We start from the raw sequence: 56,715 nt of genomic DNA, 5'->3' as shown, positions 1-56,715 counted from the left end.
CCGCGTACGGAAAACCATGGAACCAGGAGCAGTCGATCACCCCCGGCCGTTCACCGATCCGCAAGCACAAATCGTTGACGTCCGCCGCAGGAAAACCGGAATCCGTGCTCATGACGATACCCAGCATGGGCAACCGATGCATGGCGGTAACCGGTCTGATTGCGCCGCGGGCTGTCTGAGCCAGCAGTTCGACCGCCTCGACGCCGCGTTGAAGGAGGTCCGTATGCGGATAGAGCCGGCACGGCAGCGTCAGGTCGCCATAGATACGCATCGCGTCCGTCATCTGCCCATGCAGATCGTAGACCGATGCGATGGGTACGCTGTCGCCCACCAGTTCGCGTACCGCCGCAAGCAGGTCGCCCTCCAGATCGTCGATCCCCTCCACCACACCTGCTCCGTGCGGCGCCATCAAGACGCCATCCACCGGGAGTGAGTCCCTGATGCCGGCGAGCACAGATTGCTTCAGCTGTTCATAGACACCCGCGCCAATGGTTCCCGACGGCCATGCGAAAGCCAGTGTCGAGTAAACCAGTTCGATCCCCAACGCGTGGGCCGCTTCGATGTAGCCGCCCACCGACCGATTGGTGCCGGCGTACTCCGGTTCAACTTCATCGCCACTGACACACATAAAGTCAGATAGCTGCGTGTAACCCGTGAACTCCGTCGCATAGGTATTGGTCTCGTGGCAGATTCCGGCGACGACAAATCTCAGGGTTGCGTTTGCATTGTGCATAGAGGTCTTTTTCGTATTTGGGTTCACGTGCTGCGCGTTGCGAGCTTCCACAGCCGTGCCAGTGTGGCTGCTTCGCCGTTGCCGGCGACAGCGTCAAATGCATTCAGCGCTTTGCCCTTTTGACCGGCCAGGTAGTAAGCAATGCCAAGATGCAAGCGTGCTTCATTCGGATCCGCAAGGCCGCCTTTCGCGAGGCCCGTCTCGATTGCGGCTATGCCGTGCTGGCTCTTTCCCGAGAGCGCCTCGTTGAAGCCGGTTTCGACCAACGCAGCGCCGTTGCCTGCCGTGGCGGCCGGCTGCGGCTGAGTTGCCGCTTTGGTGGCGAGGTTCCTGAGCCGCTCGCCGCGTCCCGCATCCGGGCCTTTGCCCAGCACGCCGGAATTGAACCCCTGGTTCACCACACTCAATGCCTCCGCGCCATGCCCTGCGAGAATCGCGAGCTGCGCCATCTCGATGTAGTCGCTTGCGCTACCAAGATTGTTGGTGGCTCGCTTGAGACGATAGACATCGAGTTCGAATCCTCCCGCGAATTTTGGATCGGCCTGCAAGCGGTCGAGCAACTCGCCCCAGTAAGCCGGCGTCGGATAATATTTGACGAGTTGCTCCAGCACGGCGGCATAGCCGGCGTTGTCGCCCTGCTTCTGATAGCAACTCGCCAGCAGTTTCAACGCGTCAGCGTCAGGCGCACGCCCGGCGCGCATCTCCGCATCCACGGCAGGCCGCAGGACTTTTTCCGCCGCACCGGCGTTGCCCGCCATGTAGTAAGACTGCGCGAGCAGCGTTTTCATATGCGGATCGCCCGCCCCCGTGCTCTGATAACGCTGCCCCCATTGCACGGCCTGCGCGTAGTTTCCCTGCTGATAGGCGAGACTCGCCAGGGCCGCCATCATCTTCTGCTGTTCCGCGACTGGCTGGCGGCCGCCCTGGATCAGAAGTCCATAATCGCGCGCGGCCACCGTGAGGTCGCCGGCGGCAACGGCTGCCGCGCCGCCCATCTGCGCAACGAGATCGCTCTCATACTGCGATTTTCCAGGCACGGCCTCTGCCTGCGCCACGCTCGCCAGCGCATCCCTGTAGCGCTGCGCCTGGTATAACGCACGCGCGGTCTGCAATGGCCTCGCGACATCGGGCCGGAGGGTCTCCGCCGCAAATCCCGACTTGCCAACGAGCACGGCGCTTACCCCGATCGCCAGAAACAGGATGCGCAGCAGAGCGGACGACGGGCGTCCAGAACCAGGTCCACGACTCATTTTCCACCTACTCCAGACGTTGCTACTGCATGAATTGCTCATTGCCGACGAGCGCGATTTTGGTGACGCCCTGCCGTTGCGCCGCTGCCATCACAGCAGCCACACGACGGTATGGCACCAGCCGGTTGGGTCTGAGATGCAACTCCGGCTGGTCCGCCTGCGCTGCCACCGTCTTCAGGTGCTGATCGAGATCCGTGAGATCCGCGAGCGCTGCGCCATTCCAGCTGATGGTGCCGTCGAAGTCGACGTCGACCTCCACCACCGGCGGCGGCGCCTTCACGACGGGTGGCGGCGTACCCACCGGCATATTCATCTTCACCGCATGCGACTGGATCGGAATGGTGATGATCAGCATGATGAGCAGGACCAGCATGACGTCGATTAACGGCGTCGTGTTGATCTCGACCAGTACTTCGGGTTCCTGACTACCACCCGCTGGAATATTCATTCCCATTTCTACCTCCTCAGCCGCCGTGTGTAGCCGGATTCGTAATGAAATCTACCTTCGCGATGCCGGCTCGCTCGCACGCCACGACGACTTTGCCGACGTACTCGTAACGCGCGTTCTCGTCACCCCGGATCTGCACCTCGGGTTGCGGTTGCTGCACGGCGATCTCCTTCAACCGCGCGACCAGCGTCGGCATGTCGACGTGCTGCTCCGACCAGAACACGTCGCCGTCGCGATTGATCGCAAGCACGATGTTCTTCGGCGTGGTCTGCAACGGCTGGACCGTCTGCGTCGGCAACCGGACGTTGACGGTATGCGTGGCTACCGGAATGGTGAGCAGGAAGATGATGAGCAACACCAGCATCACGTCCACCAGCGGCGTGGTGTTGATCGACGACATTACCTCGTCGTGCTCTTCGCTGCCTTGTCCTGCACTCATGGCCATGATCTGCTCCGCTTACGACGTTGCTGCCTTCATGGACCGCCTTGACGCCGCGTCGTCGGGAACCGAATACGAAGAAACCTTCGTAGCCGTGCCCGCGCCGCTCAGGAGTACGGTATGCAGTTGCGCGCCAAAGCCGCGCACCCGTTCCATGACCGAGCGGTTGCGGCGTACCAGGAAGTTGTAGCCGAGCACCGCCGGCACAGCGACCGCAAGACCGATGGCCGTCATGATGAGCGCTTCACCCACCGGTCCCGCCACCTTGTCGATCGACGCCTGTCCAGCAATGCCGATTGCCGTCAGCGCGTGATAGATACCCCAGACCGTGCCGAACAGACCCACAAACGGAGCGGTCGAGCCGACCGTCGCGAGAAACGCGAGACCGTCCTGCAAGCGGTTGGACACCACCGTGGTCGCCCGTTCGATCGACACGCTGATCCACGTGTTGAGATCGACCTTCTCGAGCAGCGCCCCCTCATGATGGCGGCTCGCTTCAATCCCGCTGCCCGCTATGAAACGGAATGGGCTGGCTTCATCCAGCTGTTGCACCCCGGCTTCGAGGGACGGCGCGTCCCACACCGTCTCGTCCGCCGAGCGCGCACGACGGTTGGCGCGGAATTGCTCAAAGAATTTGGTCACCATGATGTACCAGCTACCCATCGACATGATCACCAGAATGACGAGCGTGGCCCGCGAAACAATGTCTCCCCCCTTCCACAGCGCATCGAGCCCATACGGATTCGATACCCCTTCGGTCATTGCCACCGGCGGCGGCGGCGCAGGCTGGTCGGCCTGCTCTGCCGGCGCTTGCGCAGCGGGAGCGACGCCGGTTTGCGTGTTCGCCTGGGCGCTCGTTTGTGCGTTCGTTTGTGCGCTCGTAGCGGCTACTGTGCTGCTGGCGGACTGCGCATAGGCGGTCCCCGTTGCGCTCAGCAGTGCCACAGAGGTCAGGGCGAAAATTGCGCTTGCCGCAATGGCGGCCAGACTCGGGTTCTTCATGTCATCACTCCAAGATCGTTCTTCATAGACCTGGCAGGGCACGCCCGCCAGCATTGCTTGAGGTTGCCTTCAGTTCAGATTGAACGAGAACGGGACCTGCACGCGGACGTCCTCGCCTTGCGCGACGCAGTTGAACTGCTTGACTGCATTCACCGCGGCCCGGTCGAGAAGCGGATCCGCCGACTTCACAACCTGTACGTCCTGCATATTTCCGCGTGCGTCCACCACGAACTCCACCAGTACGTCCCCGGTAATGCCGTTGCGCTGAGCTTCACGCGGATAGCGCAGCGACTGTCTGACCTGCTGCGAATTCGGACATACCACTCCCACTTCCGTATGCACCGTATGCGCGGGCGCTGCTGCAACAGCCGGCGCGGTCATGGGCGCGGATTGCGGCTGAGGCGTGGCCGAGCGCTGTGCCACCGCCAGTTGCTGCGGTTGTGCGGGAACCACCACTTCAGGGGGCGGAATGAACGGGGGCGGGGGTGCGAATTTCGGCGGGGGCGGCAAGATGATCGCCGGCTTGGGCGCGGGCGGCTTCACCTCTTCGACGATTCTTGTTTCGATGGGCTTGCGGATCACCTCGATCACCTTCGAGGCAAGACCATTCACCAGAATGTAGACGAGCCCTACGTGTAGGAGTGCCACGAATCCGATACCGCCAAAGCGGCTGGCGGAATAGTGGCGCTGACCAGCGTATTTCATTTGTGTCTCCTCCAGGCACCGGCGGCTCATTGGCGCTTCCCAGGTGTCATTTCTCATATCTGTCCACATCGCAGCCCGATCACTATCGCTGCATGAACCACACCTTACACCAACAATTTTCCAAATAGAACATTTTTTTCCACAATGAATAATTTTGGAAGTAATGGTCCTGTAATGAAAATTTTTGGCATACTGGCCGCTTATGCGGAAAACACCTATGCGGAAAAACCTCGCTACCCACGATCCATCCGGGCCGAGCAAGCCCGGCCAGGCCATTCGCGCACTGCGCAACAAACTTGGGCTGACATTGCAGGAAGTCAGCCAACGCACCGGGCTGGCCATCTCGACCATCTCGAAGCTCGAGATGGGACGGGCATCCCTGTCTTACGAGAAGCTCTCGCTCGTGAGCGCCGGCCTGGGCGTCAACATGTCGGAATTGCTTGGGCTGCTCGGCGATAGCCCGGGCGGCAGCGAGCCTGCCCCGTCGGTGCCGGGCAGACGCATCATCCAGCGGCAAGGTGAAGGCGTGGCCGTGCAAACTGGGCCCTACGTGGAGACGTTCCTTGCGGTGGAGTTGCTGAACAAGCAACTGGTACCGCTGATTGTCGACGTGCGAGCCCGCACCATTCAGGCGTTCACCGACGAATTCGGCGGCCTGATCAGGCATTCCGGCGAGGAATTCATCTACATACTGGAAGGCGAAGTCGAGTTCCACACGGACTTCTATGCGCCGGTGCGGCTCAAGCAAGGCGAATCGGTCTATTTCGATAGCAGCATGGGGCACGCCTTCCTTGCAGCATCTGAAGGCCCGTGCCGCCTTCTGTCCGTGTGTACAGACCCGGATCAGGAACAGCGCGTGATCGATCAGGTTCAGAAGCAGGAATAAGCCGGGGTTCTCTGCGCTAGCAGAAGGCCTATAGCGCCGCCCGATACTGCAATCGTCACCACCGGATCAGCAACCTGGTTCAGCCGGGCATATGCCCGGCCTGCGCGACGTGCTGCTCTCGCGGGTCTTCCCAGTTACGCCTCAAATGGGTTCTCAACACGCGGCCAGTAGTTGGGACTGCGAACTCGATACGGGATATTGGCAAAGTCAGGTGTCAGCGCCCCCGGCGCCGACACGTAGAGCACTTCCCGGGCGATCGGCGCAAATTCCGCATGGAAATGCTGCGAGGACTTGACCACGACAACGCGCTTGCTCGCGAGATCGATACCGAGTCCGGTAAAGGCCGTAGGCGCAATGGTTTGTTCTCGCACCGTCATCAGGACGATGTCGACGTCGTCGTCCGTCGACACCCACGCCGCGGAACCGAGCGGGCGTTGCATGCCACCCATGCTTTGATGATGTTCGTCCGCCAGCGCACGCACCGTGACCGCCAAATCCAGTGGCGCGCCGGAACTCACCCCCAGCTTGCCGCCGATCCGAAGAGTGAGCCGTGTACCGACACCGGCCTCCCTGCAGACCTGGACCGCGCCCATGTCGTACACGCAACCAAGCGCCACGTCGCGCACACCACGTTCGATCAGCCGCCGCAAAATGAACGTGCTGTCGCATGGCGCACCGCCGCCAGGATTGTCAGCGACGTCGGCCAGCACGACGGGCCCGCCGGCACCGGCCAGCGCGCGATCCAGGGCGTCGTCAATCGACAGTCCCGCCGGGCGCGCTTTCTCACGCATATCCCATAGCATCTGACCCAGTTGTGCCGCGATACGCTGCGCCTGGACCTCATCGTTGTCGGTGATCACCCAGATCCTCGCGCCCGTCTCCGCCACGTCGCCCCACGGAAAGCCATGGCCGAACGACACGGACAAGACGCCGTCGCGCCCCTCCAGCGACTGCATGTGCTTGACGAACCCGGCGATGGGTTCAGTCGTGGTATGCCATTTGCCGATCATGCGGCAATCGTGGACCGCGGTCACCGGACGCACGCGTCCTTGCGCAGTCGCCACGGTCAACGCGAACACCTCGCGCAGGCGTTCGATAATGTCGGTATGGGGATATTCCTTGTAGCAGATGATGACGTTTGCGTTGCGCTGCATCTGCTCGGTGAAGTGGCAATGCAAATCGAGTTCCACGCCGATCGGCACTTCGTCGCCGACCAGTGCGCGAACGGCTTCGATCAGGTCTCCTTCGCAATCGTCACAGTGCTCCGCAATCATCGCGCCGTGCAAGATCAGCAGCACGGCGTCGACAGGAAGCGCCGCTCGCAGATCCGCGAGAATTTCCTCGCGAAAACTTTCGTACACCTGCTGCACGGTACGGCCTGCCGGTTGCGCCATCGTCGACAGGCTCTCGATGATTTCGTGGCCCTGAGCGGCCGCGAGCTTGCGCAATTCGGCTATTCCCACTCCGAGCCCGTCCGGCGCCACCTTGCTGGCATCGCCGTGATAGATCCCGTATGACGCGTAGCCACCCATTCCAGTCGGACTCGGCGCAAAGGTATTCGTTTCGGTGATCAGCGTCGTGGTAAAAATTTTCACGATTTGCGCTCCTGAGTCGCGTTGTCGTCGGTCCGTACGAAGTGCAGATTCATCGAGCGGGTGGTACTCAACCGGAAGCCGCGAACCCGCCCCGCGCCGTCCCGTTCGACAACCAGCACCGCGGGCACGCTCAACTCCCCGGGCCTGGCGGAGGTTGCCGCAACGTCTCGCGACATCACCTTCAGTTCACTGCTCCAGCCGCTACGCGTGCCCCGGATGGCGAGGCTTGCCTTGCCGCCGTCGAAGCTGATTGCTCCGCGCGCCGCAAGGTCATTCGATACGTATTCCCCCGTCAAGCCGCTGGCGAATTCCGTGACAGGCGGCGGGACATCCGGCAGACGCACAAGCCGATCGACGTGCCCGCAATTGGACAACTCCATAACCGGCACATCGCTCTCCGGCGATGCCGGCAGAAGGCGAAACGAGAGCGGCCCCATGCCGGGAAACGTCACGCAATACCGGTTCTCGCCGGCGACCACCGGCAACGCTATCGAGTTGAGCAGATTGAAGCCAAGATCGCCCTTATCGTCGAGTATTTCGACGAGCGTTCGGGTGTCCTGTGACCAGTAGTGTCCGAGGAGCCCTTCGAGTCCAGCCGTCTTGACGCGTTGCGGTGCGGCCTCCAGCACTTCGTCGCCAAGCACCCGGTCGATCACCTGCCACGCAAGCTCGGTCGGACTGACCGCGGCGCCGTTCGTCATCACGATGATGTCGAGTTCGTGCTCCGGCACGGTGATCATTTGCGAAGCGCCGCCGTCCACCGCCCCGGCATGGTGGATCACCTCGACGCCCCGATATTTCTCCCGCACCAGCCCAAGGCAGTACGTGCCCACCGCACCGCTCGAGTAACGGGCAGGCGACAGCATCTGCGTCCAGCTTGCCTCGCTGCCGACCCGCTTCGTGCCGCGCAAGTGCGCGAGCCATATGAGCATGTCGGCTACTGTCGAGACGATCGAGCCTTCACCGAGGAGATCTTCCAGCGGCAGCACACCGCGACGATAGCCGCCGTCCGGCTGCGGTACATGCGGCGTGGCCCTGCCCGGCACCACAGTGAGATCGCTCGGGACGGAATCGGTATTCGCCATGCCGAGCGGTTCGAAAATACGCTGCTTCAGGAAGGCTTCAAACGTCATGCCGCTGGCGCGCGCGATAGCGATCGACAGCAGGTGGTAGCCGCCGTTGCAATACGCCATGCGCTCGCCGGGCGCAAAGTTCACGTCCTGTTGCAGCAGCTGATACCTGAACGCTTCGCATTTTTCCATCATCGCGCCGACGTTGCCCAGCACGCTCAGATCCAGGTAGCACCGGTATCCGCCGGTATGGGTCATGAGCTGGCGCAGTGTCGGTTCGACAGCCAGTATCGGCAACTCGGGGATATAGGCGCGAATGCTCGCGTCGACATCGAGCTTGCCGTCTTCGGCGAGCAACAGCGCTGCGAGACAGGCGAAGTGCTTACTGGTCGAGCCAATGCGCATGCGTGTGCCCGGCGTATTCGCCACGGCCAACTCCACGCTCGCGAGCCCGAAGCCACGCCGGTAGAGCAGCCTGCCATGCCGCGCAATGCCAATCACTAGGCCTGGCGCATCGCTGCGATCGAATTGCGCAAAGATGTCGTCGAGGTCGAGGCCAGTCACTCGTGAATCCGGATCTACGTCAGCCAACGGTCTTCTCCACAGGTCAGCGCACCCACCGGCGCAATGGCACGCAGTATATTGATCATTTTTCCAATAAGTCAATTTTTTCTAAAATAGATAAATTCGACCTTGGCCGCGCTCCCACAGCCCTGGCTTGCGGCGTTCGCAAGCTGATCGCATTGCCCCGCAAGCCCCGCCCCGTCAGACGCAACACCCGCTCAGCGACGATTTTTCAGTCAGCCGCTACCCGGACCAATCGCCAGCCTTGCAGCAGCGGAGAAATGTCTACAAGTATTTTCCATATTGTAAATATTTTTCTTATTTGGCACTATGCAGAAAAACCACCGTGCCGACATCGGCCGGCCGGGACACTTGCATCCCAGGATGCCTAACAGGAATTGGCATGTCATCTACTTCGAATTCCAGCCGCGGTATCAGTCTGATGCGCCTGGGCGGATACGGCGCGGGCGGCTCCGCCAACGCGCTCGCGGCAACCCCCGTCCCCATGCTGCTTCTGTACTTCCTCACGGAGTACGTGCATCTCGAACCATGGCTCGCCGGGATGATTCTGGCCGCCCCCAAGCTGTGGGACGTCCTTGTCGACATGCCGATCGGACGTTATTCGGACCAGTTAGCGTTGCGCGCGGGCGGCCGTCTGCGCGTCTGTATCATGAGCGGGCTCGCGCTCATGGTGCTGCTGCCCCTGACCTTCTTTCACCCGGCGATCGCCTCCAAGCCGCTGCTTGCCGCGTTTTATGTACTGGTCCAGATTCTGCAAGCGACCTGCTATACCGTCTTCGGCGTTACTTTTCTCGCGCTGGCCGGCGACCTGGCAACGGACTCCCTCCAGCGCAACAAATTCCTGACTGTCGGGAATCTCGGCGCCGCCCTCACCACGATTTCTCTCGTGGTTTGCGTACCGGTCCTGATCCGGCTCGGCGGCGGTGGCGAACGGGGCTACCTGACCATGACCCTGGTGATCGCGCTGGCGATGGCGTTCATGTACGCCTGGTTTTACAGCGCGGTTCGTAACGCCCCTGTTCATCCGGCGGCATTGTCGGAATCCTCCGCGGAAATGTCGCTGCGTGACGGCATCGTTGCTGTCCTGCGTAACCGGGCGTTTCTTGCGCTCATCATCGTGATCATCGCGCTCGGCACAGCAGGCGGCTGTCTGAACTCCCTGATTGCCTATGAAAATCAGTATCTGCTTGGACGCCGCCCCGAGGACCTGTTCCTGCTCGCAGGTCCGGTGCTGATTGGCGGCCTCCTCGGTCTGCCGCTTGCTGTTCCGGTGTTGCGCCGCCTTGGCGATAACGGCACGCTGCGGATCGGCTTTCTCGTTACCGTTGCCGCATTTATCGGCTATTGGGCCGGTTTGGCCAGTGGGCTGATACCGGTGGTCATGGTGGCCGGCGCGATCTACGGCATCATCTGTTCTGTAGCCGGTGTGGCCCTGACGGCCGCGGTGCTCGACACCGTAAAGTCGGCCAAGGGCGGGCCCTCCCTCGGGCTTTATCTGGGCATGTTCATGTCCGCGCAAAAACTCGGCATGTCACTCGGCGGCGTGGTCTCGGGCGGCCTCCTGTCGCTCATCGGCTACCACGCGGGCGCGCCGGCCACGGTCGAACTCCATCACCGCATTGCCCTGTTGGGCCTGGTGGGTCCTCTGGTTCCCCTGCTGATTGCCTGCGCCGCCATCTGGATGTTCGGGGTCTATAGCGAGCCACGTTTGACGGGCAAGCATCCGGTCGACTCCTGCGCCGAAACCCTCTGAGCTCCGCCGGGCAGTGCGGCAAGCACGCCGGTCATCAACATGCTGGATCGCATGGGCACTGACGTGAAACGAGTCATAAGGAACAACCGATGAAGTTCGATACCCTCGTCCTCGGCGCCGGCATCGTGGGTGTGTCGGTGGCCGCGCACCTGCAGAAACGCGGTCGATCGGTTGCACTGGTAGACCTCAAGCAGCCGGGTAACGAGACGTCCTTCGGCAACGCCGGACTGATTCAGCGTGAAGGCGTCTATCCGTATGCGTTCCCGCGCGGATGGCAGAAGCTCCTGGGCTACGCACGCAACCAGTCGACCGATGTGCGCTACCACCCGGACGCGATGCTCAAGCTCGCGCCTTTCCTGTGGAAGTACTGGCGCAATTCGCACCCGCGCCGCCATGCGGCCATCGCCCGCTCCTATGCCCCACTGATCGAACACTGCGTGACCGAACACCGGGCGCTTGCGCAGGAAGCCGGCGCGAGTTCGTTGCTGCGTCCGATCGGCTGGATGAAGATTTTTAGAACGGCAGCCAAGCAGGACGAGGAAACGAGCCTTGCCGAGCAGTGGCATCGTGAATTCGGCGTCGAGTTCGAATCACTCGACGGCACGCGCTTGCGCCAGACTGAACCGGATCTGGACACCTCGCTGCTAGGCGGACTCCGATATGTCGCGGCCGATTCGGTGAACGATCCGAATGCACTGGTAACCGCCTATGCAAAACATTTTGTGCACCTGGGCGGCCGCTTTTTCATTGGCGACGGCACAACGCTCAAGGACCAGTGGGCGGTGTACACGCATGAGGGGCTGATTGAAGCGAGATCCGTGGTCGTGGCGATGGGGCCGTGGTCGGAACAGGTGACCTCGCAATTGGGTTACCGCCTGCCGCTGGCCGTCAAGCGTGGCTATCACATGCACTATGCGCCGCAACCGGAGACCCGCCTGAACCATGCCGTGCTCGACGTCGAGCACGGCTACCTGATCGCCCCGATGCGCCGCGGAATCAGACTGACCACGGGTGCCGAGCTCGCCCATCGCGATGCGCCCCGAACACCAACGCAACTCAACGCCGTCGAACCGATTGCGCGCACGCTGTTTCCTCTCGCGACGCGTATCGACGGCGAGCCATGGATGGGAGCTCGCCCCTGCACACCCGACATGATGCCGATCATCGGACCCGCAACGCGCCACAAGAATCTCTGGTTCGCATTCGGCCACGCTCATCACGGCTTTACGCTGGGCGCCGTCACCGGACGGTTGGTTGCCGAGATGATTACCGGTGAATCCCTATTGGTGGACGCGCACCCGTTTCGAGCCAGCCGGTTCAGCGCATGAGCCCGGTGGTAGCGGAGCCCTTACCGATACGGCTGGCTATCACCGTTCAACATGAAGATATCGGTAGTCGTTCAGGCGCACTTCCTGGGGTGTCATCTCATAGGCCCGCCGGAATGCACGCGTAAAGTCGGATGCGCTTCTGAAGCCGACGGAATAACCGACGTCTTTGATCGGAACACCCGGAAATCGAACGAGCTCGTCAGCGGCGGTACGCAAGCGAAGATGACGGATATAGGCACCCAGCCCACCCTCATGCTCGAATAACCGATAAATCGTGCTGCGTGGGAGCGCCAACGATTCAATTACGCTGTCGGGCGATAGTTCGCAATCCTGCAGGTTTGCCCTGACATACCGTCTTGTATAGTCGAACATGAGCGCGCGGCTGACTGCTCGCTTACTGCCGCTCAGACCAGCCTCTTCCCCAAACGCGGCGACAATCAGTTCAATGAGACCGGCCAGCTTGCGGCGCGCCTCCTCGAACGGCATGTGCCGGACGCTCTCGACGAGTTTCCTTGCGCGCTCGATGATAAGCCGCGTGGCGGGCCTGTTCGGGTCGAGCAGTCGCCCATGTATAGCGGCCGGGTCGGAGAACACGTGTCGCAGCAGGTTGGACGGCACAACGAGCGTGATATACCGGCACGCCTGCCGCCGCAGGCGCACGGGTTGTTCAAAGTCGGTGGCGAGTACGCTGCCTCCACCCACGAGGTACTCACCCCGCCCGCCGAGCTTCGTTGCCGAATGAGCCTCGCCATCCAGGAAGAGGGTAAAACCAATGCCCCGCACACTGTCGCGCGAAATACGGGCCACCGTGCGTTCGATCACCACATGATCGGTGCGGGTGTCGCTGATGCGGAATTCGCCGATGTCGTAACGGTCGTTGATGCAGACAAAGGGTTGTCGAACCTGTTCTCGCGACGGCACAACCTCGACGATCTCGCCAAGCTGCTCCCAATAGGCTAGCAGTTGCTGTTGCGGCGGTCTCCCGGAAACATCGAATCGGTTGTAGACGATGCCATTCGCGAGCATATCGTGATTCCGTAGCAAAGTAAGATGTCCCGTTGGCACGTTAAATCAGACGAGCTTATTTTAATCTCGTCAATTTACGCCCGCACTGATTGGCACGAGCGACGGGCACACCGGAATGAAGGTGCCGGTGGATGAATCTTCAGTGCCGGTCAACAACCGCATTCCCATTTCGGCTGCAGCAGTGTCATTCCATGCTGCCCCTTGTACGCAGCGACGGACGGCGGCGCCCATCCATCCAGCATCTGCGGCGCAAGCCGGTAAATCTCGATGCCGAGCGGTCGACACACCTCCAGCGGATCGCGCGCGTCTGGCCCCCACATCGGCACCGAGAGATCGCCGCCCGGACAGGTCGACAGCGCGCATAGCAAGTCGATCTCAGCGAAGAATTCGAGGTAGTCACCCTTCTTTGCCGGACATGCCTTCATGAAATATTTGTCTTCCTGATTCAGGCCGGTGCACTGGAATACGTTGAGCACGTCGTGCACGTCGTATTCGGTCAATCCGTAAGGAGCAATCGCGCGTGTGAGGTTGGAGTGGCAGTGGAAATGGAAGTCCTCGCCAGTCAGCATCCGGTTCACATAGGGATCGCACCGCGTACCGAGCAGATCGTGGACACGGCCGCCATGCTCGTCGACGCCGTAGTCGGCGAGGCTGTCGTCCGTGATCGTCACCATCGGACGCAGGAACGGCAGCGTCGACCACAGGCGGTCGAACGTGCTCACATGCGCCTGCTGCAACTGGCGCGTGCGCGAAGCCCACATACGCTCGCGCGGGTTGTGCAGGTTCCACATATTCAGGTCGGCCACCTGCGGACCTTCTATCGTCACGATGCGAAACACTTGACCGGCCGGCACGGTCCACGCCTGACCCGAGCGGATCGGCACGACGATCGATTCGACCAGCGTGCGGGTGTCGTGCTGTGAGGCGACGCGTTGATAGAACGTCTTATCGACGTCGAGCGCGGAACCCTTGGTGGATTGATAGGCGGCAGGGTAGTTCAACATGCTGAATACTCCTTCATAAGACAGGCGAATAGCCGCACCCGGACAGGCTGCGGCGTGCCCGGGTGTGTCGTGAATGAAGCGCTCATCCTGCACTTCTTTCAAACATTACACCCTGGCCGCCCCCTGCGCTTGTGCTGCAGGTCGAACGCGTCTCGCTGCGCGTCATATTCAAGGGCACTACGACGCGTGATCGGCGGAGTCTTTGATACCGCCGGGATAGGATGAAGACGGTAATATGATGCGCACGGAGGCGCGACACATGGATGCTCACGAACCTGCCACACGGCCGGCACAGCCTGCCCGCCGCCCGGTGCTGGTCTGGGACGCGCCGGTGCGGCTGTTTCACTGGCTGGTGGTCGTACTTGTCACAGCGGCCTATGTCACCTTGAAACTGAACTGGATCGACTGGCACATCCGGGCCGGGGAGACGCTGCTCGCGTTGGTCATATTCCGGCTGCTATGGGGCTGCTTTGGCAGTGAGACCGCGCGCTTTCGCAATTTCGTGGCGTCGCCCACGGCGGCACTTCGTCATTTGCGTCATCAGCTGCGCCGCGAGCCGGATCTGCAGGTGGGCCACAATGCGGCCGGCGGCTGGATGGTCCTGCTGCTGCTCGCGTTGCTGCTGGTCGAGACGCTGAGCGGACTCTACGTCAACAACGACATCGCCGACGAAGGGCCATTGAGCGAACTGGTGCCCGCGTGGCTCGCCAACGCCATATCCACATTGCACGGGATCGTGTGGGACGTGCTGCTCGCCGCGGTCACGCTGCATGTACTCGCGATCGCGCTCTATGCGATAGCGAAGGGACACAACCTGCTGCGCCCAATGCTAACCGGCTACAAGCTCCTGCCCTCCTCCATCGAGGCGCCGCGGCAGACGCCAGCGCTGCTGGCGTTGCTGCCGCTCGGCGTGGGCGTCGCCGTGGTGATGCTGCTCGCGGCCTATCTCTGAGCCTGCCGCGAACCCGATCTCAGTGTGCCGCCTGCGCGGTCGCGTCAGTTGCTCTTCGGCGGCACCACCTGGCCGCGGATTTCGCCGCCCGGATTGGTTTTGGTATGCACGTTGATGTACATGTCACCGGCCTCGAACATCTTGGCGTCATCCGGGGATAGCGTGGTTTGACCGCTGAGCGGGCTCGTCATCTCCATGGTGCCTTTCTGGGAAAGCCAGACCTTCACGCCGGCGTTCTTGCCGGCTGGCGCGGGCCCATGGAAATGCGCCATCGTGGCCTGACTCGACAATCCGCTAAAGGTGATGTTCCAGGTGACAACCCGCGTGCTGGCGTCATACGTGAGGCTGGCACTGCCGCTGCCCGGCGTCTGCACGGGCGGAACCTGTTGAGCTCCCGTCAACGGTACGTCAAATGAGACCGGCGCCGCTTGCGCCAGGCTCAGCGTGCCCGCGAGAGCAAGGCTGCCGAGCACCATGAAAACGCGCTGCGAGATGGATCGTGACATTTGGTTTTCTCCTTTTGGGTTTGCCCTTGCTGGGCGGTAGCCACTATCGAAGCGTATATAGGACCTCATCGGCCTCGCTGGCGGCCAAAGCTGTGAGACAAGGATAGACGCAAGCCGCCGGTAACTCCAGGTGATGCGCAGATGTCAGGTCTGCGGCAGGAAAGATGTAATCAACCTGATCGCGGACGCCCTCGCCGGCTCTGGCAAATCCTGAACCCGGCGCGTCAAGCCCCCACTCAAGATAGATGCCTTCTTGCGTACAGGTGAAATATATACAGTCTATATGTACAGTTTAACTGTACATATGCTATGGTTGCGCCATGAACAAACAGTCGCCCTCACCCAAGCCCACCGACCTGCCCATCCTTGCTGGCGAACTACGTATTGCCGTGGGCAAATTGGTGCGCCGCGCGCGAGAACTTGCGAACCCTAACGACCTCACGTCGGCACAGAAGTCGGTGGTCTTCCACCTGGAGCGTGACGGTCCAGCCACCGTCTCAGCTTTGGCACGGGCAGAAGGCGTGAAACCACAGTCCATGCGGATTACGGTTGCCGGCCTGGAGGCGTCAGGCGTTGTCAAAGGCGAGGCCGACCCTGGCGACGGGCGCAAAACGCTGATTGGCCTGACCCCCACGTTCAGGCGAGCGCTGCAGGCGAATCGGGCGGCAAAAGAAGACTGGCTGGTCCGCGCCCTCCAGGCACAGCTATCCGCGCAAGAACAGGCTGAACTCGGCGCTGCGGTGGAACTGCTCAAGCGTCTCGCAGACTTCTGAACACACACAGGAACTTCACGCAAGACCATGCCGTACACCGCACTCGACCCAAACACCGCGCTGATCGTCGTTGATCTGCAGAACGGCATCGTCGGCTCGCCCTTCACGTCTTCCATTGAACGGGTCGTCGAACGATCCTGCGCACTGCTTCAGGCCTTTCGCAAACACGGCTTGCCGGTCGTGCTGGTCAACGTCGCCGGTGTGGCGCCTGGGCGCACAGAGCGGCCCCGTCACAACGCTACGTTCTCCGAAGGATGGACCGATTTCATTGAGGAGCTTGACCAGCAGCCCAGCGACATCGTCGTCACCAAACGAACATGGGGTGCGTTCACCCATACCACCCTCGATGAACAGCTGAAGGCCCTGGGTGTGACGCAGGTCGTTGTCGCCGGCGTCGCGACCGGCACAGGTGTCGAGGCCACCGCGCGCCAGGCCTACGAACACGGGTTCAACGTCAGCCTGGCTCTCGATGCCATGACGGACCCGCGTGCCGAGGCCCACGATTACAGCATCAAGAACGTATTTCCGAAGCTGGGCGAAACGGGCACAGCCCAGGACATCATCGATTTACTCGCTACGAGGAGCGTCTGAAATGGATTGGTTACACGCGGTCTCTTATTTTTTCGGTGGTGCATTTCTCGCGAATGCCGTGCCTCATTTCGTCAGCGGTGTGACAGGGGCACCCTTCCAGACCCCGTTCGCGAAACCACCTGGAAAAGGGCTGTCGTCATCGACTGTCAATGTGCTGTGGGGTTTCTTCAATCTCGTCGTCGGCTACCACCTCGTGTGCAGCGTGGGCGACTTTGAGCTCAAGGTAACAGCCGATGTCGTGCCATTCGGCCTGGGTATCCTGGCAATGGGACTGTTCGGTGCGCGGCATTTCGGCAACTTCCATGGCGGCAATAATCCCGAACGGTCATGAGCGCCTCGGCAATGACGCGTTAGTTGACGGCGGGCACGTGGCGGATCTCCTGCCCGCATAGCCTTGTCCTTGCTCGCCGGACACGCGGTGCATGACAGATCTACCGGGCATCCTGATACTCAAGTCTGCCGCGCAACCACGACGTGAATTCATCAAGCTCGGCGGGCAACGCACGACCCGCTGCGGGCAAGGCCGTCAATGTAAAGGGCAGTCGCACGAATCCCCAGGGCGCCACCAGGTGCCCTTCGTCAAGCTCCCGCCTGACGAGCCGTTTCTCGACCAGCGCAACGCCCAGTCCAGAGAGTGCCGCCTCGATGCAAAGGTGTGTGTGGGGAAACGCAATCTGCCCTCCGGTTCCGATTCTGGTGCCCGTCTGCGTCTCCCAGTGCGTCCATGCACTCGAGGTGAAATCGTGCGTGATGCGCGTCCCCGATTTTGCCGAGCGCTTGTATGCGGGCGTGCATACAGGACCGAATGCGACAGGTGCCAGCGCAATCGCACGGGCACGGTCCGCCTCCGAATACGAAGTGAGATCCCACGCAATGACGAGATCGGCGCCTTCGGTCCGGATCTCTCGCGCTGAAGTCATGGACAGTCGGATACGAATGTCCGGACGCGCGCGATAAAAATCGGCAAGGTTCGGCACCAGCCAGCGCATGGCAAACGTCGCGCTACACGCCACGTGCAGGCCTGAGCCACGCACCTGGGCTTGCAACCTCGCATAGCCCTGCTCGAGCTGTTCGAACACAGTACTGACGAGCGCGTAGAGCTCCTCCCCGTGCCGATTCAGCTTCAACCCCGTTCCTTCCTTGTCGAACAGCGCTGAACCTACGTGCTCCTGAAGCAGCTTCAATTGACGACTGACGGCACCGTGAGTTCGGTGCAGTTCTTCGGCGGCCCTGGTGACGGAACCGTTTCTGGCCGTTGCTTCGAACGCACGCAGCAAAGATAGCGGAGGCAGTGTACGCACCCAGAATTCCTTGGTTAAAAAAACTGACGAATCTTGCAACAAAACTCGATTTTCGAATGCTACACGATTGCGTATCTTCACATTCAAACAGCGCAATCCATGACATTTCGCCGAATCGGAGCACGCCAGTCGTGCTCGCCGCTTATGACAGTTTTTTTATCGAACAGGAAATGAAAAAATGAGCCGTATCACGCAGATCGTGGGTTACGAAGTCGTGGACAGCCGGGGGAACCCCACGATTGAAGTGGAAATCACGCTGGACGATGGATCGAAAGGCCGGGCGATCGTGCCGTCTGGCGCTTCGACGGGAGAACGCGAAGCCGTCGAACTGCGTGACAACGACCCCACCCGATATCTTGGCAAAGGCGTGCAAGGCGCGGTCAATGCGGTCAATACCGAACTGCGCAATGTGCTGGTCGGCATGGACGCCCTGGCTCAGCAGGACCTCGATCGAGCCATGATCGAACTTGACGGCACCGAAAACAAGCGACGTCTCGGCGCAAACGCGATTCTCGGTTGCTCAGTGGCTGCCGCGAAAGCCGCCGCTGCTTTCACACGAACCTCGCTGTTTCGCTATCTTGGCGGATTGCAGGCGGCTGTCCTGCCGGTTCCAATGATCAACATCATCAACGGTGGTGCGCATGCGGATAACCCGCTCGACTTCCAGGAGTTCATGATCTTGCCAATCGGCGCGGCCTCGTTCAACGACAGCGTGCGCATGGGGTCCGAGGTCTTTCACACGCTTCGTGGCGCGCTCAAGCGAGCGGGGTTCAACACGAATGTCGGCGATGAAGGTGGCTTCGCACCCACGTTGCGTTCCGCTGAGGAAGCGCTCGATCTGATCGTCGACGCAGTTGAGACCGCGGGTTATCGACCCGGTGTCGATATCGCGCTGGCGGTCGATCCGGCCTCCAGCGAATTCTTCAGCAACGGCCGTTATGTCTATCGTGGCGAAGGTGTTGAGCGCAGCAGAGAGGAACAAGTCGACTACCTGGCGAGGCTGGTGGCCGCGTACCCCATCGTGTCTATCGAAGATGGCACTGCTGAGAACGATTACGCCGGCTGGCAATTGTTGACATCCCGGCTTGGCGAACAATGCCAGCTCGTTGGCGACGACATCTTTTGCACCAATGAACGCCTGCTTCTGGAAGGCATCGACGCCTCGATCGGCAACGCGATACTCGTCAAGATGAACCAGATCGGCACCCTCAGCGAAACACTGGCCACCGTCCGCGTCGCCCAGCGCGCCGCTTACGGCGTTGTCGTCTCGCATCGCTCGGGGGAAACCGAAGACGTCAGCATTGCGGATATTGCTGTCGCGACGAACTGTGGCCAGATCAAGACCGGATCGCTCTCACGCTCGGACCGGACCGCCAAATACAACCAGCTGATCCGTATCGAGCGCGAGTTGGGCTCGCAGGCAACCTATGCCGGCGCGGCAGCGTTCGCGGCCCGCTCGCCGCGACAGTGACGCGGATAACGTGACGCCGTGGCCCTACCAGTGGCGTCGCCCATACCAGTCATGGCGGGACCACCAGCGGCGGCCATCCCAGTACTGGCCGCCGTGCCAGCCGATCACGATGGCCGGCGCCACGACCGGTACCGGCTGATAGGCCACATAGGGGGCGGGCGGTGGCGGTGCCACGTAGACAGGAGCCGGTGCGACGTAGACGGGCGCCGGCACGCCAACGTTGATGCCGAGCGAAACACCCGCATTGGCCATTTGCGAAGCCCCGAGAACCACGGCTCCAAGTCCCAGCGCGATTAACATTCTGGTTTTCATTTTGCCCTCCGTATCAGGGGAGTTAACGCTTTCACTTTAGCGAGCTGACGTTCGCGTTGAGTTACATGCGTGCAACAAAATTGACCGTTGAAATTTTTCCGGCGCGCCGCCTGCGGGCAGCGAGCCAGTCGCGCATTGAGGTCTACGAAAAGAGAGGCAAAGGCGTTGCAACGCGCGGTAACAACTGACGCGTCTTAACAGCCCACGATCAGCCGTTCCTGATAAGTGCCAGCGTTCGCTCAAACAACACACTGGATGGATCCGCAAGCTCGCTGACGAGATTGAAGTGATTCGAATGGCTATTGGGCACCAGCGAAACCGGCAGCCCGCGCTTGCTGACATCTTCGTAAAATTGCAGCGTCTGGTTCTTGAAGCCGGTCGTTTCCAGCCCGCCAACGGCCAACACCAGCGGCGGCGCCTTCTCCGGAATACGCAGCGCGGGACTCAGCAACGCCGCCTGGTCGGGATAGAGCCGTAACCACTCGTTCACGTTGATGTCACAGAGCGGGCGAATGTCATACAGCCCGCTGAGACCCACCACCCCTTTGACGACATCCTGCGGAACATTGAAGCGCGACTGCCAGTCGTCCGCATACAGCATACCCACGAGATGGCCGCCCGCCGAGCTGCCGCATACGTGGATGCGCTGCGGATCGATGCCATAGACGCTGCCGTGCCGGTAGAGCCATGAAATGGCGCTGCGCACCTCGCGTACCACTTCCGCCAAGGTGGCCTCGGGCAATAGCGTGTATTCGAGCATCACCACAGCCACGCCGGCGCTCGTCAGGGCAGCCGCCATCGAGCAGGCGTCTTCCTTGCGTTGCGCGCGCCAGTAGCCGCCGTGAATATAGACGAATGCGGGTGCGGGCTGCACCGCCGCCGCAGCCGGAAAAATATCGATGCGCTCGGCCACCCCCATTCCGTACTGAAGATCGAGTACGCCCGCGCAGCGCTGACGTGAAGCCTGCGCAAGCGACGCATACGCAACCATCTCGGCGTCGAAATCCTTCACGGAGGCGCGCGCGTTGTATTGCACGGCGCGCTCAGCAAGGTTGGCGAAAGTCAGGTCGAACGGCATGAAAATCCTTTTTCCGTGCTATTCGAATGATCAATATTACGAACCCGGAGCGCTGTCAACCTGCGAGGCATGGTTGGGCACCGCGAGTCGAGCGGCCGGGGTGAGCTGCTCACGGTCATTCGCGATTGCTCAATAATTCCCCGGGACTTTTTGAGTGTCGATTCGCGCATTCTGGAACGGCGAGGCGTTCGACCAGACGCTCCCGTTTTTGTGGATTTCCTGATGAAAATCCAGTTCAAACCGCTCCTCTCCTACCTTGGCAAAAAAAGTTTCGACATTTGCGTAATCAGGGTCCGCAGCCAGGATATCAAGCACCGCCTTCCTGGTTTTTTCGCTAGCCCCGCAGCCGAACGTAACGGACTTCACCGAGCGTTTCCTGAATGAAAAAAGGTGGATGCCCGGGTCCAGAATTTTGTCTGCATCATTCAACGGCCTGAAACATCGCCACTCGTTCTCATACTCCCATTCCGTACTCTTGAACAGATAGGGGAAGTCGCCGCTGGAATCGATATCTTCGAACGTCAGGAGCGGCCTGTCCTCCGTGTAGATCACTTTCTGTTTGTCGCCGTCGAGGAAGTCCGGATAGAACTCGATCACAAATCCCGTGTGACTCTCACAGTAGTGTGCCCACATCAGCAGATTGTTTCTCGGGTCGCCTCGGTGACCCATAAGAAGCGCGGGATTCTCGCTCGTATCGTAAGATGCGCTTAAAGAAAGTACCCCGTGCTCTTGCGCGTAGCTCGCCGCCTTTTCTTTGTACTCGTCGAGCTTGTTGAATCTATCGATAGAGTAACGATAGTCGGCATCGTCGAACTCTGTGTTCGGCGAATCATTCTTCGATACATGCTCAATCCAGCACCTGGACAGGTGGTAGACCTCGGGGTTCAGTTCGAACGGGTCATTGAGGCCAAGTGGAGGAGTGAATCTGATCATCCCACCAGAAAGAATGTCTGCTCTGTCCTTCGACACAAACTTAAAGAATGATGCTGGATTTTTCATTGTGTAATTTATTGGTTCCACTGGCCTCCTTATCGGCAAGGCATCAGAAAAATTGAGGGCTTCGACCAAGTTGCCGGCGCGAGCGCGTTGCTGACCATGTCGGCGGCCTATAACGTCACCCGACATTGGTACGTGCGGGCGTCGTGGAATCGTGTGATGACGAGTTATGACAAGGACAGCGATATTCATCTGGGCGGTATAGGCTATCGGTTCTAGATCGCGTGTCACGTAGGAGGTACGAGGAAATCGTCGCCACGGGCGCTGCCGGCACATTCACGAATCGACGTCAACGGCTTGGTACGTCGAAACAACGGCAATTTTCGAACCAAAACTTTCCGCGCCTTACCGATGGCCGAGATAGGCAGGAAATCCCCTCCTTACCAGGCATTTGGAAGTATTCCCATCACTTACGCTGAGTGCTCAACTCGTAAGGGGATCAAGCACCATGAGCATACAAAGTGTAAGCGGTTCACCAACTGGCACCGACCTGCCTTCGGTCGGCGCCACGCATCGCCACGGCGGCGGCCACCGCGAAGCAGCGGCGTCCTCGTCGTCTTCATCAACCAGTTCGACGGAATCGAACCCACTGTTGTCGGCACTCGATGCAGCGCTGTCGGCGCTTGGGATCAGCAGCACGTCGTCAACCACGGCTACGTCGGGAACATCGAGTACGGCGGCTTCTTCGAGCACCTCGTCCACCGCCGTTTCTTCCACATCCTCCTCAAGTGATTCGACGTCGGCCAGTTCGGTTTCCGGCGCGTTGCAGGCCTTTCTCGGGGCGCTGTTTCAGGCACTGGGATCGCTGCAGCAACCGGGCAATGGCGGCAGCACTACATCTAATGGCACGAGCGGTTCGACGAACTCGAACTCGATCGCGAGTTCTTCCTATGGGGATATTAGCGGGGCGCTGAATGCGCTCGCACAGCAACTCGGGTCTGGCAGCACCACGAGTTCGAGTACCGGGTCCGGCACGTCGGATACGAGTAGCGATTCTTCTTCGTCTTCTTCGCAAACGTCGACGCTGCAGACGGATTTTCAGGCTTTGTTGAGCTCACTCGGCGATAGCGGCTCGGGCACGTCGCTGCAGTCGTTTGTGCAGACGCTCGCGAATAACCTCAAGGGAAATTCGCATATGCAACCGGTTGGAAGCCTGGTGTCGACTACGGCTTAAGGTAACGGCAAGTACCGGCGGGTTTTCGTCCTTCCTGATGCCATCATCAGGAAGGACGGACGCCGCTATCAGGCCTTTGTCTCCGCGTAGGCCAGCATGGCATCGCCGATCACGTTTTCTCCGTGCGCGCTGAGCGCCGCACCGGCTCCGCGGATATCCCGCGCTTCCTTGTTCTGACCCAGCTTTATCTTCCCAACGAGCCGGGTAATCTCGATCTCCACGCCGACGATCGCTTTCAGCATGGTATCGATGTAGTCCGCGGAGCTATCCGTCATCTTCCATGGCTTGGGCTGTGACGCCTCGTGCGTGCGCGTCAGGCGGCCGACCACGCCGCGAACGTATCGCTCGTCGTCATGGATACTCACGCGGCCATAGGCGTGAACCACCCGATAATTCCACGTGGGCACCTGCTTGTGAAACTCGTGCTTGCTCGGATACCACGACGGCGAGATGTAAGCGTCCCCCGCGCGAAACACAACCAACACCTCGTCGCCATTGGCCACGTCCTGCCAGACAGGGTTGGCACGGGCGACATGGGCATGCAGAACGCCGCACGTTCCTTCTGTGGTTTTCAGTTCGAAGGGAAGATGATTGGCGTCCATTCCGCTCTTGCCGTGCGTGAACAGAATGCCAAACGGATTCTCCTGGATAAGGGTGTGCAGGACTTCAGTGCGCGGTTCGTCGAAATGGGCTGGTACGTACATGTCAGTTCCGTTAAAGGCGTTGGGGGCATTCGCCCTTGCCGTGAAATTGCGCCGCTGTGAAAGGAATGCCGGGTTCAGCTGGCCCTCATGTCCGCAAGACATCGAAGCGCCTCCCGCTGTGACAAAATTTTCGCGCTAAACTGGTTTGTTTCGTAGAGCCAGTTTCCGTAAATTTCACTGAACCAGAATGCAATGACCAGGCCACCCAAAACAGTCGAATTGCCGTCGATCGGCACGCTGGATCGAACGGCTGGCCAACTGGGGCGTCAACTCGCCCAACTACTGCGCGATGCGATACGCCGCGGTGACCTGAAGCCAGGCGAGATGCTGCCGTCCACGCGCGTACTCGCAGCCTCGTTGCATGTCGCACGTGGCACCGTCATCGAAGCATTCGACCAGTTGATCGCCGAGGGCTTCCTGGCAGCCAGTCCTCGAGCAGGCACCAGCGTGGCCCAGTCGTTGACGCCGGCTGTCGATGCCTGGGAGCGCCCACCCTCGGTCGAGCCCACTGCGCTTCCGGGACGTGCCAGCCTGCTCGCGCAGGTCGGGCGTCAATTTTCAGCTATCCCGGCAGCGCCCTTCGCCGTATCGGTGCCGGTAGGCCGCGCCCTCCCGGACGATATCTGGCGGCGGCTCGGCAACCGGGTGCGCGCCCGGGGTCCCGGCGCACCGGCAGGCTATGGCGACCCGCAGGGAGCACGCGCGCTGCGTGAAGCGGTCGCCGATTACGTCAGGCGGTCCCGCTCGGTCCGCTGCGAGGCCGAACAGGTCATCATTACGAGCGGCACGCAGCAAGGCCTTTATCTGTCGTGCCAGGTGCTGCTCGACGCCGACGACTCGGCGTGGGTAGAAGACCCGGCGTATAGGGGTATCACAGCGATCCTCGAAAGCACCGGTCGTCCGGAGCGCATGATCCGGGTGCCTGTGGACGCAGAGGGACTCGACGTCGACGCCGGCATTGAACTCGGCGCGCACGCCCGCGCTGCATTCGTCACGTCATCGCATCAATACCCGCTTGGCATGCCGATGAGCATGGCAAGACGCAACGCGCTGCTGGCCTGGGCCCGTGCGAACAACGCCTGGATCGTCGAAGACGACTACGACAGCGAACTGCGCTATGCAGGCCATCCGTTTCCCTCGCTGCAGGGACTCGATCCGAGCCGGGTGATCTATCTCGGCACCTTCAGCAAGATCCTGTTTCCCTCGTTGCGCCTGGGTTATGCCGTGGTTCCCGACTACCTTGTGGATGCCTTCTGCGGCGCGCGCGTGCTGATGGATCGCAACCCGCCGAATGCCGATCAGCATGTGCTGGCGGCCTTCATCGCGGAAGGTCATCTGGACCGTCACATCCGGCGAATTCGCGGGGTGTATGCGGAGCGCCGCATGCAAATCATCGAGACCGTCGAGCGCCTGTTGCCGAAAGAGCTCGCCTGGCTGCAGCCCAGCGATCAAGGCATGCACATGGTGCTCTGGCTGGGTGAAGGCGTCGACGACACAGCCGTAGCGTCGCTAGCCGCGGAAAGCGGCGTTGCCGTACGGGCGGTGTCTCCGATGTATTCGGCTGGCAACGGCCGGGCGGGTTTGATACTGGGCCTCGGCGCGTTCAGCGACGCCGAGATTGAAATAGCCACGCGACATCTCGCAAGGTGTATTGGCGTGGCAGCGACGAATGTCACACGCAATGTTGCCAAACGGTCGAGGAAAAAACCGGCGCCTGGTGTTTCCCGCTAGCATCCCGGCGCTCGAAGCGTTCGACAGCGGCGCCCGCGCGCCTTGCACCACCGGACTACAATCCTTTATATGGCTCCAGTCATGCGTTGCCCACAAGGCAGCTTCGACCGACGCATCGGCAACCCGGTCAGCCAGATTCAAGGCGGACCGGCAATTTAAGCAGACCTGATCGCAGCGAGCCACGCGTGGTGCCCTGACAAAGGAGGGGCAATGCATTCGCAACCGAGCTCCCGCGTGTACTTCCGGCGCGCCGCAATCACGCTGGCAGCCGTCGTGGCCGGTCTGATCGTTGCCGGGCGTGTCACACGCGTCGTGGTCGACTGGTTGTGGTTCTCTTCAATCGGTTATGGCGACGTTTTCTGGACGCTAATCTCCGCAAAGGTGTTCCTTTTTGCCGCCGTGTTCGCAGCGTCGGCGAGTGTCATAGCCGTATCGGGGTTCCTCGCGCATCGTTACGCGAGACGTCCCGGCAGCTGGCAAGTGGAGGCGGCCCGTCTGTCGGGGCCGCCGGAGTTCATCAGCGAACTGGCGGACCAGCTCGCGCCGCGGATTCGCTGGCGCGCCAGCGTTGCAGGTAGCGCGATTGCCCTGGGATTGATCGTCGCGGCCAGCGACATCTCCAACTGGGATCTGGTGCTGCGCTTCCTTTATCAGGTGCCCTATGGCGAGCATGATCCGATCTTCGGACGGGACATCGGTTTCTATCTGTTTTCACTGCCCGCTTATCTAGCGTTCAAGAACTGGCTGCTGCAGCTGATCGTCTTGAGTGCGATCGTTGCAGGTCTGGTCTACGGGATACGTGGCGACATCAGGTTCGAGCGATCGCCACGCGGACTCTCTGCCGCTACCACCGTTCATGCTTCCGCGCTGCTCGGCGCGTTCTTCGTGCTGAAGGCATGGTCCTATACCCTCGACCGTTTTTTGCTGCTGTACGGCGATAACGGCGTCGTGGTCGGTGCGGGCTATACGGACATTCACGTGGAGCTTCCGGTCTTATGGGTGCTCGCCGGCCTTGCCGTCGTAGCGGCCGTTGCGTCGTGGATCAATATGCGCCGGCGCGACTATCGGATTCCCGCCGCCTCGGTATTGCTGGTGTTCGGCGCCTCGTTCGTGGGCGCCGTGATCTACCCTGCGCTGTTCCAGCGCTTCTTTGTCAAGCCGAGCGAACTGCAACTGGAGACACCCTATATCAAGCACAACATCGCGCTGACGCGGATGGCCTATGGGCTCTCGCAAATCGAGGTAAAGCCGTTTCCAGCGGAGCAGGAATTGAATCTCGCCTCGCTCGAAGCCAATCGCGCCACCATCGACAACATCCGGCTATGGGATGTGCAGCCGCTGATGGATACCTACGCGCAGTTACAGGAGATCAGGACTTACTACAAATTCCTGTCCGTCGATATCGACCGCTACCGGCTCGACACCGGTTACCGGCAGGTGATGCTGTCGGCCCGCGAACTGGAGCCGTCGATGCTTGCCGCGAATGCCCAGACCTGGGTGAACTTGCACCTCCTGTTCACGCACGGCAATGGTCTCGTGATGTCGCCCGTCACCGAAAAATCGGCGGAAGGTTTGCCCTCCTTCTATTTGCAGGACATTCCGCCCGTCGCCCACGGCGGACCGGCGATTCAGGAGCCGCGCCTGTATTTCGGCGAGGGGGGCGAAGGGGGTGAAGGCTATGTCATCGTGAAAGGCAACGTCCCCGAATTCGACTATCCGAAGGGCAAGGACAACGTCTACACCACTTACAGCGGGCGCGATGGGATTGCCATTGGCAGCGCTGCACGCCGCAGTCTGTTCGCCTGGCAATTCGGTGATCTGAACATTCTGCTAACCGACTACATCACGCACGCCAGCCGCATCCTGCTGCACCGTAACATTCAGGACCGGGTGCGCACAATCGCCCCGTTCCTCAGCCTCGATCACGACCCCTACCTCGTTACAAGCAACGGCCGCCTCTTCTGGATGCAGGACGCCTACACGACGAGTAGTTGGTTCCCCTACGTTCAAGCAGGTTTCGGCAATGGCGCCAACACCATCCGCAATGCGGTCAAGGTGGTGATCGACGCGTACAACGGCACGGTAGATTTCTATGTTAGCGATCCTGCCGATCCGATCCTGCGGACTTATCAGCGCATCTTCCCGGGTCTGTTCAAGCCTCTCGCGACAATGCCGCGAGACCTGCAACAACATATCCGCTACCCCGAAGATCTGTTCCTGATCCAGGCGCAACTTTATCGGGCCTACCACATGGATGCGCCGGAGGTTTTCTACAATCGCGAGGACCTCTGGCAGTTTCCCCGGGAATTGATCGGCATTGACGGTGGGAATAGCCCCGGCACGCCAATGACACCCTACTACATGATCATGCGGCTGCCTGGGGAGACAAGCGAGGAGTTCGTGCTGATGCTGCCGATGGTGCCCAGCCAGCGCGACAATATGATCGCGTGGCTCGCCGCGCGTTGCGATCCACCCAATTACGGCAAGCTCATCGTCTACTCGTTTCCGAAGGACAAGCTGGTCTACGGGCCGTTCCAGATCGAGGCACGCATTCAGCAGAACACGGAGATTTCGCAACAGATTTCGCTGTGGAACCAGATGGGTTCGCGAGTCATTCGCGGCCACCTGCTCGTCGTGCCGATCGAGAACTCCATCCTCTACGTCTCGCCGCTCTATCTGCGCGCGGAGTCCGGCCAGTTACCCGAGTTGAAGCGGGTGATCGCCGCGTATGGGGACCGGGTGGTGATGAAGGAGACCCTGGGCGAAGCGTTGGCCGCGCTCTTCGAAGCGAGTGCGCCACTCGCGTCGCCGCCTCAAGGCACGGCGGACGCGCGTGCCCGCGAGGCGCTGGCGCGCTATGACCGCGCGATCGCACGATTGAAGGCGGGCGACTGGAGCGGTTTCGGCGCGGAACTGGATGCGTTGCGGCCACTGCTCGAGGCGCTGGGTGCTGGCCACCAGGACGGCCGGCATTGATGCATTTCACATCGCGCCGCCCGGCCTGCCGCACCAACATGATGTCTGGCGCGGGTATGCGCGAGGATTTCATCCGCGGTCCATTTTTTATCGCTCAAGTACGCGCTGCGCGGTATGCTTGGCGCTGTACGACAGCATGATGCCGTGTCCAGGCTGGGCGATTCACGCGTCAATCGCCCGGCGATGCGAAAGACCACAGCGATTTTGTCGGAGACGGGCCTATGAGCACGACCATCTCAGTCGAAGAGCCGCCCCGCGTCATCGGGATCGTGACCAGGATCTACTCGAGTTTGTTGATTGCTGGTTTTGCGCTGATTCCCGCCTACCTGATTATTTATCTGGTTTTCTTTCAGGACCCCAGCCTGAAGTTCGAAAACCATGCATTCCACGAAATCGCCATCGCAGCGGCAACGCTCGAGGGGCTGTTCGTCACTTATGTGACCTGGCGTTGCTACCTGTCGTCGGGTGAGCCGCTCCTGCGCTGGCTGACTTTGGGCTTTCTCGGCTTTGTACTGGTCTACGCGCTACACGGCGCATTCACCGGTATGGCTCACCACAATATCTGGCTATTCCTGCTCTACGGACCGGCATCGCGCTTCGTGATGTCAATGCTTTTGCTGATCGGACTGCTTTCATACCACCGTGCGCCAGACGCGCCCGAGCAGCGCTCGAAGCCTGGCCCATGGCTCACGTGGATCGCCGTGTTCGTCCTGATCGACGTGGTGGTCGGCGTGATTGCGAACTCGCCCATTGCGGGCGAGCTTGCCGTGCGGCTATCTATGGAAGGTGGAGCGCTCGTCTTCTCGACGCTGAACGTCATGGTGCTGATGCTGCGGCGCATTCGCTCGCCGCTGATGGTGATCTATGGGATCTCGATCACGTCCTTCGCGCTTGCGTCCCTCGCATTCATTATCGGCAAGCCCTGGAATCATATGTGGTGGCTGGCGCACGCGATCTTCGCCGCCGGTTTTTTCCTGCTGAGTTATGGCGTCGTTCAGGCGTTTCGCACGACGCGATCCTTTTCGACGATCTACAGCCAGGAAGAACTGATAGCGCGCCTCGCCGAGGCGATGGCGCGCACGGAAAACGCGCTGCAGGAACTCCAGCGCACCAATCACAAGCTCGAGCATCTCGCCGCAACCGATCCGCTGACGGGCGCCGCGAACCGGCGCGAGTTTATCCAGCAAGTGGAGGCGGAAATCGCGCGCGCCAGACGAGGGGGTGCGCCGTTCTCGCTGCTGGCGCTCGATCTCGACCACTTCAAATTGATCAACGACAACTACGGCCATCAGGTAGGCGACGAGGTGTTGCAGCGATTCGTACAGAAATGCCTGGACGCCATTCGACCATACGAAGGTGTAGCGCGAGTCGGTGGCGAGGAGTTTATGGTGCTCCTGCCTAAAGCCGCGCTAGACGTGGCGCGTTCAATCGCGGAACGCGTGCGGGGCGCTGTCGCGACCGAGGAGTTCTATACCAAAGCCGGGCGCGCTGTCGCCGTTACCGTCAGTGTCGGCATCTCCGAGTTCGGCCGCGACGGCGACACGATCGACACCCTCCTGAAAGTTGCCGATGAGCGGCTTTATCGTGCCAAGCACGATGGCCGCAACCGGGTGGTGGCCGGATAAAAGCATTTCACGATCGATCCATAGCTGTTCGATAAGCCTCCTGCGGGGTCGTCACATTCACGAGGTTGGACACCTCGTGGACTTCCGACCGCGCAGGAGGCTTGGGGAAGCCGGTTGAGTATTCTGTAAATGTTATGTTATAACATGCTAAATCAACCGGGCCGCGTCGATGCACGCGCCTTGCCTTTCATCATTTCGAGGCTCCTCCCCCATGCACAAGCTTCCTGTCACCGTGCTGTCCGGCTTTCTCGGCGCAGGTAAAACCACGCTTTTGAACCACGTCCTGAATAACCGTGAAGGCAAGCGGGTGGCCGTGATCGTGAACGACATGTCAGAAGTCAACATCGACGCCCAGCTGATCCGCGACGGCGGCAGCCAGCTGTCACATATCGACGAAAAACTTGTCGAAATGAGCAATGGCTGCATTTGCTGCACCCTCCGAGAGGATTTGCTGATCGAAATCCAGCGCCTCGCACGGGAAAAGCGTTTCGACTATCTACTGATCGAGTCGACGGGGATTTCGGAGCCTTTGCCGGTTGCCGAGACCTTCACTTTCCGCGACGAAGAAGGACACAGTCTTTCCGACATCGCGCGCCTCGACACAATGGTCACCGTCGTCGACGCCTACAATTTCGTGCGCGATTACGGTTCACACGATTGTCTCGCCGATCGCGGCGAGACCATGGGCGAAGAAGACCGGCGAACGGTTGTCGATCTGCTGACCGAGCAGATCGAGTTCTGCGACGTAATCGTTCTGAACAAAACAGACCTCGTGACGGCGGATCAGATCGATCAGCTCAAGGGTGTGCTGCGCGTGCTCAACTCGCGAGCGACAATCGTGCAAAGCCGCTTCGGGCAGGTTCCGATCGACCGGATCCTCGATACGGGTCTGTTCGATTTCGAGGCCGCATCTCAGGCGCCCGGGTGGCTCAAGGAAATGCGCGGCGAGCACATCCCCGAAAGCGAGCAATACGGCATCACCAGCTTTGTCTATCGCGCTCGACGCCCTTTCCATCCGAAGCGTTTCTTCGACTGGATTCAGCGCGAATGGCCCGGCGTGGTGCGATCGAAGGGGTACTTCTGGCTCGCGTCGCGCAATCACGCCGTGGGCGAATGGTCACAGGCCGGCGCGATCTCGCGGCATGGGCGCGCGGGAACGTGGTGGGCGGCAGTGCCGAAGCAGTCGTGGCCACAGGACCCCGAGGCGCAGGCAATGATTCGAAGCCGCTGGGATGGGCGCTTCGGGGATCGCCAGCAGGAGCTGGTATTGATCGGCACGGGCATGGACGAAGCGTCGTTGCGCGCGTCGTTCGATGTCTGCCTGTTAAGCGACGAGGAACTCGCCCGTTCGGAATCCGCGTGGCGTAACTTTCCCGATCCGTTTCCGGACTGGACGCCGCCTCAAGGATGACACGCCGCAGACATGACATGCCCGCAGCCCGGGAAGGGAACGTGCCCGGGCTCGCCTGGCATGGTGTGTCCGCAATCTCACTGCGAGCGGGTTCCCTCGAACTCGACGATCTCGACCCAGTTCGCCCCTTTACCCACGGGGTATTGTCCAATCGTGGAGAGCGCGCCGGATTTGCCGTCGATGCGGTACGCACTCAGGTTTGACGACAGCTGACCGACTGCCAGCAAATACTTGCCCGACGGATCGATACTGAAACCGCGCGGCTGCTTTTCGGTCTGATACGTGCCGATACGCGTCAACTCACCTGTTTTCGCGCTCACCCGATAGGCCGCCAGCGTACTGGACGTGCGTTCAGACGCGTACAGGAAGCGCCCGTCTGGTGTGACGTGCAAATCCGCCCCCCACGGTTTGTCACCGGAAAAATCCGGCGGCAGGATGGAAACGGTCTGGACGGGTTTCACCGTGTCACGCGTGCTATTGAAAGCGAGCACGTGCAGCTTGCCGTCGAGCTCATCGATCAGATAGACAAAACGATGATCCGCCGAGAACACAAAGTGGCGCGGCCCCGACTTCTCAGGCAACGAATAGGCAGGCGTGGCGTCTTCGATCAGTTGACCGTTTGACGCATCGAACTTCAAACGTAACCACGCATCCGAGCCGAGCACTGACGCAAAAACATAACGGTTGTCGGGTGCACTGCGAATGGCGTGGGCCATTGGGCCGGTCTTGATGGTCTGCAGAACTTCGCCCGCCACACCATTCGCGGCGATCCGGTTCACCGCCAGAAGGTTGCCGCCATACGATGCGGAAAAGAGGTAGCGACCGGTCGTATCCGTCGACACATAGGCCATGCTCTCCGCCAGCGGCGCCCTGCCAAGTTCGATCAGCCGGCCGTCGAGCGGATTGACCGCGAAGCTCACCACGCTATACGGCTTGGAGCGTAACGCAGCATAGAGCCGAAGATGATCGGGCGAAAGCGCCATCGGCATGACGGTGCCCCCAACCGGCACGGTCTCGACCGCGGCGAGCGCGCCACTCGATTTGTCGAGGCTGAAGACAGAGATGTCCTGGCTGTCCGCATTCGATACGTAGGCGTACGTAGCAGCCTGCGATACACCCGCTCCCAACACACCCGTAAACAGGATGGCTGCCGCTACAAGGGTGGCCCTAACGCTCATCGTGACACTCCGTTGAAATGATGTTGAATCCGTCGAATATGAATATCGCGTATCGCGCCGCCCGGCCTTCTCGGCAAAGCAGCGGCCGACAGGCAACGCTTGGCCGCTACGGCGCGGGCGCGATGGATGCTGTTTACCGAATACGGGTGCGGGTCAGGCCGGCTTGAGGCGGAATGCCGAAACGGCATCCGTCATGGATTGCGCCTGCTGCTCAAGTGCGCTCGCGGCGGCGGCGGCCTGCTCGACAAGCGCGGCGTTCTGCTGCGTCACCCGGTCCATCTGGCTGACCGCCTGCCCGACCTGCTCGATGCCGGTGCTCTGCTCGACGGTCGCCGAGGTAATCTCAGCCATGATGGTGGCGACGCCTTGCACCGCACCCACAATCTCGCTCATGGTCTTCCCGGCCTGAACAACGAGTTCATTTCCATCGCGGATATCGTCGACCGATGCAGCGATCAGCGTCTTGATCTCCTGTGCCGCGACCGCGCTGCGCTGCGCGAGCGTGCGCACCTCGCCGGCGACGACGGCAAAGCCACGGCCTTGCTCGCCGGCACGCGCGGACTCGACCGCCGCATTCAAGGCCAGGATATTGGTCTGAAATGCGATGCTGTTGATCATCCCGGTGATCTCCGCGATCTTGTTCGAACTGGCTGTGATGGCCGTCATCGTTTGCACTGCGCGCTGCACGACGCTGCCGCCTCGCTGCGCCACGTCTGCCGCGTCGGCTGCGAGCCGGCTTGCCTGACGGGCATGATCGGCGTTCTGCTTGACCGTCGACGTCAGTTCTTCCATGCTTGCCGCCGTTTGTTCGAGCGACGCGGACTGCTGCTCGGTTCGACTCGACAAGTCGAGGTTGCCGGCCGCGATCTCGCGCGCACCGCCGTGGATGGCTTCACAGTTCACGCGTACATTCGATACGGTCTTCGCGAGACCCGCCTGCATCCGTGACATCGACGTAAATAGCTGCCCCAGCTCACTCTTGCCCCCTTCCGGAATCGATACCGTCAGGTCGCTTCCGGCGATACGGTTGAGCAAATCAGAGGCGCGCTGCAGCGGACGGACCACAATCCTGCGCAACGCGAAATGCGCGGCCACGATCAATGCAAGGGCCAGTGCCACGCCCGCCGCCACCATCGTGGCGACCCACGTGTATTCACGGTCCCCTTGCACGGCCGAATCCCTGGCAAGTGTCTCGGCGAGGTTCTGGAACTTCTCGACATTGGCCGAATAGGCGACGCCAGCCAAAGTAATGTCTTTATCGTTGATCGATACGTACGTATTCGTATCACCCCGCTGCAAGGCGGCAAATGCAGCCTGCAGAATTGTGGCCAGGGCATTGGAGGAATCGACGAGTTTTTGCTTCAGCGCGTCGTCTTGCCCTGAAAATTTATCAGCATCACGAAACATCTGGGTTTCGTGAGCGGCACGCTCCAATGTCGAAGCCGCGCTCTTGAGCGCCGAATCGCGGGTCACTTCGTCATTGCGCTCTTTCAATGCCGAATAGGCGCGCGTCAGCGCCGCGCGGGTGCGCGTGGAGTCTTTATAGGCATCGTTGACCAGCACTTCCTGGCTGGCAATCTCGTGCAGACGCCGGGCGTTGTCGTTAGAACGGCCCAAAGCCAGTACCCCTACTACGCCACCGATCAGAATCATGCTTGCGAAAAGCAGCAGGACGGCAAGGAGACTATGTCTGATTGTCAAATTACGCATACCTACCGATCCCGTTGGCCATTATTTGTCTATTTGTTTACGACATCAACAACTGAAACCTGAGACTTCGATCTCGCATGATTCAGCACATACGATGGCGCCGCGCTGCTCAACAACCGGTGTATCTGGTCGCGACGCGATCATGCTTCGTCACAGTTTTTGATATACGTTATCATACAATTAAAGCGAATCACCGAAGAAAATATTGGATGCGCATTTGCCCGCATTCTTCAACCTCACCGAATTCCTGCTTGAGCGTCATTTCGACGAGGTCCAGCTCACATCCCATGTTATGGGATGTCTGATATCTTTGGGTTCATGGGCGTGACCGAAACGACTTACCCGATGCCATCGACTCCCAGCCCGACACGGAAGGTTAGCCTTCAGCATTCGTTGCCCTGCGTCAGATTCATGCCAGCTTCTGAAATACAGTAATCCTTAGCATTTATCAATCTGCATCATTACCCGGAACAGCCGACTTCCGCGAGAGAAAGCACCTTAGCGTACTGTTCGTCTCGTCGTAGAAGCAGAGATCATCGTCAAACGGCGTTCCAGCTCCTTGAAATCGGAAACGAACCAGAACGCGTGGCCGAGATTGGTTTCGTAGACCAGATCGCGAAGCGCACCGCTGCGCGCAAGCCACACGTCGATGTTGCCCACGACCGCGACCTTCAGGCCGTAGTTGATGAATTTCTGAACGACATGTCCTGCCACGCGCGTCTCGAGCTGGAAGAAATCGTCATGCAAGGATTCGACCGGCAGCGCTATCCACGTTGCGTCATGCTCCCACGCCGCGCTGATCAAAGCATTGGCGTCGTGCTCACCGGTCAGCAACGGCGCATCCTCCGCGTACACCAGCACGCGCTCGTGGCCAACGCTTCGGCTGCTATGCGTCATACGGCAATCCGTCCATGTCTTCGGTTAAAAAATCCATCACCGTGCTGCCTTGGCCTCGAACGAAATGCGGTTGATCGCCCAGGAAACAGACCTTCGCATTCGGCAATACGCGGTGCATGCGTTGCCGGGTTTGCGCCGAATCGATCAGCGCATCGCGACCGCCGACGATCACCAGCAGCGGCATCGTGATCGCGCGTAGTTTCGAGTCGGTGAAAACCGGTATCTTGCCCAGGCGAGGGCGAAAACTGCGATCGATCGTTTCCATCAGGCGCACAACGGCACGGCCTGCGGGCGGCAGATCGGCGGCCATCGGGCCAAGCACAATATCGCGGATCCGGCGGCGCCCCCACGCGCCGAGCAGCAACAACGGTGCAACTCTGAGCAGGAAACGTTTTTGGGCGCCGATACCCGGCGGGCAAAACAACGCGAGCCGTTCGACACGCGCCGGCCGGCGAATCGCGAAATCCAGCGCCATCCAGGCACCGAGGGATATACCTGCCAATGCGGCTCGCGGCACCTGGAGCGCGAGCATGACGTCGTCGAGCCACAAGGCGTAGGCGTCGCTGTCCAGCGGTGGACGCGACGGTGCGCTAAGCCCCGCCTCTCCGATCAGGTCGATTGCATAAACGCGAAACCGTTGCGCCAGCATTGAGACATAGGGAATCCAGCTCGCCGAGTTGGCCTGGGATCCATGCAGCAGCAACAACGGCGGCGCATGCTCGGGACCGCATGCCACCACGAAGGTCTCGCCTTGCCGGGTCGGCAGCGCAAGGTGGTTATGAGGAACCGGCCAGTAGCTCAGCGTTTCCCGATAGGCCGCAATGACGCTGCGCGCCGCCTGGGCCGACTTGAAGATCGCGGTCATGGGCGAAAAGATTCCAGCAGCGTGTCGAGCGCACTCAGCAATGCCGCAGTGTCGCCGGCGACCGCCACGATGACGACCTTCAACTGGCGGAGCCCGGGATCGAAGATCGTTTCGAAATGAATCGGATGAGCCGGCGTCGTACGACTCGAGAGTGCTGCCTGAAGACTGCGCGCCACATACTGGTGGAGCGCCGGCGACGCGTCGGGCACATCGACGACGCAGGTTGCGCGAGCAGCCGCAGGCTTCCTCCCGGGCTCCGGCGGCACACCGGCGAAGGTTTCCAGATCGACGCGCAGGATGCGATAAGCCCTTCCAGCGCGTGTGGCGCGGAGCCGTCCTGTACGGATGAAGCGCAGGATCGTTTTGGGGTGCAGCCGTAGATGATCAGCCGCTTCATCCACGGTGTAGAAGGCGTCAAGCACGGCGATAGACCAAACGAATAAGGATGCACATATTCCTTAATGCTCCCTTTATTATGATAAATAAGGAACATTAGAGATATTTTTTGCTCCAGTCAACATCCCTTCTAGTGGCCTGAAGCATCACCTTCAGGACCAAGGGAGACCGTCTCATGCCAGGAATGCAGCCATCCCGTCCAGCCAGACGGCGGGTCGATCTTTTGGCATCTCAGCCTTAGCAAACCGGAATTTTTCGCCCAATACTCGTAGGGCAGGTCGCCGTCGGTCCAAGGAAATACGAGGCGCTGCCCGTCGATCAGCTCGCTCTAACCGTCCGCGGGCGCTGCATACCACTGCGGCTTTCTACGTGTGATCCGAAGCGCCGGCGGATCGCATGAGGCAACGACAACCGGTGGGATGTCTTTGTGGATATGAAACCCGGAGTCACACTATGAGCAACAAACCTACGGTCGTCCTCGTGCATGGCTTTTGGGGCGGCGCCGCGCATTGGAGCAAAGTGATCATCGAATTGTCACGCAAGGGATATACGTCGATACGCGCGGTCGAAATGCCATTGACCTCGCTTGCGGACGACGCCGAGCGAACCCGGAAGATGGTTGCACAGGTCAACGGTCCCGTGCTGCTCGTCGGTCATTCATATGGCGGCGCGGTCATCACCGAAGCGGGCGATCTTCCAAACGTCGTCGGACTGGTCTACATCGCGGCGTTCGCACCCGATGCCGGCGAAAGCCCCGGCGGCATTACGCAGGAAAGCCCTCCCGTTGCCGCAGCCAATCTCGCCCCGGACAGCGACGGCTATCTGTGGGTCAAACCAGAGAAATTTCATGAGAGCTTCTGCCAGGATCTCACGCCGGAAGAAGGTCTGGTCATGGCTGTGACACAGAAGGCGCCGCTTGCCAGCACGTTTGGCAACACGATCACGGCGCCCGCATGGAAAAAGAAGCCGTCGTGGTACCAGATTTCAAGCGAAGACAGGATGATCTCGCCGGAGAACGAGGCGAGGATGTCAGCGCGGCTGGGTGCGAGGAAAGTCATCACGCTCGCGGCCAGCCATGCCTCGCTTGCATCGAAGCCTGCCGAAGTGACGGCCCTGATCGACGAGGCCGCGACCGAGGCCGTGAAGAGTCTGTGACGCATCTGTGAAGCGTCTGTGACCCATCGGTAGCGGGCAAAACGCATTGGCGCCTACGGGTTTTTCCTGGTCTTCACCGGTGTCGAGACCGGTGTTGCCGAAGCGTCGTTGGGGTATGTTCAACCCCTCCAGTGAAAGGCAGGCACATCATGACTACCGGTACAGTCCGTCTCCAACGCGTCTTGCGCGCTACGCCCGAGCGCATCTATCGGGCCTTTCTCGAACCCGATGCGATAGCAAAGTGGCTCCCGCCCTACGGGTTCACCTGCCAGGTCCATCACATGGATGCCCGCGTCGGCGGCACCCATGAGATGTCCTTCCGTAATTTCGGCACCGGCCATGGTCATTCGTTCGGCGGCGAGTACCTCGAACTGGTGCCGTTCGAGAAGATCCGCTACACGGACCGATTCGACAACCCCGGCCTGCCCGGCCAGATGCATGTGACCGTTTCATTGCAGCAGGTGGTCTGCGGAACGGAACTCTCCATCGTGCAAGAGGGCGTGCCCGAGGTCATTCCCGTGGAAATGTGCTACCTCGGCTGGCAGGAGTCGCTCGCCCAGCTGGCCAAGCTGGTCGAACCCGTGATCCCCGATTGACGACACCGGCACAGCTGCGCGCCGTCGCCGACGCGCAGTTCGTTTGTTCGGTTGGAAATTTTTTCAGTGTCGGAACGGATTCGCCTGCATATCAGGCAAAATTGACCGTGTACTTTTGTCACACTACGCTGTTTCAGCAACCCTGCCTGCTTTCTGTCTGCTTTCCATCTCTCAAGCATCACGTGAGGGGCCTCAAAAAGCGCAATTCGCAGACGCAGGAGTCAGTCAGCACACGGCCATGAAAAGCGAACTCATCGAAGACCTTGTCATCACTGCCGCAGATTTTTCGCCTGACGCAATCTTCCTCGTGAGCGAACAAGGTCGGATACGGCACGCCAGTCCCGCGTGTGAAGATATATTCGGCTACGCACCGGGCGATTTCGTCGATCAGTTCATCATCGATTTCGTGGTCGCGGCCGATCAGGACGCCACGCGCCGGGAAGCCAAGGAAGTATTAGCCGGCCGCAAACGGGTAGGCTTTGAGAATCGCTATCGTCATAAGAATGGCAACGACGTCTACGTGACCTGGTCAGCGCGCTGGCTGGAGCATGAGCGACTGCGCGTCGGCGTAGCCCGCGACGTGACCGAACTCCGCCGACGCGAGGCCACGCCCGCATCACTCTTGTCCGTCCTTGCGCCGTACGAACGCAAGGTGGTTGAACTGCTGCTGACCGAGGCGACTGAAAAACAGATCGCCGAGCGGCTTGGTCTCGCCGCCTCTACCACCCATTCCTATATCACCGGGATTTTCCGCAAATATGGCGTGCGGGGACGGGCAGGCTTGATGAGCCTGTGGCTCAAACATCTCTCCAACGGCTTCGCCCCACCCCAAGACAGGTAAGCACGGCTCTTCCCGCGCGCAAGAAGCGCTCGCGAGCGAACCGTGCCCGCCAATCATGCAAGCATGGGTATTGCCGAATGGTTTTTCTCATGCGGAGCCCGCCGGTTTTGCACGCATTTTCCGGGCTCTCATTGGGTTCTCTCAGGTTTCCGGCTTCTAGTTTTTGTGGTTCAACGAGCGCGCGGCCAACACCGCCGACGACACAATCGAACCCATATATTGGAGCCGATGCTACCTGAAACAGCGTGCCCAACGTACCCTGCTAATCAGAAGGGTGACGAGCGCGGCGCGCGCGGGTATGCGCAGGAGACAGGCATCGAATAGAAGAAAAAAGGCACCTGCGCGCACTCTCTCATACCCGCCAGGCCGGCCCATCGGGAAAGTCATATTGATCGAGCGACGCCGCATGCATTTCGATGCTGTAACCGGCGCGTTGTGGCGGCATATAACGGCCGTTTCGAATCACAACCGGATCGACAAAATGCTCGTGCAAATGATCCACGTATTCGAGCACCCGGTTTTCGAGCGACGCCGATACGCAGATATAGTCGAACAGTGAAATGTGCTGCACGTATTCGCACAAGCCGACGCCGCCCGCATGCGGGCACACCGGCACGCCAAATTTCGCCGCCATCAGCAGCACGACGATCACCTCGTTCAGACCGCCCAGGCGGCAGCTATCGACCTGACAGAAGTCGATGGCCTGCGCCTGCAGCAACTGCTTGAACATCACCCGGTTATGGCAGTGCTCGCCAGTCGCGACGCCGATGGGCCGAATCCGCTGCCGGATCGCCGCGTGACCAAGAATATCGTCGGGACTTGTAGGTTCCTCGATCCACCACGGATCGAACTGCGCGAGGCGCCGCATGTTCGCGATCGCCTCATCGACGTCCCACACCTGGTTCGCGTCCATCATCAGCTTCAGGTTCTCGCCGATTTCCTCGCGCAGGATACGAGCCCGGCGCATGTCCTCTTCAAGATTGCCGCCCACTTTCTGCTTGAAGTGCGTCCAGCCCTGCGCGACCCCTTCCCGCGCGAGCCGGCGAATCTTGTCGTCGTCATAGCCGAGCCAGCCGGCCGACGTCGTGTAGGCCGGATAGCCGCGCGCCAGCATCTCCTTTTCACGCTCGCCCCGGGTTCCGGCATGACGGTGCAACATGGCGATGGCTTCCTGCGGCGTGATCGCGTCGGTCACATAGCGGAAGTCGAGGCAACGCACGAGTTCTTCGGGGCTCATGTCGACGAGCAGCTTCCACACCGGCTTGCCTTCCGCTTTGGCCCACAGGTCCCAGGCCGCATTCACGAGCGCCGCCGTCGCCAGATGAATAGCGCCCTTGTCCGGACCGATCCAGCGCAGTTGGCTATCCGAAGTCAGCATGCGCCAGAAAGCGCCCATGTTCGCGGCGATATCCTCGAGCGTTTTGCCGACGATCAGTGGGGCAAGCGCCTGCACCGCCGTCACGCAAATTTCGTTGCCGCGGCCGATCGTGAACGTGAGGCCGTGGCCTGTGAGCCCGTTCGGCGAATCGGTTTCGAGCGTCACGTAGGTGGCGGAGTAATCTGGTGCTGCGTTCATCGCATCGGAGCCGTCGAGTGAACGCGAGGTTGGAAACCGGATGTCCCGGACGGACAGCTTCGTGATCGTGGGCATCTGAACACTCTCCTGTTCGACAGCGATCGACTTCAGCCTAAGAGCAAAGAGCGCTGCGGCCTGTGCTCAACCGGCCTCTTTGCGGCTACCTTCTCCCTCCGTGCAGCAGTGCAGGGCAGAAAAAGAAGAGGAAGCATCGCGCCGCCTCTTCTGTCTTCGCGCCTCGCGGCGAAGGTCAGTCGTAGAGCACGGCGGCGATCTTGGGATCGCTCATATTGCTCTTGTCGTACCAGTAGAAGCCCGTGTCGACTTTCTTCGGCAGCTTCTCGCCCTTCAGCGCCTTCACTGCGGAGTCGACCACGCATTTGCCGATGCCGATCGGGTTCTGCGTGATAGCGCCATACATCAGGCCGGAATTGATGTCGTCCTTTTGCTCCTTGCCGGAGTCGTAGCCGATCAGAACGAGCTTCTTGCCGGACTCCTTCACGCCGATCGCGGCCCCTTCCGCCGAGCCTTCATTCGCGCCGAAAATGCCCTTGAGATTGGGATTGGCCTGGATCATCGTCTTGGCGATTTCCGCGGACTTCAGATGGTCGCCGCCGCCATACTGGACCGAGACGATTTTGATGTTCGGATGCTTTGCTTTCATCTCGTTCAGGAAGCCGTCGCGGCGATCGATACCGGTGCGGCTCGTCTGATCGTGCACGACCAGCCCCACCTCGCCCGCATCGCCGATCGCCGCGGCCATCTTGTCGGCGGCGAGCGCGGCCGCAGCAACGTTGTCGGTCGCGCAGGTAGTGAGCGGAATGTCGCTGTCGACGCCGGAGTCGAAGGCGATGACAGGTATTTTGGCGGCCTGCGCGCGCTTCAACAGCGGAATGGCCGCCTTGCTATCGAGCGCGGCAATGCCGAGCGCCTGGGGCTTCTTGGCGAGCGCCGCCGAGAGCATGTCGATCTGCTTGTCGACCATGGCCTCGGTTTCCGGACCCTCGAAGGTGATCCTGACGTTATGCTCCTTGGCCGACTGCTCCGCGCCGGCTTTGACGGCCTGCCAGAACTGGTGCTGGAAGCCTTTCGAAATCAGCGGAATGTAGGTGTCCTGCGCGTACGCGACACCCGCCCCGCCAACGAGCGCGCCAACGCCGACCACGACACTGATTAGTCTTCTTTTCAACATGGGGTTTCTCCTCCTAAGTGGGCCATCGAGCTTCAGCCGTTGGGGGAGCCTCTGGCGCTCCCTTTTCTTGATTCTTGATCTTTGATCCTGTCCGGCGTGGTGTTCGCCTTTGTCAGCTTTTCTTGCGCCGCAAGATATCGGCATAGACCGCGAGAATGATGATGAGGCCGGTCACCACGATCTGCCATTCCTGTGCGACGGACATGATGCGCAGACCGTTGGTCAGCACACTCATGATGAACGCGCCGATAATCGTGCCCAGAATCGTGCCCGCGCCGCCGCTCAGCGAGGTCCCGCCGATAACCACCGCGGCGATCGCTTCGAGTTCGTAGCCCTGGCCAAGCGCCGGCTGGGCCGAATTCAGGCGCGAGGCGATCAGCAACCCGGCGACGCCGCAAATGGCGCCGGCGAGGCCGTAAATCGCGATTTTCCAGCGATCGACATTCACGCCGGAAAGCCGCACGGCTTCTTCGTTGCTGCCGAGCGCAAAAGTGTAGCGGCCGAGTGCCGTACGGTTAAGCGTGATCGAACTCACGATCGCGAGAAAAAACAGGATCAGAACCGCGTTCGGCACCGGCAAGCTCGGCAGCACGTAGCCGATCAGCGAATCCTGCGAGATCCGGTAGAAGTTCTCGGTGTCGCTGAAATAGATCGGCTTGTCGGCCGAGACGACGAGCGAGAGGCCCTTGAGCAGCAGCATCATGCCCAGGGTGGCAATGAACGGCGGTATTTTCATTTTCGCCGTGAGGGTGCCCGAAATCGTCCCGCAGATCGCCCCCGTCCCAATCGCGGCTACGACGCCGGTCCACATCGGCAAATGCCAATAAGTCAGAAACACGCCGCAAATCACCGCCGTGAAAGTCATCAAGGTGCCGACGGACAAATCGATGCCGCCGGTGATGATGACGAACGTGCAGGCAATCGCCAGTACGCCGTTGACCGCCGTCGCCTGCAAAATCCCCAGCATGTTGTCCATCTGCATGAACGCGGGAGAGGCAAAGCTGAAAAAGACCAGCAGGAGGATCAGGCTCCCGAAGGCCAGCAGCTTTTGCAGAGCGGTCGGCGCGAAGACGCGGGCTCTGAGGCCCGAGGGCCTTTCCTTGTTACCCAGCGCCGGCGTATCCGATGGCAGTGTCATGAAATAGACCTCTCGAGGCTCACGCCGCTTTTAAGGTTTCGCGCTGCGTCGCCAGTTGCATGATGCGCTCCTGCGTCGCCTCCATGGCGAGGAGTTCGCCGGTAATGCGGCCCTCGCACATCACCACAATGCGGTCGCTCATGCGCAGGATTTCCGGCAATTCGGACGAGATCATCACGATCGCCTTGCCCTGCTCGGCGAGCGAGCGCAGAAGCTTGTAGATTTCGCTCTTGGCGCCGACGTCGATGCCGCGCGTAGGCTCGTCGAAGAAGAGCACGTCGCAATCACGTTCGAGCCATTTCGCGACGACAATTTTCTGCTGATTGCCGCCAGAAAGAAGCCGTACCTCCTGCGTTGCGGAGGGTGTGCGAATGGCGAGCAGATTGATGAAATGCGAGGCTGTCCGGCGTATCTCCGCGCGGCGCAAGAAAAAGTTGAGCGACAGGAATCTGCGCAAGTTGGACATCACAATGTTCGCCTCGACGTTCATGCCGGTCGCAAGACCGAAGCGCTTCCTGTCTTCGGAGAGATAGCCGATACCGCGCGCTACCGCATCGCTCGGATTCCTGATCGTCACCCTCACGCCGTTCACCGTAATATCGCCCGATTCGATCGGATCGGCGCCGAACACCGCGCGCGCGACCTCGGTGCGCCCGGCGCCCATCAAACCGGCAAAACCCAATATCTCGCCTTTGTGCAGCGCGAAACTCACGTCTCTGACGAGCGGGCCGGCGTTCAGATTCCTGACTTCGAGCGCCACCTCGTCCTGGTGCGGCGTGCCGTGAGAAGGCGCAACGTCGGTCAAGGTTCGACCGACCATCATGCCGATGATCGCTTCCACGCTGGTATCTTTCGCGGTCACGGTGGCGACATATTCGCCGTCACGCAGCACGGTAACGCGATCGGCAATCTGCTTGAGCTCATCCATCTTGTGCGAGATATAGATGATGCCCACGCCCCGGTTCTTCAGTTCGCGAATGATGCGGAAGAGTTCAGCGATCTCGGCTTCGTTAAGCGCGGAGGTAGGCTCGTCCATGATCAGCACGCGCGAATCGAAAGACAAAGCCTTGGCGATCTCGACCATCTGCTGTCTCGCCACCGTAAGCGCGCTGACAAGCGCGCGCGGATCGAGATTCACATGCATGCGGGCAAGAATGTCACGCGCCTGCGCGTTGAGCCTGTCTTCGTCGAGGAACAGGCCGAGACGGCCGCGCGGCTCGCGGCCAATGAAGATATTCTGGGCGACGCTCAGATGATTCATCAGTTGGAGTTCCTGATGAATGATGCCGACCCCCACGGCCTGCGCCTCGCGCGGGCTCGAGAACTCGACCGGCTGGCCGTCGTAGAGGATTTCACCCGTATCGCGGGTGTACACGCCGGCGAGGATTTTCATCAGCGTCGACTTGCCGGCGCCGTTCTCGCCCATCAGCGCGTGGACTTCACCCGCCATCAGCTCGAACTGGACTTCGTGAAGCGCCCGCACGCCGGGAAAGCGCTTGCTGAGTCGCTTGACGGAAATCAGCGGGGTCATGACGCGGATCGCGCGGCAATGCCGCGAGCGCCGCCGGCCGCATGGGGAGGAGCGGGTCGAAAAAGCCGTGGACGCCGCCGCGCCGGGCGCCGCCGGTTAGTGCCACAGAGATCGCGGCCGAAATCGCAACGAGAAGCCAGACACATTGCCTGGTGCCCTCAAATCGATGTGCGACGATTTTACGCCGCTCAATGGCGGCGGCTCAATTAGGCATTCCCTAATATCGGGTACGAACGGTACGCGCGCCAGTTTCCCACTATTTGGCGCTCGGTTTGATGTCTGTTTTTGCGTCCGTCCTCGTGTTCATTCCGGGCCGCTCCGCTGCCGGCCATGCCAGGCGGGAAGCGGCCCAAGGGCGATGATCCACGACGCATCGAGCGCGGGAAGGCCCGGTTACGCTTCGGCCAGAATCTGCTGAATCACCTGCTCGAAGGTTTCCACGGGCTGACCGCCGCTCACCAGATAGCGGCCGTTAAAGATAATCGCCGGCACGGACTGAATGCCCTTGGCCTGATATTCCCGTTCTTCCGCGCGAACCTCGTCGGCATAGGCACCGCTACGCAGCACCTCATTGGCCTGGCCGGCGTCGAGCCCCACGGATTGGGCCGCTTCGACCAGGACTTCGTGATTGCTCGGGTCCTTGCCTTCGGAATGATAGGCCCGCAGCAGCGCCAGTTTGAGCGGCAACTGCTTGCCTTCGAGACCGGCCCAATGCAGCAGGCGGTGCGCGTCGAAGGTGTTGTAGACGTGCGTGCGCGCGCCGAAGTCAAAACCGACACTCGCGCCACGTTCGCGGATCATGGCTTGCGTTTCGGCGATCTGCGCCGGCGTGCGGCCGTATTTCTTGCCTAGATAATCGACAATGGCCTCGCCGTCCGGTCCCATGTCCGGATTCAGTTCGAAGGGATGCACCGTTACCTGGGCGTCGACCGAATCGCTTAAGCGCGATAGCGCAAGCTCAAGCGAAGACAGGCCGATTGCACACCACGGGCAGGCGATATCGGAGACAAAATCGATGGTTAGCTGTTGTTTCATGACTTTCCTGACGGGAATAACCTGTGGCACGGCCGCCCCGGAACGACGCCGGAACGGCCCAAGGGGTAGCCTAGCCTGAATCGCCAATATTTGCAGGCGGGCGCTCCGGACATCAACCGAAACAGGCACCCGCGCAAGCTTCAGTCCGGCATCCCGTCATGGTCCCCGAGCGGCCTCGCAGGCCAGTCCAGCCAGCGGTCGGCGCGAGTCCGTTCGTGCGCCTCGTTGAGCGGGTAACGAATGCGGTTGTCGTCGCGTGGACGTTCGCCGATTACCATCAGCCTGACTTCGTCTTTCGTATTGTTGATGAAGGTGTGGCAAATGCCGGTGCCGGCCGGAAATGCGACGGAATCGCCTTCCGCAATGGAATGCAGCACACCGTCGATCCAGACATCGGGCTTGCCTTCGAGCACGTACACAAACTCCTGCTCGGTGCTTTCCGCGTGCGGATAGGACGTGCGCCGGCCGGGCAGGAGCCTAACGTGATGAATGCCGATACGCGTAATGCCGAGTGCAGCGGAAAGCGGCGCGTCGAGCGCCATTTTCTCGGTATCGCCGCGATAGGAATGCGCATCCGGTTCTTCCAGTTCGGTCCAGTGTTTGATGAAATCCGGGCGGCTCATCGCTTGCTCTCCTTAAGGACTACGTTCGATAACAGCGGTTTGCACAAGGAACGATACGTCTTCGGTCTCGCAACGAAAAGCCCTGTCGTCCTCAAGCTCGCAAGTCACTTCGGCACACGAATATTGAACGGCTTTCCCGGCACCCACGCCCAGGTCGCAATAACCTTCGCACCTTCTGGTCCCGCCGTCGTGACGTGGACCACGCCGGCCGGCATCCGGTAGCTCTCGCCCGCATGAACGACCCGTGTGGGTTGACCGTCGACCTGCACCGTGACCTCCCCCTCAAGCACGTACGCAAGCTCGGGACCAGTCGCCTTGTGCGACGGCTTTGACGCGTTCGGCGGAAATTCGGCAATGCCCATGCCCATTTCGCGATCTGTTCCGGGAACTGGAACCCGTTGCAACACGACGGTGTCTTTCGCCGCCGGTGCGCTATCCGCAGCTTCGGCAGATTGAACGCACATGAGCGCTAGAAGGAGAAAAGGAAGGCAGCGAGCACTTTTCATGGAAGAGGGTCCTGGTCATTGCCTGTCGTTGGCGAGCGACGTGAGAATCCGGTATGCAACGCTTACCCGCTCCTCGATAGGGAAATTCCTGTTGGCAAGAATGACGATCCCCAGCCGCTTCTGCGGAATGAATGCGACGTATGCGCCGAAGCCGTTAGTCGACCCCGTCTTGTTGATCCAGACATCTTCACGCGGTGCCTGCGGTGGCGATATTGCCGTGACCGGCGTTGCGTTGAAGATCATCGCCGGTGAATTCCCGTCCAGAAGCGTCTGCAGTTTGACAGGGTACGGATACTGTTCCCATATCAGATCCTGGGTCATCGCTCCGGCTTTGAAGTATCCCGTGTGGGTATTCGTAATCGCGCGCTGAAGTTTCGGGTCCAACGGGATCAGATTCATGTTGGCCTGCACGAGACGGATCATGTCGGCAGCCGTGGTCCTGACGCCGTAGGCCTCATCGGACAGCACCCCGGGCGCCATTCTGATCGGCGCGCCTTGTTTCGTGTAGCCCTGAGCGTAGTCATTCAACGCGCCCGCGGGAACGTTGATGTAGCTGCGTTTCATATCGAGCGCGGGAAACAGCTGATTTTCCATCAGCGCGCCAAATTCCTGCCCCATGCTCTTTGCCGTTATCAGGCCGAGCGCGCCGATGCCGGGATTGGCATACGTCCGATAGGTGCCTTGCGCATAGGTGGGCTGCCACTGCCTGAAATATTGCATCAACTGATCGTTGTTGCGGATCGCGTCCGGCACCTGCAACGGGAGCCCTCCGGGTGTGTGCGTGCCCAGATTGAGAAGACTGACCTTGCCGAACTCGCTATTTCGCAGAGACGGCAGGTACTTGCCCGACGGATCCGACAAGGATAGATAGCCGCGCTCCTGCGCATAGGAGGCTAGCGTCGCCGTCAATGTCTTGCTGACTGAACCCAGTTCGAACAAGGTGTCACGCGTAACGGGCTTTCGTGTTTCCGTCGACGCCACCCCGTAGTTGAATACGTAGTGGTTGTCCCCGTCGATGATTCCAACCGCCATGCCGGCGATGTCATCTTTCGCCATGACCGGCTGTATGGCTCGAGTCACGGTCTGACTGATTCTGTTCTGCTGATCGTCGGCCGCGTGGCTGACAGGCGTGGCTGCGCACGCGAGGAGGATTGTTGCGATAACGCTGACGGCTCTGAAGTTCATGTCCCTAACAGGTCGATTTTTTGCGCAGGGGGTGAAGTCCGGGCGGGCTCACTGAGGCAGCAGTATGCGTGCTCGCGCACGCACCGACTATCGACGATATCTTGTCCAAGGGAAAAGAAAATCTTTCGCATGACATGCGATGCCCTGCCCCTTGCCGCTAACCCGCCTGCCCCCTGCGCCAACGATCAGTACGATCCCATGTAGTCGCGCTTGCCGATTTCGACGCCGTTATGGCGCAGAATCGCGTAGGCCGTCGTCACGTGGAAGAAGAACTGCGGCAGGCCATAGTTTTGCAAATAGGCGCTGCCAACCAGCTTCTTCTCTTTCGGGGTACCCGGACGCAGCACGATTTCCTTGTTCTCGCTGCCCTCGAACTGAGCGGCATCGAGTGTGCCGATGTAGGTCAACGCCTTGGCGATAAGCGCCTGCAGGTCGGCAAATGTGACTTCGGTGTCAGGCCACGACGGCACCTCCACGCCGGCGAGGCGCGAGCTGACACCTTTGGCGAAATCGGCTGCGATCTGCACCTGACGCACGAGGGGGAACATATCCGGGAACAGGCGCGCTTGCAGCAGCGCGTTCGGCTCGATGTTCTTTTCGGTGACGTGTGCTTCGGCTTTCTTCAGCACGTCGGACAATGCCGTTAGCATTTGCTTGAAAACCGGGACGGATGCGCTGTAGATGGAACTTGTCATGGTCGCTCTTTCGATCGATGTGGGATGCCGGCGCGAAGGTATCGCGCCGGTCGGTTGAATGTCTGGCCAGTCATGGAACTTGTTGACTGGAGCGGCGGAAGATTACCATTGTCTTCACCGAAGCACTCGCGGGGACGCACTGCAGGTATGCGACAGGCTGCGGTACTGGCAGGTCCGTTTCGGACCACGACGAATCAACAAACAGGATTGAACGCCATGAACGACAAGCAGGATGCAGCGCCAGACAGCACAGCAGCACGCGTCGCCTTGTGGCGTGCATTGCATGTCGAGGTCGATTCGCCACCGCATGTGCTGGAAGACACAATCGGCCTCAAGCTGCTGGCCCCGGACGAGGATTGGCGCAGCCGCGGAGACATGAATCCGCAGTTCACGCGGCCCTTTCGCGCTTCAATCGTGGCGCGGGCCCGCTTCATCGAGGATCTGGTCGCGGAGCAGGCCGGCCGCGGGGTGACCCAGTATGTCATTCTCGGCGCGGGCCTCGATACCTTCGCACAACGCAGACCGGAGATCGCGTCCCGCCTCACGGTGTTCGAGGTCGACCCGCCAGGCCCTCAGGCATGGAAGCGTCAGCGTCTGATCGAGCTCGGCTTCGGCGTGCCGGACTGGCTGCGCTTCGTGCCGGTCGATTTCGAGGCGGGCGGTTCCTGGCGAGACGAACTGGTGAGCGCCGGCTTCGACGACAGCAAGCCTGCAATCGTAGTCTCCACGGGCGTCAGCATGTATCTCACGAAGGAGGCGAACACGGCCACGTTGCGCGAAGTCGCGGCCCTCGCTTCGGGATCGACACTCGCCATGACGTTCCTGCTCCCGCTCGAACTGGCCGACCCTGAAGTGCGTCCCGGGCTCGAGATGGCGGAGAAAGGCGCGCGCGCAAGCGGCACACCGTTCCTCAGCTTCTTCACCCCGCCCGACATCCTGGCGCTCGCCCGCGATGCGGGCTTTAAGGAAGCACGGCACGTTTCGGCGGCCGATCTCACCCAGCGCTACTTCGCAGGCAGGGCAGATGGTCTGCGCCCGCCGAACAACGCCGAGGAACTGCTGGTCGCCAATACCTGACAGCTCGCGCACTTTCCGACCAGCATGACAATACGACTGAGCCCGCAATAGTCCAGCAATGAGCCCGCCAAGTGAATACTAGCTACCTCGTCGGCGAACCCAGACCAGCGCCCCGCTTGCGGCGCCTGCTATGGCTGTGGATCGCGTTCTGGTTGCTGATGTTGGCGGTTGGCCTGCAGGAATCGTTGTGGAGCGGCAAACTGCTTGTCTGGCAGCCGCTCGTCAACAACGGCTCGTCGGCGCTCGGCGCCACCGTGCTGGCTGTCATGCAGAGGAGACGCGCGGACCGCTTCGACAGCCTGCTCAATCGGCCACTGCATTGGTTTCTCCGCGTCTGGGCATGGATGCCGCTGCAGTTGGTCGTCTACGTCACGGGTGTGTACGCGTTGCGGATCGGGGTCTACGCACTCGCCGGAGTAAGGTTCAGGCACGGGCCCTGGGCCGAAGTCATCGCTTACGAAGTGACGCAATTCGTGCTGTTCTACGCGTTACTCGGGGGTATTCAATTCGGCCTGCGTTCCTACCGGGCGTGGTCCGCCGAGCGGCTGCGTTCCGCAGAGCAGGCGAGTCTCGCGCGACAGGCGCAACTTGCCCAGTTGACCCAGCAACTGCAACCGCACTTTCTCTTTAACGCGCTGAACACCATTTCGTCGCTGATCCACAGCGACCCCGACACCGCCGACATGCTGCTCACCCGCCTCGCGACCTTGTTGCGCGCGGCCACCGACGCGAGCCAGCATCCCGAACAGTCTCTCGCCGACGAGCTGCTCCTGCTCCACGCCTATGCGGACATCATGGTCAGGCGTTTTGCCGACCGGGTCCAGATTTCCTGGGATGTCGATGCCACCGCACAGTCGTGCCGCGTCCCCACGCTCGGACTTCAACCGTTGCTGGAAAACTGCTTCCGGCACGTCGTGGAACAACGCAGCGCGTTCACACACATCGCGATACGCATAGCGCGCAGCGCGGACCATTTGCGGATCGAGATTGAAGACGACGGAGACTTGCGGCAGCTTCCCGACAGGCGCGGTGTGGGACTGGGCAACCTCGAGGACCGTCTGCAATCCTTGTACGGCCCGCAGGCAAGTCTCACACTGCAACTGCGGCCGGGCGGCGGCCTGATTGCCGGGATGACACTGCCATGCGCGTACTGATCGTCGACGACGAGGCACTCGCCCGCAGCAAAATGCTGCGCATGCTTAGCGCATTCCCCGATGTCGAAGTAGTCGGCGAAGCCTCCAACGGTGCGACGGCGCTGGCGCTGACTGCGCAGTTGCGGCCGGACGTGATTTTCCTGGACGTACAGATGCCCGAGGTCAGCGGTTTCGACGTGGCTGCCTCGCTGCCTGACAACGCAAGTGCAGACGCAAACGCGGACGCACCCACGGACGCACCCGCCGTGGTCTTCGTGACCGCATTCGACCAGTACGCGTTGCAGGCATTCGACGCCCATGCCGTCGACTACCTGCTGAAACCCGTCGAGCCGGAGCGCCTCGCGCGCGCCGTGCAGCGCCTGCGCAAATCGATGCGCGGCGCGACACGCCCGAGCGTCGGCATGCCCGCCCAACTGGTGATTACCGAGCGCGGGCAAACGCATATCGTGCGCTGCGCCGAGATCGAATGGCTGGAAGCCGCCGACAACTACGTCAACCTTCATCTTCCCGGAAAAAGCCTGCTGATACGCCGCACGCTCGCCGCCTTGCTCGATGACCTCGACGCGGCCTTTGTCCGTACGCACCGCGGCGCTGCCGTGGCATTGGCCGCCGTGCTCACCGTACGGCCACGCGGAAAGGGCGACGCCACCGTCGTGCTGCGCAGCGGTGCCGAGGTCTCCTGCAGCCGGCAGTATCGGGAGTCGCTGATGCAACGCCTGCAGCAATAGCTGCCGGTCATCCGACCGCCCAATCCACCCCGCAGCAGACCCAACTCGTCCCAGTTCGATTGCGAATCGGGGACCAGCAACCTACGCTGGCCAGCATCACGATAAGGATGATCCGGTCATGGCTGCGTTGCTCACCCTGCTCAAATTCTCCGTCGCTCTGATTCTCGCCTCCTCATTGGCCGAAGCACTGGTCCTTTCCGTCCGGAACGGCTGGCGCGGCTACGACTGGCGCGCGACCGGAATCTCGGTGGTCGACCTTCTCGTTCGGGAATATCCGCTGCAGTGGCTGCTGCCGCTCGCGTTCTGGGGCGATGCCATGCACTGGTTCTGGCAACACAGGCTCTGGACCTTGCCGATGAACCATTGGAGCGGTTGGCTGGCGTGCTTCGTGGGTCAGGAGTTCTGCTACTACTGGTATCACCGCGCGGCCCACCGCACACGCTGGTTCTGGTGCACGCACGCCATCCACCATTCGCCCAATCAACTCAACCTGTCCGCCGCGTACCGCATCGGTTGGACTGGCCGCCTTACCGGTTCGACGCTGTTCTTCGTGCTCGCGCCGCTGTTCGGCATGCCGCCGCGCATTGTGCTGATGCTGCTTTCGCTCAACCTGCTCTATCAGTTCTGGCTGCACGCCACCTGGATTCCCCGCCTCGGGCCGCTGGAATGGATTCTCAACACGCCTTCCGCGCACCGCGTGCATCACGCGGCCAACCTTGAATACCTCGATGGAAACTACGGCGGCGTGCTGATCGTGTTCGACCGGCTATTTGGCACCTACATCGCGGAACGGCGTGACGTACCGTGCCGCTACGGTCTGGTCCAGCCGATGACGAGCTATAACCTGCTGACCGTCGAGTTCGCTCACTGGCGCGCGCTATGGCGCGACCTCCTGAGCGCCCGCTCCCTGCGCGAGGTAGCGGGCTACATCGCCAGGCCGCCTGGCTGGCGGCCCGATCACAACGGGGAAACAACCGAAGATCTCAGGCGCCGTGCAGATCCACGCGCCTTCGGATTGGAACAGCGATAGGCTCAGGCTTGCTCGGTAAAACCCAACGATTGGGTGTCCGATGGGGGAAAGAAGTTCGGTATTGCCGAGCTGTTCATCTCGAAGATGTTTGCGCGAAGCACGCCGTATGAGGTCCGTCCGGACGTGCTCGTAAAAGTCGCGGTGCCGTCCTTCGCCGCTTGCACGCTTTGCATGAAACTCAAGAAACCGTTCGCACTGCCCGGGTTCTGCGCGAGGTTCAGCTGCGCGCCGCCCGGCGTGCTGTACGTGCCACCGGTCATCAACGAAGATTGAGCCTCGGTGCCCATGCTGTTGAACAGACTCATGAAACTCGTCAATCCGTCGGCCTGTTTGCTGACGGCGTCGGACTCCGACTGGGACAGCGTTTTGCCATCCGCGTCTGCCCAGGTCGTATAACCGGCGACGGCATCGTCATGAAATGATTTCACGGCCTGAACAAGAGCGGTGTTGCTATTCAGCTTCCCTTGAAGCCATGTTTTGTCCGCGTCACTCAGTGTTTTCGAAGAAACGACAATCGTGCCGTTGCTCGACGCAAAGTCGAACTGTGCATTAGCCAGATCCGGCCGCTCTTTCACGACGGATTGCATGGTCGGCACAAGGGCATTGGCAATGTTCCCGGCGTCGACACCCATCTGCAACGGTGCGTTCAGCGCCTTCAGATACTTGTCTAGGCGGGTGTGGTCTTGCGGATCGACGGCAGTGACGGTCATGGGCGCGGAAGCCGTCTGCGAGGCTGGCACAGTAAGCGTTGATGCGGCCGAATTGAGCGCGGTACTGCTTAACTGCGTAGAGACTAACTGCGTGGACAGGGGTTGCACTGCAACATTAGCGGAGTTCACAGTGTTTATCGAAATACTCACGTCGCCCTCATTTTAAGGTTGTTGTAATCGTGATTACGGCGAGGCATCGAGAAACTTGAACCGTTTTTTTTACCCGCAATGCATTTGTGCAATCGACCGCCAAGCGCTCGAAGTACCGCCCCCTAACTCAGTGCATTAAAAAAATTGCGACAATGAAAACGGCAACGGCTTAGCGTCTTCAAGCAGTGACGTCTTTAAGCAGTGACCTCTTTACTCAGTTACGGATTTTCGAAACCAGGCATTGCCCGGCTTTGCGCCCAGCTCTGGTTCGCTAACGGCAACTCATTCCGCCTCTACGAAGACGAGATCACTTTCTTCATCGAAGGCGCAGGATGCAACGCGTAGTTCTGCCGTTCATAGAAGAGAACCGCATCTGGCCGCGCGTCGAGAAACACTGCGGTCATGTCGCGGGCACGCGCATGGGCCTCTGCATACTCCATCAACGCGCGACCCGCACCGCTGCCCCGTATTGCCGCATCGACAACGAGATCGTCGACGTGCAAGTGTGGCCCCCGCGCCAAAGTGTGGACGGGCCTCATCCCCATCACGCCAATCAGCGTGTCGCCCTGAAATGCGCCGACAAGCTCGTAGCCAGAATCCGCTTGCAGCCTCGCCCGTTTGAGAAACTCGGCTTGATCAAGCGAGCGTAATTGCGCAATCACAGGAAAAGCTTGCACCCACTCCGCTGAGGAAAGCCTTCTGATATCCAGACTCTTATTGTGATTGTCAGCCATCGCTGTCTTGCGTCCTCGTTGGGAAAATCGCGATTCTTGCACGAAACAGGCTTCAACATTGCCGGCAAACCGGGTGCACGGCTGCGCCGGTCTAACCAACGGCAAGCCCCCCATACGGAAACACGAAAATATCCGTTGTCACGCCGCCCACGTTTGCATTGCCTACACTCAGATCACGCGCAAAACGTTTTCCAGCACCACGACCGCAACAGCGTTCGCGGTGCGGCTTGCGCGTGTGAATCCCGTCTCGTATCAATCGTAAGGAGAATCGTCATGGCAACCTATGTGGTTCTTGCACAATTCACCGATCAGGGTATTCGCGGCATCAAAAACAGCCCGCAGCGCGCCAGTCAGGCAGCGGAATTGGCCAAGGCCTTTGGCTGTGAAATGAAAGACATCTACTGGACGATGGGCAAATACGACATTGTCACGATCGTCGAAGCACCGGATGACGAAAGTTTCGCGGCATATGGCTACGCGCTGGGGTCGGCAGGCAACGTCCGCACGCAAACGCTCCGCGCGTTCAGTAAGGACGAATGCAGCGCGATTATCGGCAAACTCCCATAAAACAGGCTGTTATCCGGAACGCAAGTTGCTCTCTCTTTCCGCGACTCTTTCTCAGGAGATCACAATGAACACAAACGCAAACGGCAACGAAGACGTGCGCGCATTCGTGCAAACGGCCGAACAGGCCGGCGAGTATGTCTGGATCATCACGCTGGTCGACTTTGGGGCGAAGAAGATCAAACGCTCACTGGTTTCGGACGACACCTTTGCTCTGCGCGCCGCCGCTCAAGATGCCGGCGACGCCTATCTGAAGGGACTTGCCGCGGACCGCTAGCGAGGCGTGGGACCGCCCTGCGGGATCGGCCTGCGGGATTGACCTGCTTTACCAGGCGGGCAGACAGACTGAAGTTGGACCAAAGGCAGGGGTCGATAAAGAAGGCCATCGCTGTCCGCCATGATCCGCGTTCGCCTTAGTGGGAGTTTTATCTGTATTTCGGTGTCTGAGAGTCATAACGTGCGAGCCCGGCGTTATCGGGTGACTGGCTCCGTATCGTCACCCAGGACCGGCCGGCGCTTTTTTCCGATTGGAGGCCCGACATGCGGCGCATTTATTTCCTGTTGCCCGATGTGCAAAGCGGGAAGTCGATCATTGACGAGCTGTTGCTGAAGCGGGTCGAGTGGCGGCACATCCACGTTCTCGCGCGTCCGGACGTGCACCTGGAACAGTTGCCGGAGGCGACGCTGACGCAGCGCAGCGACCTGCTTCCCGCGCTGGCGCGCGGCACCGCCGCGGGTGGTGTGACCGGCATGCTCGTGGGCCTTGTCGCGATGGCGTTTCCGCCCTCCGGGCTGACGATCGCGGGCGGCGTTGTGGTCCTGATGACTCTGGCGAGCGCAGGGTTCGGCGCATGGACTGCGACCATGATCGGTATCGGCATTCCGAGCACGCGTTTGAAACGCTTCGAAACCGCGATCGAAAACGGTGAATTGCTGATGATGGTGGACGTGGGGAAAGACCGCGTCGACGAAATCGAAGAGCTGGTTAAGCGTCACCATCCGGAAGCGGACATCGAGGGAACGGATCCGACGATTCCCGCGTTTCCCTGAACCTTCGCGTTCAATCGGCGGCGCCCGCCCTCAAGCGAGTGTGCGGATCGAATTGCTGATCCCGCGGGCGCAATCGATCACCGCGGGCGCGAGCCGTGCCTCCGCCTCCGCCAACGTCCATCGGCTCGTTGGCGCGACGACGTGAACCGCGCCGACCGGCCGGCGTTCCCCGTCCAGCACGGGCGCCGCAATCGTCATATCCCCAATGAACAGTTCCTCGCGATTCGACGCGTAGCCATTGCGCCGCCCCAGCGCGAGCCGCGCTTCGATCTCGCCGAGATCCGTCACGGTGTATTGCGTATGCGCCACCCGATCGCTGGCCGACAGCAGCACACGTGACTCGTTTTCCGGAAGCGCCGCGAGATAGGCCCGCCCCGACGCCGTGCAGTACATCGGAATGCGGCTGCCGATCGGCATGTGAATCGGCACGAACTTCATACACACGAAGCGCGCCACGTAGACCATGTCGGCGCCGTCCGGCTCGGTCAGATTGGTTGTCTCACCGGTGACATTGGTGAGCTCGGATAGAAACGGATTGGCGACGTCAATCAGCGTGTCGGCAGCCAGATAGTTGAAACCGATCTGCATCACGCGCGGCGCCAGTTGATAGCGCCGGGTACGCGGGTGTTTTCTCACATAGCCGAGCTTCTCCAGCGTGTAGATCATGCGCTGTGCCGAACTCTTGGTAATGGAGGTTGCCTCCGCGACTTCCGGCAAGGTCATCGACCTGCGCTGCGCGCTGAACGCGCGCAACACCGCAATGCCCTTCTCCAGCGACTGATTGAACAGCGCGTCCGGCGTTTCCTCCGGCTCCGGGGGCGCTTGCGGGGGTGCGCTGAGCGTCTTGCCTGTCATGGATTCACCCAATTGTTTTAGCCTGAGATTGACTCTAACATATCGAATATCGATACGCAAATTTCGTTTGTCGATATTTTTGACTCGAATATCATGTATCAAATGATGGGTACCGATAT

General features: G+C 60.6%; 56 protein-coding genes (1 of these 56 only partly in view). 23 read left to right on the top strand and 33 right to left on the bottom strand.

Annotated features, from left to right (window positions below; translation table 11 throughout):
• The 6 genes from BCY88_RS27400 to BCY88_RS27375 all read right to left on the bottom strand — a co-directional run.
• A protein-coding gene (locus BCY88_RS27400) for a M81 family metallopeptidase (RefSeq protein WP_120347291.1) crosses the window boundary here: on the bottom strand, positions 1-733 show its beginning. It extends 785 nt beyond the left edge of the window; only the first 733 of its 1,518 coding nucleotides appear in the window; it begins with the start codon at positions 731-733; its stop codon lies off the left edge, out of view.
• A 23-nt stretch (positions 734-756) separates the two neighbouring features.
• Positions 757-1,983 carry a tetratricopeptide repeat protein gene (locus BCY88_RS27395; protein ID WP_183081465.1) on the bottom strand — a complete coding sequence of 409 codons (1,227 nt, stop codon included), beginning with the start codon at positions 1,981-1,983 and terminating at the stop codon, positions 757-759.
• A gap of 22 nt (positions 1,984-2,005) precedes the next feature.
• Entirely contained in the window at positions 2,006-2,437 is a 432-nt protein-coding gene (locus tag BCY88_RS27390; RefSeq protein ID WP_120347289.1) for an ExbD/TolR family protein, read from the bottom strand.
• A 10-nt stretch (positions 2,438-2,447) separates the two neighbouring features.
• Positions 2,448-2,876: an ExbD/TolR family protein gene (locus BCY88_RS27385; RefSeq protein WP_120347288.1), complete on the bottom strand. Its 429-nt coding sequence runs from the start codon at positions 2,874-2,876 to the stop codon at positions 2,448-2,450.
• Positions 2,877-2,888: 12 nt separating this feature from the next.
• Positions 2,889-3,872: a MotA/TolQ/ExbB proton channel family protein gene (locus BCY88_RS27380; protein ID WP_120347287.1), complete on the bottom strand. Its 984-nt coding sequence runs from the start codon at positions 3,870-3,872 to the stop codon at positions 2,889-2,891.
• A 69-nt stretch (positions 3,873-3,941) separates the two neighbouring features.
• Positions 3,942-4,577, bottom strand: a complete 636-nt coding sequence (locus BCY88_RS27375) for an energy transducer TonB (protein WP_259461528.1) — start codon at positions 4,575-4,577, stop codon at positions 3,942-3,944.
• Positions 4,578-4,794: 217 nt separating this feature from the next.
• Here BCY88_RS27375 and BCY88_RS27370 point away from each other — a divergent pair, with 217 nt between their 5' ends.
• Positions 4,795-5,463, top strand: coding sequence for a helix-turn-helix domain-containing protein (locus BCY88_RS27370; protein WP_183081464.1), 669 nt, complete (start codon positions 4,795-4,797; stop codon positions 5,461-5,463).
• 134 nt (positions 5,464-5,597) lie between these two features.
• Here the strand turns inward: BCY88_RS27370 and BCY88_RS27365 are convergent, their stop codons facing one another.
• A complete protein-coding gene (locus BCY88_RS27365) occupies positions 5,598-7,058 on the bottom strand; it encodes a M81 family metallopeptidase (RefSeq protein ID WP_120347284.1) in 1,461 nt (486 codons plus the stop codon).
• Positions 7,055-8,692, bottom strand: a complete 1,638-nt coding sequence (locus BCY88_RS27360; RefSeq protein ID WP_120347283.1) for a serine hydrolase domain-containing protein — start codon at positions 8,690-8,692, stop codon at positions 7,055-7,057. Before BCY88_RS27360 ends, BCY88_RS27365 begins: the two co-directional genes overlap by 4 nt.
• 403 nt (positions 8,693-9,095) lie before the next feature.
• Here BCY88_RS27360 and BCY88_RS27355 point away from each other — a divergent pair, with 403 nt between their 5' ends.
• Entirely contained in the window at positions 9,096-10,466 is a 1,371-nt protein-coding gene (locus BCY88_RS27355; RefSeq protein ID WP_120347282.1) for an MFS transporter, read from the top strand.
• A gap of 89 nt (positions 10,467-10,555) precedes the next feature.
• A complete protein-coding gene (locus BCY88_RS27350; RefSeq protein ID WP_120347281.1) occupies positions 10,556-11,794 on the top strand; it encodes an NAD(P)/FAD-dependent oxidoreductase in 1,239 nt (412 codons plus the stop codon).
• A gap of 39 nt (positions 11,795-11,833) precedes the next feature.
• Here the strand turns inward: BCY88_RS27350 and BCY88_RS27345 are convergent, their stop codons facing one another.
• Both BCY88_RS27345 and BCY88_RS27340 read right to left on the bottom strand, forming a co-directional pair.
• The gene (locus BCY88_RS27345) at positions 11,834-12,820 is read right to left on the bottom strand and encodes an AraC family transcriptional regulator (RefSeq protein ID WP_120347280.1); all 987 of its coding nucleotides are present in this window, start codon (positions 12,818-12,820) and stop codon (positions 11,834-11,836) included.
• Positions 12,821-12,969: 149 nt separating this feature from the next.
• Positions 12,970-13,824: an urea carboxylase-associated family protein gene (locus tag BCY88_RS27340; protein WP_120347279.1), complete on the bottom strand. Its 855-nt coding sequence runs from the start codon at positions 13,822-13,824 to the stop codon at positions 12,970-12,972.
• A 259-nt stretch (positions 13,825-14,083) separates the two neighbouring features.
• On the opposite strand from BCY88_RS27340, the gene BCY88_RS27335 reads away from it, so the two are divergent.
• A complete protein-coding gene (locus tag BCY88_RS27335; RefSeq protein WP_120347278.1) occupies positions 14,084-14,776 on the top strand; it encodes a cytochrome b/b6 domain-containing protein in 693 nt (230 codons plus the stop codon).
• A gap of 44 nt (positions 14,777-14,820) precedes the next feature.
• Here the strand turns inward: BCY88_RS27335 and BCY88_RS27330 are convergent, their stop codons facing one another.
• Positions 14,821-15,282 carry a CHRD domain-containing protein gene (locus tag BCY88_RS27330; protein WP_120347277.1) on the bottom strand — a complete coding sequence of 154 codons (462 nt, stop codon included), beginning with the start codon at positions 15,280-15,282 and terminating at the stop codon, positions 14,821-14,823.
• A gap of 320 nt (positions 15,283-15,602) precedes the next feature.
• On the opposite strand from BCY88_RS27330, the gene BCY88_RS27325 reads away from it, so the two are divergent.
• The 3 genes from BCY88_RS27325 to BCY88_RS27315 are packed head-to-tail and all read left to right on the top strand — an operon-like array spanning position 15,603 to position 16,977.
• The gene (locus BCY88_RS27325) at positions 15,603-16,055 is read left to right on the top strand and encodes a MarR family winged helix-turn-helix transcriptional regulator (RefSeq protein WP_120347276.1); all 453 of its coding nucleotides are present in this window, start codon (positions 15,603-15,605) and stop codon (positions 16,053-16,055) included.
• Between the two features lie 27 nt (positions 16,056-16,082).
• Entirely contained in the window at positions 16,083-16,646 is a 564-nt protein-coding gene (locus tag BCY88_RS27320) for an isochorismatase family protein (RefSeq protein ID WP_120347275.1), read from the top strand.
• Position 16,647: 1 nt separating this feature from the next.
• A complete protein-coding gene (locus BCY88_RS27315) occupies positions 16,648-16,977 on the top strand; it encodes a hypothetical protein (protein ID WP_120347274.1) in 330 nt (109 codons plus the stop codon).
• A 100-nt stretch (positions 16,978-17,077) separates the two neighbouring features.
• Here BCY88_RS27315 and BCY88_RS27310 read toward each other — a convergent pair whose 3' ends face one another.
• Complete coding sequence (locus BCY88_RS27310) at positions 17,078-17,947, bottom strand: LysR substrate-binding domain-containing protein (protein ID WP_120347456.1); 870 nt, start codon at positions 17,945-17,947, stop codon at positions 17,078-17,080.
• A 178-nt stretch (positions 17,948-18,125) separates the two neighbouring features.
• Here BCY88_RS27310 and eno point away from each other — a divergent pair, with 178 nt between their 5' ends.
• Positions 18,126-19,418, top strand: coding sequence for a phosphopyruvate hydratase (gene eno, locus BCY88_RS27305; protein WP_120347273.1), 1,293 nt, complete (start codon positions 18,126-18,128; stop codon positions 19,416-19,418).
• A gap of 24 nt (positions 19,419-19,442) precedes the next feature.
• Here the strand turns inward: eno and BCY88_RS27300 are convergent, their stop codons facing one another.
• From BCY88_RS27300 to BCY88_RS27290, 3 genes are all read right to left on the bottom strand, one after another.
• Complete coding sequence (locus BCY88_RS27300; RefSeq protein ID WP_120347272.1) at positions 19,443-19,730, bottom strand: hypothetical protein; 288 nt, start codon at positions 19,728-19,730, stop codon at positions 19,443-19,445.
• Positions 19,731-19,938: 208 nt separating this feature from the next.
• Complete coding sequence (locus BCY88_RS27295) at positions 19,939-20,808, bottom strand: alpha/beta hydrolase (protein WP_120347271.1); 870 nt, start codon at positions 20,806-20,808, stop codon at positions 19,939-19,941.
• Between the two features lie 129 nt (positions 20,809-20,937).
• Positions 20,938-21,876: a DUF2971 domain-containing protein gene (locus tag BCY88_RS27290; RefSeq protein WP_183081463.1), complete on the bottom strand. Its 939-nt coding sequence runs from the start codon at positions 21,874-21,876 to the stop codon at positions 20,938-20,940.
• Positions 21,877-22,252: 376 nt separating this feature from the next.
• On the opposite strand from BCY88_RS27290, the gene BCY88_RS39620 reads away from it, so the two are divergent.
• Positions 22,253-22,978 (top strand): hypothetical protein, encoded by a 726-nt coding sequence (locus BCY88_RS39620; RefSeq protein WP_147408561.1) that lies wholly within the window; start codon positions 22,253-22,255, stop codon positions 22,976-22,978.
• 68 nt (positions 22,979-23,046) lie between these two features.
• Here the strand turns inward: BCY88_RS39620 and BCY88_RS27275 are convergent, their stop codons facing one another.
• The gene (locus BCY88_RS27275; protein ID WP_120347267.1) at positions 23,047-23,682 is read right to left on the bottom strand and encodes an FMN-binding negative transcriptional regulator; all 636 of its coding nucleotides are present in this window, start codon (positions 23,680-23,682) and stop codon (positions 23,047-23,049) included.
• Positions 23,683-23,874: 192 nt separating this feature from the next.
• Between BCY88_RS27275 and pdxR the strand changes: the two genes are divergently transcribed.
• The 4 genes from pdxR to zigA all read left to right on the top strand — a co-directional run bounded on the left by pdxR (position 23,875) and on the right by zigA (position 31,425).
• A complete protein-coding gene (gene pdxR / locus BCY88_RS27270; protein ID WP_120347266.1) occupies positions 23,875-25,413 on the top strand; it encodes a MocR-like pyridoxine biosynthesis transcription factor PdxR in 1,539 nt (512 codons plus the stop codon).
• Between the two features lie 210 nt (positions 25,414-25,623).
• Positions 25,624-28,389: a UPF0182 family membrane protein gene (locus tag BCY88_RS27265; protein ID WP_120347265.1), complete on the top strand. Its 2,766-nt coding sequence runs from the start codon at positions 25,624-25,626 to the stop codon at positions 28,387-28,389.
• 221 nt (positions 28,390-28,610) lie between these two features.
• Positions 28,611-30,014: a GGDEF domain-containing protein gene (locus tag BCY88_RS27260; protein WP_120347264.1), complete on the top strand. Its 1,404-nt coding sequence runs from the start codon at positions 28,611-28,613 to the stop codon at positions 30,012-30,014.
• 211 nt (positions 30,015-30,225) lie between these two features.
• Complete coding sequence (zigA, locus tag BCY88_RS27255; RefSeq protein WP_120347263.1) at positions 30,226-31,425, top strand: zinc metallochaperone GTPase ZigA; 1,200 nt, start codon at positions 30,226-30,228, stop codon at positions 31,423-31,425.
• Positions 31,426-31,502: 77 nt separating this feature from the next.
• On the opposite strand, the gene BCY88_RS27250 is transcribed toward zigA, so the two are convergent.
• From BCY88_RS27250 to BCY88_RS27235, 5 genes are all read right to left on the bottom strand, one after another.
• The gene (locus tag BCY88_RS27250) at positions 31,503-32,603 is read right to left on the bottom strand and encodes a lactonase family protein (protein ID WP_120347262.1); all 1,101 of its coding nucleotides are present in this window, start codon (positions 32,601-32,603) and stop codon (positions 31,503-31,505) included.
• A gap of 153 nt (positions 32,604-32,756) precedes the next feature.
• Positions 32,757-34,313 (bottom strand): methyl-accepting chemotaxis protein, encoded by a 1,557-nt coding sequence (locus tag BCY88_RS27245; RefSeq protein WP_120347261.1) that lies wholly within the window; start codon positions 34,311-34,313, stop codon positions 32,757-32,759.
• A 498-nt stretch (positions 34,314-34,811) separates the two neighbouring features.
• Positions 34,812-35,210, bottom strand: a complete 399-nt coding sequence (locus BCY88_RS39935; protein ID WP_183081462.1) for a DUF4180 domain-containing protein — start codon at positions 35,208-35,210, stop codon at positions 34,812-34,814.
• Positions 35,200-36,075, bottom strand: coding sequence for an alpha/beta fold hydrolase (locus tag BCY88_RS27240; RefSeq protein ID WP_183081461.1), 876 nt, complete (start codon positions 36,073-36,075; stop codon positions 35,200-35,202). Before BCY88_RS27240 ends, BCY88_RS39935 begins: the two co-directional genes overlap by 11 nt.
• Positions 36,072-36,497, bottom strand: coding sequence for a helix-turn-helix domain-containing protein (locus tag BCY88_RS27235; protein WP_120347260.1), 426 nt, complete (start codon positions 36,495-36,497; stop codon positions 36,072-36,074). The genes BCY88_RS27240 and BCY88_RS27235 overlap by 4 nt, the downstream gene beginning before the upstream one ends.
• Positions 36,498-36,924: 427 nt before the next feature.
• On the opposite strand from BCY88_RS27235, the gene BCY88_RS27230 reads away from it, so the two are divergent.
• The 3 genes from BCY88_RS27230 (at position 36,925) to BCY88_RS27220 (ending at position 39,063) form a co-directional block, all read left to right on the top strand.
• Positions 36,925-37,626: an alpha/beta hydrolase gene (locus tag BCY88_RS27230; RefSeq protein ID WP_120347259.1), complete on the top strand. Its 702-nt coding sequence runs from the start codon at positions 36,925-36,927 to the stop codon at positions 37,624-37,626.
• A 149-nt stretch (positions 37,627-37,775) separates the two neighbouring features.
• Positions 37,776-38,222, top strand: a complete 447-nt coding sequence (locus tag BCY88_RS27225; protein ID WP_120347258.1) for an SRPBCC family protein — start codon at positions 37,776-37,778, stop codon at positions 38,220-38,222.
• Between the two features lie 238 nt (positions 38,223-38,460).
• Complete coding sequence (locus tag BCY88_RS27220; RefSeq protein ID WP_120347257.1) at positions 38,461-39,063, top strand: PAS domain S-box protein; 603 nt, start codon at positions 38,461-38,463, stop codon at positions 39,061-39,063.
• 352 nt (positions 39,064-39,415) lie between these two features.
• On the opposite strand, the gene BCY88_RS27215 is transcribed toward BCY88_RS27220, so the two are convergent.
• From BCY88_RS27215 to BCY88_RS27175, 9 genes are all read right to left on the bottom strand, one after another.
• Complete coding sequence (locus BCY88_RS27215; protein ID WP_120347256.1) at positions 39,416-40,714, bottom strand: L-fuconate dehydratase; 1,299 nt, start codon at positions 40,712-40,714, stop codon at positions 39,416-39,418.
• A gap of 175 nt (positions 40,715-40,889) precedes the next feature.
• Positions 40,890-41,831 carry an ABC transporter substrate-binding protein gene (locus tag BCY88_RS27210; protein WP_120347255.1) on the bottom strand — a complete coding sequence of 314 codons (942 nt, stop codon included), beginning with the start codon at positions 41,829-41,831 and terminating at the stop codon, positions 40,890-40,892.
• 112 nt (positions 41,832-41,943) lie between these two features.
• Positions 41,944-42,969 (bottom strand): ABC transporter permease, encoded by a 1,026-nt coding sequence (locus BCY88_RS27205; RefSeq protein ID WP_120347254.1) that lies wholly within the window; start codon positions 42,967-42,969, stop codon positions 41,944-41,946.
• A 19-nt stretch (positions 42,970-42,988) separates the two neighbouring features.
• On the bottom strand, positions 42,989-44,500 hold the full coding sequence (locus BCY88_RS27200) for a sugar ABC transporter ATP-binding protein (RefSeq protein WP_120347253.1): 1,512 nt from the start codon (positions 44,498-44,500) through the stop codon (positions 42,989-42,991).
• Positions 44,501-44,893: 393 nt separating this feature from the next.
• Entirely contained in the window at positions 44,894-45,535 is a 642-nt protein-coding gene (locus tag BCY88_RS27195) for a DsbA family oxidoreductase (protein ID WP_120347252.1), read from the bottom strand.
• A 140-nt stretch (positions 45,536-45,675) separates the two neighbouring features.
• Positions 45,676-46,158 carry a cupin domain-containing protein gene (locus BCY88_RS27190; RefSeq protein WP_120347251.1) on the bottom strand — a complete coding sequence of 161 codons (483 nt, stop codon included), beginning with the start codon at positions 46,156-46,158 and terminating at the stop codon, positions 45,676-45,678.
• 104 nt (positions 46,159-46,262) lie between these two features.
• Positions 46,263-46,622, bottom strand: coding sequence for a cupin domain-containing protein (locus tag BCY88_RS27185; protein WP_259461527.1), 360 nt, complete (start codon positions 46,620-46,622; stop codon positions 46,263-46,265).
• Positions 46,623-46,679: 57 nt separating this feature from the next.
• A complete protein-coding gene (gene ampC, locus BCY88_RS27180; RefSeq protein ID WP_120347249.1) occupies positions 46,680-47,849 on the bottom strand; it encodes a class C beta-lactamase in 1,170 nt (389 codons plus the stop codon).
• Positions 47,850-48,034: 185 nt separating this feature from the next.
• Complete coding sequence (locus BCY88_RS27175; protein ID WP_120347248.1) at positions 48,035-48,544, bottom strand: DUF1993 domain-containing protein; 510 nt, start codon at positions 48,542-48,544, stop codon at positions 48,035-48,037.
• A gap of 216 nt (positions 48,545-48,760) precedes the next feature.
• On the opposite strand from BCY88_RS27175, the gene BCY88_RS27170 reads away from it, so the two are divergent.
• The 4 genes from BCY88_RS27170 (at position 48,761) to BCY88_RS27155 (ending at position 52,533) form a co-directional block, all read left to right on the top strand.
• A complete protein-coding gene (locus tag BCY88_RS27170) occupies positions 48,761-49,621 on the top strand; it encodes a class I SAM-dependent methyltransferase (RefSeq protein WP_120347247.1) in 861 nt (286 codons plus the stop codon).
• 71 nt (positions 49,622-49,692) lie between these two features.
• Positions 49,693-50,775, top strand: a complete 1,083-nt coding sequence (locus BCY88_RS27165; RefSeq protein WP_259461526.1) for a sensor histidine kinase — start codon at positions 49,693-49,695, stop codon at positions 50,773-50,775.
• The gene (locus BCY88_RS27160) at positions 50,763-51,503 is read left to right on the top strand and encodes a LytR/AlgR family response regulator transcription factor (RefSeq protein ID WP_120347246.1); all 741 of its coding nucleotides are present in this window, start codon (positions 50,763-50,765) and stop codon (positions 51,501-51,503) included. Before BCY88_RS27165 ends, BCY88_RS27160 begins: the two co-directional genes overlap by 13 nt.
• Before the next feature lie 118 nt (positions 51,504-51,621).
• Positions 51,622-52,533 carry a sterol desaturase family protein gene (locus BCY88_RS27155; protein ID WP_120347245.1) on the top strand — a complete coding sequence of 304 codons (912 nt, stop codon included), beginning with the start codon at positions 51,622-51,624 and terminating at the stop codon, positions 52,531-52,533.
• Positions 52,534-52,535: 2 nt separating this feature from the next.
• Here BCY88_RS27155 and BCY88_RS27150 read toward each other — a convergent pair whose 3' ends face one another.
• The gene (locus BCY88_RS27150; protein ID WP_120347244.1) at positions 52,536-53,243 is read right to left on the bottom strand and encodes a hypothetical protein; all 708 of its coding nucleotides are present in this window, start codon (positions 53,241-53,243) and stop codon (positions 52,536-52,538) included.
• Between the two features lie 443 nt (positions 53,244-53,686).
• A complete protein-coding gene (locus BCY88_RS27145; protein ID WP_120347243.1) occupies positions 53,687-54,127 on the bottom strand; it encodes a GNAT family N-acetyltransferase in 441 nt (146 codons plus the stop codon).
• A 273-nt stretch (positions 54,128-54,400) separates the two neighbouring features.
• Here BCY88_RS27145 and BCY88_RS27140 point away from each other — a divergent pair, with 273 nt between their 5' ends.
• The 3 genes from BCY88_RS27140 to BCY88_RS27130 all read left to right on the top strand — a co-directional run bounded on the left by BCY88_RS27140 (position 54,401) and on the right by BCY88_RS27130 (position 55,741).
• The gene (locus BCY88_RS27140) at positions 54,401-54,694 is read left to right on the top strand and encodes a GYD domain-containing protein (RefSeq protein ID WP_120347242.1); all 294 of its coding nucleotides are present in this window, start codon (positions 54,401-54,403) and stop codon (positions 54,692-54,694) included.
• A gap of 64 nt (positions 54,695-54,758) precedes the next feature.
• Positions 54,759-54,968 (top strand): hypothetical protein, encoded by a 210-nt coding sequence (locus tag BCY88_RS27135; protein ID WP_120347241.1) that lies wholly within the window; start codon positions 54,759-54,761, stop codon positions 54,966-54,968.
• A 263-nt stretch (positions 54,969-55,231) separates the two neighbouring features.
• Positions 55,232-55,741, top strand: coding sequence for a DUF1269 domain-containing protein (locus BCY88_RS27130; RefSeq protein WP_120347240.1), 510 nt, complete (start codon positions 55,232-55,234; stop codon positions 55,739-55,741).
• A 30-nt stretch (positions 55,742-55,771) separates the two neighbouring features.
• On the opposite strand, the gene BCY88_RS27125 is transcribed toward BCY88_RS27130, so the two are convergent.
• Complete coding sequence (locus BCY88_RS27125; RefSeq protein WP_120347239.1) at positions 55,772-56,596, bottom strand: IclR family transcriptional regulator; 825 nt, start codon at positions 56,594-56,596, stop codon at positions 55,772-55,774.
• Positions 56,597-56,715: the final 119 nt, after the last annotated feature.

It is taken from the genome of Paraburkholderia fungorum (assembly GCF_003610895.1).
GTDB classification, from domain to species: domain Bacteria; phylum Pseudomonadota; class Gammaproteobacteria; order Burkholderiales; family Burkholderiaceae; genus Paraburkholderia; species Paraburkholderia fungorum_B.
The sequence above is the reverse complement of the archived record's forward strand: the minus strand, read 5'-3'. Positions and strand labels throughout refer to the sequence as shown.

Bases quoted from the DNA above. Each gene is read 5' to 3' on its own strand.
- BCY88_RS27395 (WP_183081465.1), bottom strand. From the start codon at position 1,983: ATGAGTCGTGGACCTGGTTCTGGACGCCCGTCGTCCGCTCTGCTGCGC.
- BCY88_RS27390 (WP_120347289.1), bottom strand. From the start codon at position 2,437: ATGGGAATGAATATTCCAGCGGGTGGTAGTCAGGAACCCGAAGTACTG.
- BCY88_RS27385 (WP_120347288.1), bottom strand. From the start codon at position 2,876: ATGGCCATGAGTGCAGGACAAGGCAGCGAAGAGCACGACGAGGTAATG.
- BCY88_RS27380 (WP_120347287.1), bottom strand. From the start codon at position 3,872: ATGAAGAACCCGAGTCTGGCCGCCATTGCGGCAAGCGCAATTTTCGCC.
- BCY88_RS27375 (WP_259461528.1), bottom strand. From the start codon at position 4,577: ATGAAATACGCTGGTCAGCGCCACTATTCCGCCAGCCGCTTTGGCGGT.
- BCY88_RS27370 (WP_183081464.1), top strand. From the start codon at position 4,795: ATGCGGAAAAACCTCGCTACCCACGATCCATCCGGGCCGAGCAAGCCC.
- BCY88_RS27355 (WP_120347282.1), top strand. From the start codon at position 9,096: ATGTCATCTACTTCGAATTCCAGCCGCGGTATCAGTCTGATGCGCCTG.
- BCY88_RS27350 (WP_120347281.1), top strand. From the start codon at position 10,556: ATGAAGTTCGATACCCTCGTCCTCGGCGCCGGCATCGTGGGTGTGTCG.
- BCY88_RS27345 (WP_120347280.1), bottom strand. From the start codon at position 12,820: ATGCTCGCGAATGGCATCGTCTACAACCGATTCGATGTTTCCGGGAGA.
- BCY88_RS27340 (WP_120347279.1), bottom strand. From the start codon at position 13,824: ATGTTGAACTACCCTGCCGCCTATCAATCCACCAAGGGTTCCGCGCTC.
- BCY88_RS27335 (WP_120347278.1), top strand. From the start codon at position 14,084: ATGGATGCTCACGAACCTGCCACACGGCCGGCACAGCCTGCCCGCCGC.
- BCY88_RS27330 (WP_120347277.1), bottom strand. From the start codon at position 15,282: ATGTCACGATCCATCTCGCAGCGCGTTTTCATGGTGCTCGGCAGCCTT.
- BCY88_RS27325 (WP_120347276.1), top strand. From the start codon at position 15,603: ATGAACAAACAGTCGCCCTCACCCAAGCCCACCGACCTGCCCATCCTT.
- BCY88_RS27320 (WP_120347275.1), top strand. From the start codon at position 16,083: ATGCCGTACACCGCACTCGACCCAAACACCGCGCTGATCGTCGTTGAT.
- BCY88_RS27315 (WP_120347274.1), top strand. From the start codon at position 16,648: ATGGATTGGTTACACGCGGTCTCTTATTTTTTCGGTGGTGCATTTCTC.
- eno (WP_120347273.1), top strand. From the start codon at position 18,126: ATGAGCCGTATCACGCAGATCGTGGGTTACGAAGTCGTGGACAGCCGG.
- BCY88_RS27300 (WP_120347272.1), bottom strand. From the start codon at position 19,730: ATGAAAACCAGAATGTTAATCGCGCTGGGACTTGGAGCCGTGGTTCTC.
- BCY88_RS27295 (WP_120347271.1), bottom strand. From the start codon at position 20,808: ATGCCGTTCGACCTGACTTTCGCCAACCTTGCTGAGCGCGCCGTGCAA.
- BCY88_RS39620 (WP_147408561.1), top strand. From the start codon at position 22,253: ATGAGCATACAAAGTGTAAGCGGTTCACCAACTGGCACCGACCTGCCT.
- BCY88_RS27275 (WP_120347267.1), bottom strand. From the start codon at position 23,682: ATGTACGTACCAGCCCATTTCGACGAACCGCGCACTGAAGTCCTGCAC.
- pdxR (WP_120347266.1), top strand. From the start codon at position 23,875: ATGACCAGGCCACCCAAAACAGTCGAATTGCCGTCGATCGGCACGCTG.
- BCY88_RS27265 (WP_120347265.1), top strand. From the start codon at position 25,624: ATGCATTCGCAACCGAGCTCCCGCGTGTACTTCCGGCGCGCCGCAATC.
- BCY88_RS27260 (WP_120347264.1), top strand. From the start codon at position 28,611: ATGAGCACGACCATCTCAGTCGAAGAGCCGCCCCGCGTCATCGGGATC.
- zigA (WP_120347263.1), top strand. From the start codon at position 30,226: ATGCACAAGCTTCCTGTCACCGTGCTGTCCGGCTTTCTCGGCGCAGGT.
- BCY88_RS27250 (WP_120347262.1), bottom strand. From the start codon at position 32,603: ATGAGCGTTAGGGCCACCCTTGTAGCGGCAGCCATCCTGTTTACGGGT.
- BCY88_RS27245 (WP_120347261.1), bottom strand. From the start codon at position 34,313: ATGCGTAATTTGACAATCAGACATAGTCTCCTTGCCGTCCTGCTGCTT.
- BCY88_RS39935 (WP_183081462.1), bottom strand. From the start codon at position 35,210: ATGACGCATAGCAGCCGAAGCGTTGGCCACGAGCGCGTGCTGGTGTAC.
- BCY88_RS27240 (WP_183081461.1), bottom strand. From the start codon at position 36,075: ATGACCGCGATCTTCAAGTCGGCCCAGGCGGCGCGCAGCGTCATTGCG.
- BCY88_RS27230 (WP_120347259.1), top strand. From the start codon at position 36,925: ATGAGCAACAAACCTACGGTCGTCCTCGTGCATGGCTTTTGGGGCGGC.
- BCY88_RS27225 (WP_120347258.1), top strand. From the start codon at position 37,776: ATGACTACCGGTACAGTCCGTCTCCAACGCGTCTTGCGCGCTACGCCC.
- BCY88_RS27220 (WP_120347257.1), top strand. From the start codon at position 38,461: ATGAAAAGCGAACTCATCGAAGACCTTGTCATCACTGCCGCAGATTTT.
- BCY88_RS27215 (WP_120347256.1), bottom strand. From the start codon at position 40,714: ATGCCCACGATCACGAAGCTGTCCGTCCGGGACATCCGGTTTCCAACC.
- BCY88_RS27210 (WP_120347255.1), bottom strand. From the start codon at position 41,831: ATGTTGAAAAGAAGACTAATCAGTGTCGTGGTCGGCGTTGGCGCGCTC.
- BCY88_RS27205 (WP_120347254.1), bottom strand. From the start codon at position 42,969: ATGACACTGCCATCGGATACGCCGGCGCTGGGTAACAAGGAAAGGCCC.
- BCY88_RS27200 (WP_120347253.1), bottom strand. From the start codon at position 44,500: ATGACCCCGCTGATTTCCGTCAAGCGACTCAGCAAGCGCTTTCCCGGC.
- BCY88_RS27195 (WP_120347252.1), bottom strand. From the start codon at position 45,535: ATGAAACAACAGCTAACCATCGATTTTGTCTCCGATATCGCCTGCCCG.
- BCY88_RS27190 (WP_120347251.1), bottom strand. From the start codon at position 46,158: ATGAGCCGCCCGGATTTCATCAAACACTGGACCGAACTGGAAGAACCG.
- BCY88_RS27185 (WP_259461527.1), bottom strand. From the start codon at position 46,622: ATGTGCGTTCAATCTGCCGAAGCTGCGGATAGCGCACCGGCGGCGAAA.
- ampC (WP_120347249.1), bottom strand. From the start codon at position 47,849: ATGAACTTCAGAGCCGTCAGCGTTATCGCAACAATCCTCCTCGCGTGC.
- BCY88_RS27175 (WP_120347248.1), bottom strand. From the start codon at position 48,544: ATGACAAGTTCCATCTACAGCGCATCCGTCCCGGTTTTCAAGCAAATG.
- BCY88_RS27170 (WP_120347247.1), top strand. From the start codon at position 48,761: ATGAACGACAAGCAGGATGCAGCGCCAGACAGCACAGCAGCACGCGTC.
- BCY88_RS27160 (WP_120347246.1), top strand. From the start codon at position 50,763: ATGCGCGTACTGATCGTCGACGACGAGGCACTCGCCCGCAGCAAAATG.
- BCY88_RS27155 (WP_120347245.1), top strand. From the start codon at position 51,622: ATGGCTGCGTTGCTCACCCTGCTCAAATTCTCCGTCGCTCTGATTCTC.
- BCY88_RS27150 (WP_120347244.1), bottom strand. From the start codon at position 53,243: ATGACCGTCACTGCCGTCGATCCGCAAGACCACACCCGCCTAGACAAG.
- BCY88_RS27145 (WP_120347243.1), bottom strand. From the start codon at position 54,127: ATGGCTGACAATCACAATAAGAGTCTGGATATCAGAAGGCTTTCCTCA.
- BCY88_RS27140 (WP_120347242.1), top strand. From the start codon at position 54,401: ATGGCAACCTATGTGGTTCTTGCACAATTCACCGATCAGGGTATTCGC.
- BCY88_RS27135 (WP_120347241.1), top strand. From the start codon at position 54,759: ATGAACACAAACGCAAACGGCAACGAAGACGTGCGCGCATTCGTGCAA.
- BCY88_RS27130 (WP_120347240.1), top strand. From the start codon at position 55,232: ATGCGGCGCATTTATTTCCTGTTGCCCGATGTGCAAAGCGGGAAGTCG.
- BCY88_RS27125 (WP_120347239.1), bottom strand. From the start codon at position 56,596: ATGACAGGCAAGACGCTCAGCGCACCCCCGCAAGCGCCCCCGGAGCCG.